Source organism: Halomonas eurihalina (assembly GCF_008274785.1).
Classification (GTDB): domain Bacteria; phylum Pseudomonadota; class Gammaproteobacteria; order Pseudomonadales; family Halomonadaceae; genus Halomonas; species Halomonas eurihalina.
Window position 1 is genome coordinate 114,929 of sequence record NZ_VTPU01000003.1, and the last position, 57,671, is coordinate 172,599.

Genomic DNA, 57,671 nt, shown 5'->3' on the forward strand with positions numbered 1-57,671 from the left:
GGGGCCTGGTCGACAAGTGGCGCCCCTCTGAGCATGGTGATGGGTTGCAAAGCCGGCCTTGGCACTAGGCGATCATCCTCCTCGCACCGGATTGAATCCAATCCCAAGTGTGTCACGTTGACGCCGGGGGGGCCATAGGCAAACATACAAACCCGAATGTTCTAATGGAGGTGCCATGATGCTTCCCGTTCTGGCGGTGGTGGCGGGGCTGGTTCTGTTGATGTGGAGCGCCGAGCGCTTCGTCGATGGTGCGGCGTCGACCTCGTCACACCTTGGGCTGTCGCCCCTGCTGATCGGGATGCTGGTGATTGGCTTTGGCACCTCGGCGCCCGAGCTGGTGGTCTCGGTCATCGCGGCGGCCGAGAACAACCCTGGTCTGGCGCTGGGCAATGCCTATGGCTCGAACATCGTCAACATCGGCCTGATTCTCGGCCTGGTGGCGTTGATTTCGCCGCTTGCCGTGCACTCGAGCATGATTTGCCGCGAACTGCCGGTCCTGGGGGGCGTGACCCTGCTTTCGGCGCTGCTGCTGCTGGGCGGCGTGCTGGGTCGGTTCGAAGGAGGACTGCTGCTGCTGATCCTCGTGGCTTTCATCGGGTTCAGCATATGGCAGGCCTTGAAGGCGCCCGAGGATGCGATGTCCGCGGATACCGAACAGGATATTGCCTCCCATCCGATGTCGCTGCGCACCGGATTGCTCTGGACGGCCTTCGGCCTGTTGCTGCTGGTGGTCAGCTCGCGCCTGCTGGTGTGGGGGGCGGTGTCCATTGCCCAGAGCTTTGGGGTCAGCGATCTGATTATCGGATTGACGGTGGTGGCCGTGGGAACGTCCTTGCCCGAGCTTGCCTCTTCGATCAGTGCCCTGCGGCGTGGCGAACACGATCTGGTGCTGGGCAACGTGGTGGGCTCCAACCTGTTCAATACGCTGGGCGTGGTGGGATTGGCCGCTCTGATCACACCGATCGAGGTGGCGCGCGAGGTGCTACTGCGTGACTGGACGCTGATGATGGCCATGACTGTCCTGATGACGGTCTTCGCGATGGGCTGGCGGAACCGTGCAGGACGGATCAATCGACTCGAAGGTGGGGTGCTGCTGGCCATGTCTCTGACCTATACCGGTTTCATGATCAGCCTGGTCATGCAGGGGGGCGCGGTCTAGCCACCTGCGACAATACGCTGACCACCTGCGACAACGCGACGCTCTGGAATTTCCGGCTTTAGGGATAGCATGAACCTAGGCGAGCGAGGCCATGTGATGGGGGTGCCCGGGACAGGCCGTAACCCCAGGTCGTTTCTATCGTCTAGGCTGTTGCATGAGCGGAGGCTTAAACGCTTCTGTTTGTCCTGAGTAGGGAATCTGGAGTCTGCCATGGAACTTGATCCACTATTGCTGTCGCGATTGCAGTTCGCATTCGTGGTGTCCTTTCACGCCATCTTTCCCGTCTTCTCCATTGGGCTTGCATCCTATCTCGCGGTGCTCAATGGATTGTTCTACCGCACTGGCAATCCGGCTTGGGAGCGCCTGGCCATTTTCTGGGCCAAGGTCTTTGCGGTGGTGTTCGCGATGGGGGTGGTGTCGGGCATCGTCATGTCCTTCCAGTTCGGTACCAACTGGAGCAACTTCTCCTTGGCTGCCTCGAACTTCCTGGGCCCCTTGCTTAGCTATGAGGTGGTCACGGCCTTTTTCCTTGAGGCGACCTTCCTGGGTGTGTTGCTGTTCGGGCGCCATAAGGTTCCCCAGGGAGTTCACCTGTTCGCTTCCATCATGGTGGCGGTGGGAACCTTCATTTCGGCATTCTGGATCCTCACGGCCAATAGCTGGATGCAGACGCCGGTGGGTACGGAACTCATCGATGGTCGTTTCCATGTGACTTCATGGACGGAGGCGATCTTCAACCCCTCCTTCGGGTATCGCTTCGTGCACATGGTGCTGGCGTCCTTTCTCACCGGTGGCTTCGTGGTGGCTGGGGTTAGTGCCTGGTACTTGCTGATCGGGCGCGATGTCGAGGCCAACCGCAAGGCCTTTTCGATGTGCCTGTGGCTGTTGCTGGTTCTGGCGCCGACCCAGGCGGTGGTGGGGGATTTTCATGGCCTCAACACCCTGGAGCATCAACCGACCAAGGTGGCGGCCATGGAAGGCAACTGGGAAACACAGACGCACACGCCGCTGCTGCTGTTCGCCTGGCCGGATCAGGACGCTCAGGAGAACCTCATAGAGTTCGGCATTCCGGGTCTGGCGAGCTTGATCCTGACGCACGATATCGGGGGTGAGGTGCCGGGTGTCAGTGAGGTGCCACCGTCTGAGCAGCCTCCCGTGTGGCTGGTCTTCTGGTCATTCCGCATCATGGTCGCTCTGGGTCTGGCGATGATCGGCGTGGCGCTGGCCGGGCTCTGGCTGCGCGTCAAGGGTCGCTTGTACGAGCAGCGCGGTTTCCTGCAATTGATGCGGCTGATGAGCGTGTCGCCGTTCCTGGCGGTGCTGGCCGGTTGGTTCGTGACGGAAGTCGGGCGTGCTCCCTGGCTGGTCTACGGCGTGATGGATCAGGCCGAGGCGCTCACGCCCTCGCTGAGTGGCTGGATGGCGTTGACGACCCTGGTGGGCTACATCGCCGTCTACGCCGTCGTGTTCTGGGCCGGTTTCTACTACCTCACCCGCGTGGTGCGCCAGGGCATGCTGCCGGACCTCGAGCCCCACGACGACCAGGTGGAGCGGCCCGCGCGTCCGCTGTCTGCCGCCCACGTGCCCTTCGAGGACGCCTCCAACCAACCGGGCAGGAGCTGAGCCATGGAAATGTTCGATCTGTCATTGATCTGGGCCCTGATCATCGGCTTTGGGGTGATCATGTACGTGCTCATGGATGGCTTCGATCTGGGCGTGGGGATTCTCTTCCCCTTCGCACCGGATGAAGCGGGGCGCGATGTGATGATGAACTCGGTAGCACCGATCTGGGACGGCAACGAAACTTGGCTGGTCTTGGGCGGTGCCGGGTTGCTGGCGGCTTTCCCGCTGGTCTACACGGTGTTCCTTCCGGCACTGTACCTCGGGGTCTTCCTGCTGCTGGCCGGGCTGATTTTCCGGGGCATTGCCTTCGAGTTTCGCTTCAAGTCGCATCGCAATCGTCACTGGTGGAATCGCGCCTTCAGTTGGGGCTCGGCGGTGGCGGCCTTTGCCCAGGGAGTGGTGGTTGGTGCCTATATCCAGGGCTTTGCCGTCGAGGATTTCGTCTATGTAGGCGGCCCGCTGGACTGGCTGACGCCCTTCACGGTACTGACCGGCCTGGGCCTGATGGCGGGCTATGCGCTGCTTGGTGCGACTTGGCTGATCATGAAGACCGAAGGGCGGCTTCAGGATTGGGCCTACGGCTTGGCGCCCAAGCTGCTGATTGCGGTGTTGGCGGTTTTCGCGATCATCAGCTTCTGGACCCCCTTCGTCGACGAGTCGGTGCGTGAGCGCTGGTTCGGTCACCTGCACATGATCTGGATCTTCCCGGTGCTGGCGCTGGTCTGTGCGGCGCTACTCTGGCGTGCCGTTCACCAGCGTCGCGAGGGGCAGCCTTTCATCGCGACACTCGGCCTGTTCGTCTTCACCTACCTGGGCCTGGTGGTCAGCAAGTGGCCGGTGATCGTGCCGCCGGACTACACCATCTGGGACGCGGCCTCGGCGCCCGAGTCGCAGCTCTTCCTGCTGATCGGCGTGCTGTTCGTGATTCCCCTCGTGCTGACCTACACCGCCTGGACCTACTGGGTGTTCCGCGGCAAGGTCCGGGAGGGCGACGGCTATCACCACTGAGTCCGGGCGCGACATGAAAGGGGAAACGCCCCGCGCCTGGCTGGCCGGGTTGGCAAGGACCGAGCGTCGTCATCTGACACTGGCAGTGATCGCCGGCACCGCGGCGGGACTGCTGACCATCGCCCAGATGGCGACGCTGGCCTGGCTGGTGACGTCGATGCTGATCGAAGGGGCCGAGCCATCATCGCTGGCGGCAGGGTTCGCGGTGCTGGTGGCGATGATCGTGCTGCGAGCCCTGGCCCAATGGGGGCAGGAAAGCGCGGGCCTGACTGCCAGCCTGCGCGTGCGGGCCAGGGCCCGTCGTGAGCTGCTTGATCATCTCGAGCGCCTCGGTCCGGTCGGGCTGGCCGATCACCACAGCGCTAGCCTTGCCAACCGGGTGGTCGATCAGGTCGAGGCGCTGGACGGCTACATCGCGCGGTTTCTCCCGCAAATGCGCCTGGCGGTGGCGATCCCTCTGGTCATCCTGGGCGTCGTAGTCTGGCTGGATTGGCTGGCGGCCCTGTTCCTGTTGCTGGCCGCTCCTTTGATTCCCCTGTTCATGGCATTGGTGGGAATGGGCGCCGAGCGTCTCAATCGCGAGCAGTTCGACACCGTATCGCGGCTCTCCCGCCACTTCATCGACAGGGTGCGGGGCATCACCACGTTGCAGCTCTTCGGGGCTGGTGAGCGAGCCACCCGCGAAGTGCATGCCGCCGCCGACGACTATCGCCGGCGCAGCATGCGCACCCTGCGTCTGGCGTTTCTTTCCTCGGCGGTGCTGGAGTTCTTCGCCGCCGTGGCCATCGCTGTGGTGGCCATCTATGTCGGCTTCGGTCTGCTCGGCTATATCGGCTTCGGACCGGCCGATGAGCTGACCCTGTTCAGCGGCCTGTTGGTGTTGCTGCTGGCGCCGGAGTTCTTCCAGCCGCTGCGCACCCTGTCCCAGCATTATCATGACCGTGCTGCTGCCCTGGGAGCGGCCGAGGGGATGGTGGCGCTGCTCGATGAAATTCCGCCGCGCAGCGACGAGGCGCCACTGCCATGCCGGAGCGATGCCCTGGTCGAGCTGGAAGCCGTGACGGTGTCGTATCCGGAACGGGGCCGGGTGCTTGGCCCTCTGGATCTGACGGTGCGTTCCGGCGAGATACTCGGCGTGAGCGGCCCATCCGGCGTCGGTAAGTCGAGCCTGTTGCAACTGATGGCCGGTTTCATCGCGCCGGCCTCGGGACGGCACCGCGCTGCCCCCGATCTGCGGGTGGCCTGGATGGATCAGCGCCCACTGCTGATCCATGGCAGCCTGGCCGACAATCTGCGCCTGGCGGCTCCCGAGGCGGACGAGGCCGCATTGCGTGATGCCTTGTGGCGCGTCGGTCTGGGAGAGCTGCTCGAGGCCTTGCCCGATGGGTTGGCCACGCCGCTCGGCGAGCGCGGGGTCGGGCTTTCCGGCGGCCAGGCCCACCGCCTGGCCCTGGCGCGCATCTTCCTTTCCCCGGCACCACTGGTGTTGTTGGACGAACCCACGGCGAGCCTGGACGACGACAGTGAGGCCCGAGTGCTCGAGGCGCTCTCGGCGCTGGTCGAGCAGGGCCGAACCCTGGTGATCGCCAGCCACCGGCCGGCGCCCCTGGCTCTGGCGACGCGCCGGCTATCCCTGGGCTTGGAAGGAGCACATGAGCAGGGCGTACTCGAGGAGGCGATGCATGACTGAGGCTACGCCGGGACTGTTCGCCACGCTGCGGCCTTGGCTCGTTCATCTCGGCCGGCGTCGCCGGCGCCTGCTGGCGGGAGCGGCCTTGATGTTGCTGGCCCTGGCGGCAGCGCTGGGCTTGCTGGCACTGTCGGGCTGGTTCATTACCGCCACCGCGCTGGCCGGCCTGGTGCTGGCGGCAGGGGGCGCGATAACCCTGGACGTCTACGTGCCCGGTGGCGGCATTCGCGCCTTCGCGCTGACGCGTACCGTGGCGCGCTACGTGGAGCGCCTGTACAACCACGACACGGTGCTGCGGTTGTTGGCTGACTTGCGTGGCCACATGTTCGCGGTTCTGGTCGATCTCGACAACGCCAGCCTGAGTCGGCGGCGTGCCAGCGACTGGCTGAATCGACTGACCGCCGACATCGATACTCTGGACAGCCTCTTCCTGCGTCTGCTGGCGCCGGCCCTGGTGGCCTTGTTGGCGATTCTTGGCCTGAGCGCCTTGCTGACGGTGTGGGCGCCGTCGGCAGGCCTGGCGGTGGGGCTCGTCCTGGGGCTTGCCTGGTGCTGGTTGACGATCGGCCAGGCCCGCTGGGGGCTGGCCGCCAGCCGGCGTCGCGTGGCGGAGCTGGAAAGATTGCGCGGGCGCGTGATCGAGCACCTCTCGGGCATGGCGGAGCTGGAAAGCCATGGTGCACTGGCCGAGCAGCGTCGGCGCCTGGACGCCATCGAAGCGCGGCTGCGCGTCGATCAGAGCTGTCTGGGGCGGCTGGCTGCCCTGGGCTCGGCGCTGGCTGGGATGGCGGTCGGCCTGGCCTGGTTGCTGGCCCTTTGGCTGGGAGCGCAGCTCTGGGCGGCCGAGGCCTTGTCCGGCCCCTTGATGGTGATGATGCCGCTGGCCGTGCTGGCGATGAGCGAGGCACTCATGGCGCTGCCCATGGCCTTTACCCAGTTCGGCGCCACCCAGGCCGCCGCTGAACGACTCAATGCCCTGGAAGCTGCCCGGCACCCGGTGAGCGTATCGCCGGCAGGCCCCTTGCCGTCGCAAGGAGCGCTATCGGTGAGCCTGGAACGGGTCGGATTGCGTTATCCCGGTGCCTTGACGGCTGTTCTCGATGATTTCTCGTTGCAACTTGCGGCTGGAGAACGGCTCGTCCTGTGTGGCCCCTCCGGTATCGGCAAGTCGAGCGTGGCGGCCCTGATCGCCGGGCAGATCGTGCCCGACAGCGGCCGTGTGTGTCTGGGCGGTATCGAGATCGAACATTTCGAGGCGCAAGCCCTGCGTCGTCGCCTGGCCTTGCTGACCCAGAACAGCGAACTGTTCGACGACAGCCTGGCGGCGAACCTGCGCCTGGGTGATCCCGAGGCCTCCGATGAACGCTTGTGGGATCTTCTCGACGAGGTCGAGCTGGGGCAATGGGCCGGGGGGCTACCGCATGGCCTCGCGACGCGAGTGGGCGAGGGCGGGAGACGTCTCTCCGGCGGGCAAGCGAGACGGCTGGTACTGGCGCGCTTGATGCTGCGCGATCCGGGGCTGGTCATTCTCGATGAGCCCTTTACCGGGCTCGATGCAACGACCGCGCAACGGCTGGCCGAGCGGCTTGATGCCTGGCTGGCAGGGCGAACCGTGATCTATCTCTCGCATCGTCACGATGATGAGGCCATGCCACTGCCCGGAGTGACGCGCACGATCGATCTGACAGCCCACATCGGATCACCGCTTTGCGCAACCGGTCAGAATCTTTCAGGATAGGGCAAAGCATCGAACGAGGTAACTCATGCGGGACTTTCTCAAGCGCCTGCCCAAGGCCGAACTCCACCTGCACATCGAGGGCACCCTGGAGCCCGAACTGATGATGGCGCTCGCTGAGCGAAACGGCGTGAGCCTGCCCTATGCTTCGGAGGATGAGGTGCGTGCCGCCTACGACTTCGAGGACCTGCAGTCCTTCCTGGATCTGTACTTCCAGGGCATGAGCGTTCTACGCACCGAGCGTGACTTCCACGACCTGGCCATGGATTACTTCCAGCGCGCGCATGCCGAGGGTGTGGTGCATGTCGAGATGCATGTCGACCCTCAGGCCCACCTGGCCCGGGGCGTGGCCCTGGAAACGGTAATGGAAGGGCTCGGCCAGGCCCGTCGACGCGCCGAGCGCGAACTCGACATGTCCACGGCGCTGATCATGGCCTTCCTGCGTGACCGGCCCGCCGAGGAGGCGATGCAACTGCTGGAGCGTGCCGAACCCTACTGGGAAATCCTGGATGCCGTGGGGCTCGACAGCGCGGAACTCGGCCATCCGCCGGCCAAGTTCGCCGAGGTCTTCCAGCGCGCCCGGGCGCTCGGGTTGCCACGGGTGGCTCATGCCGGCGAAGAGGGGCCACCCGAGTACATCCGCGAGGCGCTGGACGTGCTGGATGTCTGCCGGGTGGATCATGGAGTACGTTGTCTGGAAGACCCCGAGCTGGTCGCGCGCCTGCGCGAGCAGGGCACGGTGCTTACCGTCTGTCCGCTTTCCAATCTGCGTCTCAAGGTCGTCGAACGCCTCGACGACCATCCCTTGCCTGAACTCCTGAAATCGGGGCTGAACCTGACCCTGAACTCCGATGATCCGGCCTATTTCGGCGGCGGCATGCTGGAGAACTTCGAAGCCTGCCAGCGTGCCTTCGACTGGTCGCGCGGCACCTTCATCGACCTGGCCCGCAACGCCATCGACGCCGCCTTCATGAGCGAGGCGCGTCGCACTGAGCTGCTCGAACGCCTGAAGGCCTGCGGCTAGACGTTGTGGGGAAGTTGTGGGGAAGGAGCGTGCCAGTTGGGTATTCTGCGCCGGGTGATGTCCGTTTCGACTACGCCGGCGTCGCAATCGGAATGCCGTTCCCGCCCGAGGCGTTCCACGCTGCTTGAGAATACTCGGGTTCAGGACGGTGGCGCCACTGGGTGGCGCCTCGCAAGGGGGCGAGATGACCGACTATATGCCGTGGCACGACGAACCCCTGGCTGAAGAATCCTTGCCGCTGGAGACATCTCCCCCGCCTGATTGGCCGCCTCCCGGCTCGCCGGATATCGTCGTCGCCCGAGCGGTGACGCCGCGGCCCATTACCGAGGTGGCCGCACGGCTCGGCATCGCGCCCTCGGATCTTCTGCCCTATGGCCACACCAAGGCCAAGCTGCCCCACGCCTTCACCGACGACCTGGCCGAGCGCCCGCGGGGCAAGCTGGTGCTGGTCACGTCGATCACCCCGACGCCTGCCGGAGAAGGCAAGACCACTGCCACCGTCGGGCTCGGCGACGGCCTGAACCGGCTTGGCCATCGCGCCGCCATCTGCCTGCGCGAACCCTCGCTGGGGCCTTGTTTCGGCATGAAGGGTGGTGCCGCCGGCGGTGGTCGCTCGCAGGTGATCCCCATGGAGGATATCAACCTGCACTTCACCGGCGATTTCCACGCCATCACCAGCGCCCACAACCTGCTGGCCGCCCTGATCGACAACCATCTCCACTGGAACAACGAACTTAACCTGGATCCCGAGCGCATCACCTGGAAGCGGGCGATGGACATGAACGACCGAGCGCTGCGCCACCTGACCGTCGGCCAGGGTGGGCAGAGCGTGCCGCGCAGCGACGGCTTTGATATCACCGCAGCCTCCGAGGTCATGGCAATCCTCTGCCTGGCACATGATCTCGACGACCTGCAGCGGCGCCTTGGCGAGATCGTGGTGGCACGCACCCGCGACGGTGCGCCGGTGCTGGCTCGCGACCTCAAGGCCGATGGCGCCATGGCGGCACTGCTCCGGCAGGCGCTGGCGCCCAACCTGGTGCAGACTCTCGAGCACAACCCGGCCTTCGTCCATGGCGGGCCCTTCGCCAACATCGCCCACGGCTGCAATTCGGTGATGGCCACCCGTTCGGCGCTGGCCCTGGCCGACGTAGTGGTGACCGAGGCTGGTTTCGGCGCCGATCTGGGCGCCGAGAAGTTCTTCAACATCAAGTGCCGCCAGGCCGGCCTGGCTCCCAATGCCGTGGTGGTGGTGGCCACCCTGCGTGCCCTCAAGATGCACGGCGGCGTCGCCCAGGAGGCGCTGGGGCAGCCTGATCCGCAGGCGGTGCGTCGTGGCGCCGCCAATCTGGCCCGTCACGTCGAGAATCTTCGTAGCTTCGGCGTACCGCTGGTCGTGGCGCTCAACCAGTACGATCAGGATTCGGACGAGGAACATGCCGCGCTGCGCGAGGCCTGCGAGGCGATGGGCGTGGAAATGACGGTCAGCAGCCATTGGCGGGATGGCTCGGCCGGCAGCGAGGCGCTGGCCGAGCGGGTGGCTGCATTGCTCGATGCGCCGACGACGGCGCCGACACTGACCTATGCGGACGAAACCTCCCTGGTGGACAAGGTGCGCAGCATTGCCACCCGGCTCTACGGGGCCGCGGACATCAGCCTGGAGGACCGGGCTCGCCGCCAGCTCGAGGAATACGAGGCACTGGGCTATGGCCACCTGCCGGTATGCATCGCCAAGACACAGTACAGCTTCGCCGCCGACCCCGAACTACGGGGCTTGGCCGAGGGACATGTGCTGCCGATCCGCGAGGCTGAACTGGCCGCCGGGGCCGGTTTCGTGGTGATACTGTGCGGGGCCATCATGCGTATGCCGGGTATGCCTCGTCACCCGGCCAGCGATGGCATGCGGCTGGACGAAGCCGGCGAGATCGAAGGACTTTCCTGATGCGTTCGGCGACTCGATCGCCTCGGGTCGCCGAACGCGCTACTCACCCCCAATGGGTCAGCACCACACCGGCCAGAATTAGCCCGCCGGCCAGCAGGCGTTCCCGACGCAATGGCTCCTTGAGCCAGATCATTCCGATGGCAATGGCGAACAGGACGCTGGTCTCGCGCAGCGCGGCCACCAGCGCGATCGGCGCCTGGGTCATGGCCCAGATGGTGACGCCATAGGCGCCGAGGGAGAGGGCGCCTCCGATCAGCCCGACCCGCCAGTGGCGACCGAGCTGCGGCAGTGTTCGAGTGCCGTGAAGGGCGACCAGGACCAGCAGCATGCCGCAACCGTCGAGCAGGAATAGCCAGATGACGTAGCCGATGGCGTCGCCGTTGGCACGCGCGCCACTGCCATCGGCCAGGGTATAGCCGGCGATGAATGCGGATGTGATCAATGCATTGACCAGCGAGGCATGTTCGAGCCGGTAGTGGCGCCCTCCGGGGAATGCCATGCATAGGATGCCGAGCACCAGCAGGCCAATGCCGGCATAACCCAGCGCAGAGGGCTGGTCACTGAGCAGGGCGATGCCGATCAGCGTGACCAACAGTGGCGCACAGCCGCGTGCGATGGGGTAGATCTGGCCCAGGTCGCCGACCCGGTAGGAACGGGCGAGGAAGATGTTGTAGCCAATATGCAGGATCACCGAGACCAGCAGCCAGGGCCAGGCGGCAGCGTTGGGCAGCGGCACGAAGGCTACACCGAACAGTGCGATGATGCCGCAGCCGACCTGGATCAACGAGATGCTTAGCAGGCGGTCGAGTCCGACCTTGACCAGCGCATTCCAGCTGGCATGCATCAAGGCGCTGGCCAGCACGGCGAGAAAGACGGGCGTCGTCAATGCATGTCCCTTGCGTAATGAAGCGGTAATCCCTGGCGCCGGACAACGCGTGCGAAGACGCCATCATCCTTTGCGTCGTCCTACCATGTCACAGGGTCGACACAGAGGTCGATGTCACGCCCTGGATCATCGCGACGGCGAAGCCGCACGGGAGCGAAGGACGCCTGGGGCATCGACGCGCCCACTCGCAGCCACCCCGATGTTTCGGGGTTGCGAGTGGGTCAGCTGGCCACCGCTGCTGCCTGGCTGGTGATGTCGCGTTGGTGAACGCATGCGCCGTTGGCCCAGGTGGCGTGAACGGCACGGTCGTCGCCCAGCATCATCAGTGCGAAGAGACGTTCGGCGAGCGTCCGGCAGCGGGCGGTACGCCGTGCCAGCAGCGGGGTGGCCTCGGGGTCGAGCACCACGATATCGGCTTCGCCGCCTTCGCGCAGCCGGCCGATGTGTTCGTCAAGGTGAAGGGCGCGGGCGTTGCCCAGAGTCAGTCGATAGAAACCCTGCCAGGCGGTCAGCGGTTGATCGAGCAACTGGCCGACCTGATAGGCGGCCTTGAGGGTGCCGAGCCCCGAAAGATCGGTGCCGCCGCCCACGTCACTGGCCAGGCTGGTGGCCAGGCCGGCCTCCTGACAGGCCTGACGGTCGAAGAGACCGCTGCCCAGGAAGAGGTTGGAGGTGGGGCAGAAGGCGATATTGGCCCCGGCATCGGCCAGTCGGCGACGCATCGGCTGGGTGAGGTGGATGCCGTGGGCGAAGGTGCTGCGTGGCCCGACCAGGCCGAAACGTTCGTAGACACCCAGGTAATCCTCACACTCGGGGAAGAGCTCGGCGACCCAGTCGATCTCGCCGAGATTCTCCGAGAGATGGGTCTGCAGGTGCAGGTCGGGGGCATTCCTCAGCACCGCGCCGGTGGCGTCGAGCTGTTCGTGGGTGGAGGTCGGGGCGAAGCGCGGCGTCAGGGTATAACCCAGCCGGTCCCGTCCGTGCCAGTCGGCGATCAGGCGCTCGCTGTCGGCGAGACCGCCAAGGGTATCGTCGAGCAGGCCGTCCGGGGCGTGGCGATCCATCAGCACTTTGCCGGCCAGCATGCGCAGGCCACGGCGACGGGCGGCATGGAAGAAGGCATCGACGGAGCCGGGGTGAGAGGTGCAGAACACCTGGGCGGTGGTGGTGCCAACCCGAAGGGATTCGTCGAGAAAGGCCTCGGCGACGCTCTCGGCGTGGGCGCGTTCGGCGAAGCGGCACTCTTCCGGGAAGGTGTATTCGTTGAGCCAGTCGAGCAGTTGCCGGCCGTAGGAGGCCATGATGTCGAGCTGAACGTAATGCACATGGGTGTCGATGAAGCCCGGCATCATCAACTTGCCGCTGTAGTCGACCACTTCGATGCCGGCGGGCAGCCGAGGGGCCAGCTCGGTGTAGTCGGCGATGGCGCGAATGCGGCCCTCGTCGAGCCAGAGGGCGCCGTCCTCGAGATAGCGCACGCTGCCGGAGGCGGGGCTGTCACCATCGCCGGGATCGGCGTCGAAGCTCAGCAAGGGGCCGCGCAGGACGCGCATGGCGGGTCGGCGGGTGGTCATAGAATTCTCCAATCTTTTTAGGGAAACACTGTATAAATGCCTGCGCATGCAAATCGCTGCGCTATAGCCGCCATCCTTGGCGGCTACCCTACGGGCCTGTCCAAAGACGGTTCAGATTCGCTCCTGGCGAATTTGTGCGCGGTGCTGGTGCGCCAGCCCGGTCGAAAGCTCGCCTAACACCTCGTTATGTCTCGCGTCTGGGCACTGTCTGAAAAGTCGACGAGCGCAGGCAGTTTTCAGTCAATGCCTAGTCGCGTGGTGGTGTAAAGGCATCACGTAGTACCTCGGGGGCTACGCCGAGCCGGTCCGGGCGCTGGACATCTGGCTTGAGCGTGAGCAGTTCGGCGGCGGTCGCCAGGGCGATCTCGTAGGGACGCTTGCCCTTGGCACCGGGGATGCCGATGGGGCAGCGCACGGTGCCAAGGGCGGCGGCATCGTGACCGGCGTCGGCCAGCCGCCGGCGAAAGCTCGCCCACTTGGAGGCCGAACCGATCAGGCCGAGCGAGGCGCAATCGCCGCGACGCAGCAGCGCATCGACCAGGGCGCGATCCTCGGCGTGATCATGGGTCATCACCAGGGCATGGCAGCCGGGGGGCAGCGAGTCCACGGCGCTGGCCACGTCGGCGCCCTCGGAGCCGGCGGCGATGCGCCGGCAACTCAAGCGCTCATGGGACTCGACCTCGCTCGGAAAGGCGTCGTCCCGGCTGTCGAACCACAGGACACGCCAGGGCAGCGGAGCGAGTATCTCGACCAGCGCCCGGCCCACATGCCCGGCGCCGAACAGTGCCACCGTCATCTCGGCGCCGGTGAAGACCTCGATCAACACGTGCACGTAGCCGCCGCAGCACTGGCCGGAGCGACCGCCCAGCGGGAAGGCCTCGAGGTGACTGCCGCCCTCGCCACCTGAGAGGGCAGCGCGGGCGACATCGATCACCTGGAACTCGAAGCTGCCGCCGCCGAGGGTATCGTGGACGGCATCGGGGGTGATCACCATCTTGGCGCCGGGTTCCCGTGGCGTGGAACCTGCCGTGCCCACCACGCTGGCCAGGGCATGGGGACGGGCCTGCCGCTGCAGCCGGTCGAGGGCCGAGTGCCAGGTTCCGGAGGCCTTGGTGTCATGCCGGGGCATGGTCGGGTCTCCTCGGGCTGGTGGCATCCTCGGCGTACTGGCGTCGCAGGGCCTCGGCGACCATCAGCACGCGCTCGGGCGTGGCCGGGGTGTCCAGCGCCGGGCTTTCGCGGTAGTCGACCAGGCTGGCCAGGGCGTCGCGCAGCGCCGACCAGACCGAGATGCCGAGCATGAAGGGCGGCTCGCCCACTGCCTTGGAACGGTAGATGCTGGCCTGGGAGTTGGGATGCCCCTGCAGCAGTTCGACGTTGAAGGTCGGCGGCAGGTCACCGAAGGCCGGGATCTTGTAGGTGGAAGGGCCGTCGGTGACCAGTCGTCCGGCGTCGTTCCACTTGAGCTCCTCGCTGGTCAGCCAGCCCATGCCCTGGATGAAGGCGCCTTCGACCTGGCCGATGTCGATGGCCGGGTTAAGCGAGTCGCCGACGTCGTGGAGGATGTCGGCGCGGCTCAGCCGGTACTCGCCGGAGAGGGTGTCGACCTCGACCTCGGCCACGGCGGCACCGTGGGCGAAGTAGTAGAAGGGGCGGCCACGGCCGCTGGCACGGTCATAGTGGATCAGTGGCGTGGCGTAGAAGCCCTTCTCGGAGAGCGAGACGCGGCCCATGTAGGCGGCCTGGATCAATTCGCCCCAGGGAATGCGCTGTTCGCTCTCGCCGATGCCGGCCACCAGGTGACCGTCCTCCAGGTGCATGGCCTCGCGGTCGAGGCCGCCGTTTTCACGGTCGAAATGTTCGGCGGCGAAATCGAACAGCCGCTCGCGCAGCTTGCTCGCCGCATCGCGGGCGGCCTGGCCATTGAGATCGGCACCGCTGGAGGCGGCGGTGGGCGAGGTGTTGGGCACCTTGTCGGTGCGCGTGGCGCTGATGCGCACACGTTCCAGGTCGAGCCCGAGCTCCCGGGCCACCACCTGGCAGACCTTGGTGTGCAGGCCCTGGCCCATCTCGGTGCCGCCATGGTTGATCATCACGCTGCCGTCGGTATAGACGAGCAACAGGGCACCGGCCTGGTTGAGATGCTGCACGGTGAAGGAGATGCCGAACTTCACCGGGGTCAGCGCCAGGCCCTTCTTGATGATCGGGCTGGTCGCATTGAAGGCGGTGATCTCGCGCCGGCGTTGCCAGTAGTCGCTGCTCGTCTCGAGCTGGTCGATGATGTCGTGTAGCAGGCTCAACTGCTCGACGCGTTGCCCGTAGTGGGTCACATCGCGGGCCGCTCCGCCGTCGTCCGCGGCGCGATAAAGATTGCGCTTGCGGATGGTCAGCGGGTCCTCGCCGAGGTGACGGGCGATGTCGTCCATGGCCCGTTCGATGATCATCATGCCCTGAGGGCCACCGAAACCCCGGAAGGCGGTGTTGGAGGCGGTGTTGGTCCGCGCTCGGTGGCCCGTGACCCGGGCATCGCCGAGTGAGTAGGCGTTGTCGGCATGGAACATGGCACGATCGACCACGGCATCCGAGAGGTCCGGCGAATAACCGCAGTCGCCGATGACGGTGATCTCGCCACCGGCCAGCACGCCGCGCTCGTCGAAACCGAGACGATAGCGGTTGTGAAAGGGATGGCGCTTGCCGGTGGCGCGGGTGTCCTCGGCGCGAGGCAGGCGCAGTTTGGCGGCGCGACCGGTGCGCCGGGCGATGATGGCGGCGATGCAGGCCCAGGGCGAGGCCTGGGTTTCCTTGCCGCCGAAGCCGCCGCCCATGCGACGCATCTCCATGGTGACGGCGTGGAAGGGGATGCCGAGCACCTCGGCGACCAGCTTCTGCGTCTCGCTGGGGTGCTGGTTGGAGGTGTAGACCATCACGCCTTCGTCTTCGCTTGGCACCACCAGGCAGGCCTGCCCCTCGAGATAGAAGTGCTCCTGTCCGCCGACGAACTGCTCGCCCTCGAGTCGGTGGGGCGCATCCGCCAGGGCACGCTGCCAGTCGCCACGCTCCTGGACATGGGTGGGCCGCACGAATTCCTCGCGCTCGGTGGCCGCCACCGGGTCGAGGCAGGCCGGGCGCTCGTCGATCTCGACCACCGCCTCCTTGACGGCCAATCGCGCGGCCTTGTGGCTCTCGGCGGCGACCGCGAACAGACACTGGCCGACATAGCTGATCTCGTCGCTGGCGAAGATCGGATCGCCCGGGAACACCGGGCCGATGTCGGTGTGGCCGGGCACGTCCGCCAGGGTGATGACGTCGACCACACCGGGAGCGGATCTGACCTTCTCGAGATCCAGGCGATTGAGCCAGCCATGGGCCACCGGCGACAGGCCGAGCGCGACGTGCAGGGTATCGGCCGGCGCCGGCTGGTCGTCGATATAGGCGGCGCGCCCGGTCACGTGCTTGATGGCGCTCTCGTGAGCACGGGGCGCGCCGGCCGAGCCCTGGCGCTCGGTGGTGTCGGGTGAGGGGGAAAGCCTAGTGAGCGTACGCATCGAGAGTCACCTTGGTCGCAGGATTGTTGTTGTCGCTGGCGTGGTTCGGTGTCGCCTCGGCGGCGTGCATGTCGGCCTCGATCATCAGGCGCAGGCGTTCGAGCATGTTGCCGGCGGCGGTGCGGCGGTATTCGGCACTGCCGCGCACATCGCTCATCGGTGTCAACTCCTCGCCCAGCACCGCGCGGGCGGCGGCGAAGACGGCGGGCTCGGGCGCTCGCCCTTCCAGGGCGGCCTCGGTCTCGGTGGCGCGTCGCGGGATGGCGGCCATGCCACCGAAACCCAGGCGGACGTCACGCATCACGCCATCCTCGAGCCGCCAGGCGAAGGCGGCGAGCACCGCCGAGATGTCGTCCTCTCGGCGTTTGGACAACTTCCATACCTTGAGATTCTGCGCCGGTGTCGGGCGCGGGAGGAAGATGGCGGCGATGAACTCGTTCTCGCCCAGGGCCGTCTTGCGGTAATCGAGGAAGAAATCCGACAGCGGCAGCTCGCGAGCGCCATCCGGGCCGTCCAGGCGCAGCCGGGCATCCAGGGCCAGCATGACCGGCGGGGTGTCGCCGATGGGGGAGGCGTTGGCGATATTGCCGCCCAGGGTGCCGCGGTTGCGGATTTGTGACGAAGCGAAGCGGTGCATCAGGTGCTCGAAGGCCGGATAGTGTTCGGTGAGCAGCGGGGTCATGTCGGCCAGTGTCACCGCCGCGCCGATCCACCAGCCGTCAGGTGTCTCGTCGATGGTGGTGAGTTCGGCCACCTGGCGCACATCGATGATGTCATCGAGTGGCTTGAGTTGCTGCGTGGTTTCCAGCCACAGGTCGGTACCGCCGGCCACCAGGCGTGCCTTCGGGCGTCGACGCTTCAGGTCGCGCAGGGCGGCGATATCCTGGGGCGCGACGTAGTGACCGGCGGTGGTCGGCTCGCCGCCCTCGGGGCGGCGCAGCCAGGCGACATTGCTGCCCAGGTGGGGCTCGTCGGCCCAGGCGGGGCGGACGTCGGGATAGTCGGCCATGCTGAGCGCGGCATCGCGGATCGGACGATAGCCGGTGCAGCGACACAGGTTGCCACCCAGCGCCGCCTCGAGGCGCTCCTGGGTCAGCGGGGCGGGGGCGCGGCGCTGTTCTTCATGCAGGGTGAACAGCGACATCACGATGCCCGGCGTGCAGAATCCGCACTGGCTGCCGTGATGGTCGACCATGGCGGCCTGGGCCGGATGCAGCGCGTCGCCTCGCGCCAGGCCTTCCACGGTAACCAGGTGGCAGCCGTCGATCTGGTGGGCGGGCAGGATGCAGGCGTTGGCGTTGCGATAGACCAGCTCACCCAGGGCGTCCGGCTCGCCGATGGCCACGGTGCAGGCGCCGCAGTCACCGGAGGCGCATCCCTCCTTGGTCCCGGTTCGCCCGAGATGCACGCGCAGCAATTCGAGCAGGCTGGTGTCGGCGGCGACGTCGCTGCAGTGGCGTCGCTCGCCATTCAGGTAGAAGTCGATCATGGCCGGCTCCGTTTGTCGTTGTATCGGATAAAGCACGTGATATTTCAATTCTTGACCATGTGGTCAGCTTTGGCAAGTCCCCATTCACTTTTTTCGAGTCTTTCGTGGCGTTTTCCACCCTGGGTGAATTGCCTGCGCTGCGGCTGTCAGGCAAGCTCATGGCCCCAAACATCTGTCGTCGAGCTGATGAGACTTCATGGCCAAGGCAATGCAGTACAGCGAACAAGAGGGCGGCGCCATCCGCCAACGCAACGAGAAGGCGATCATGGCGGCGGCGGAACGTGTCTTCGCGCGGCACGGTTATCGCGGTGCCAGCCTGCAGGAAATCGCCGAACAGGCCGGGCTTCCCAAGTCCAACGTCCTCTATTACATGGGCAGTAAGCGCAAGCTTTACGTGCGCCTGCTTGAACGCATGATGGCGCGCTGGAACGCCATGCTCGATGATATCTCGGCCGAGGACGATCCCGCCGAGGTGCTCTCTGCCTTCATTCGCTCCAAGATGCAGATGTCGCGCCGTCATCCGGAAGGGTCGCGGCTGTTCGCCAGCGAGATTCTCGGCGGCGCGCCTTTCCTGCAGGAGTACCTGCGTGGCGAGCTGCGCGAATGGGTGCAGAGCCGCGCGGCGGTGTTCCGGGAGTGGGCCGACCGGGGCCTGATGGACCCGGTCGACCCGGTCTGGCTGATCTTCTTGATCTGGTCGTCCACCCAGCACTACGCGGACTTCGAGGCCCAGGTACTGGGCATCACCGGGCGCGAGGCGCTGGGCGACGACGATCTCGAGGAGATCACGCGTTTTCTGACCCGGGTGGTTCTGAAGGGCTGTGGGGTGCGTCACCCCGAGCCCGTCACTTAGAGGGTGGTTTCCTCGTTTACTGGGTGGTCAGCAGCATCAACACGGCCAGGGCCGCCGTGACCCACATGGCCGGCTTGATCTCGCGCACCTTGCCGGTCAGCGCCTTGATCAGCACGAAGCTCATGAAACCGAAGGCGATACCCAGGGTGATCGAGTAGGTCAACGGCATCAGGATGATCGCCAGGAAGGCCGGGAAGGCCTGATCGAAATGGCTCCAGTCGATCTTGCTGATCGGCGTCATCATGAACAGCCCGACCAACACCAGTGCCGGGGCCGTGGCGATGCCGGGCACCAGCGACAGCAGTGGCGAAAGGAACAGAAAGGGCAGAAAGAGGATCGCGATCACCACTGCCACCAGGCCGGTGCGTCCGCCCTGGGCGACCCCGGCGCCGGATTCGATGAAGGTCTGGGCGGCACTGGTGCCGAGTGGTGCTGCGATCATCGAGGCGAAGGCATCCACGGTCATCGAGCGCTTGAGGTTGCGCGGGTTGCCTTCTTCGTCCTTGAGATCGGCGGATTCGGAAAGCGCCATGAAGCAGGACAGGGCGTCGAAGAAGTTGGTGAACAACATCACGAAGATGAACGGCAGGTAAGCGACCTTCAGCGCGCCGATGACGTCGACCTTGAGGACCGCGCCGAAGTCGGGCCAGGCGGCCAGGCCATTCCAGGCCACCATCACCTCGTCGCCCCAGAAGCGGCCCATGGGGGCGGCCATCAGGGTGGTCAGGGCGATACCCATGATCAGGGCGCCGTTGAAGCGCAGGATCACGAAAATCGCCGTGGCCACCAGGCCGAGGAAGAAGGTGACCAGGCTGGCGTCGATGGTGCCAAGCGATACCAGAGTGGCGTCGCTGCCGACGATGAAGCCGGCGTTCTTCAGCCCGATGAAGGTAATGAACAGACCGATGCCGCAGGTGATGGCGTACCGCAGCGACAACGGGATGGCCTCGATGACCGCCCGGCGCACGTTGAACAGTGCCAGGGTGGCGAACAGCACCCCGGACCAGAACACGCAGCCCAGCGCCACCTCCCAGGACAGGCCGGCACCCATCACCAGCGTATAGGTGAACAGCGCATTCATGCCCATGCCCGGTGCCACCAGGATCGGGTTGCGCGCATAGAGGCCCATGGCCAGGCTGCTCATGAAGCTGATCAGCACTGTCGCCGAGAGGGCGGAGGCAAAGGGGATGCCGGCATCGGAGAGGATGGCCGGGTTGACCACGATGATATACATGCCGGCCAGGAAGGTGGCGATGCCGGCGAGGATCTCGGTCTTCAGGCTGGAGCCTCGGCGGCTGACGCCGAACCAGCGGTCGAGGGGAGGCAGGTCCTCCCGGTGGGACACGGTCGAGCGCGAGCCCCCGATGGGGCGGGTAGTGGACTGTTGCATACCATTGAACCCTGTTTGTTGTTGTGGGCTGAATGCCAAACTGTCATTTCCTGACCTTTTGGTCAGGATGCCGACAGCCAAGCCTAGAACTGCTGACGCAGCTTGGCAAGTGTGCTTTGCTCGCTCGCCGATTTGTTCAGCGCATCCCAAGGACACGATATGCCGAACACGACGCGCAACGACGCCGATGAATCCGCCGCGATGACGCTGCCCATCGAGGCTCGGCTGGAAGCGATTCGTGAGGCGTTGCATGGCCACTCGAGCGCCATGCTGGTGGCCGAGCCCGGTGCCGGCAAGACCACGCGAGTGCCGTTGGCCTTGCTCGATGCCGAATGGTGTCGCGGACAGCGCCTGCTGCTGCTCGAGCCGCGTCGTGTCGCTGCGCGTCTGGCCGCTGCCCGCATGGCCGAGACACTGTCCGAGCCGGTGGGGCAGACGGTGGGCGTGCGCATGCGCGGCGAATCACGGGTCAGCGAACGGACGCGACTCGAGGTGGTCACCCAAGGCGTGTTGACGCGCATGTTGCAGGAAGATCCGCTTCTCGAGGGCATCGCCGGCATCATTTTCGACGAATTTCATGAGCGCAGCCTCGACGCCGACCTGGGGTTAGCCCTGGCGCTGGATGCCCAGACCGTGCGTGATGACCTGCGCCTGCTGGTGATGTCGGCCACGCTTGACGTCGAGGCGCTGACGGCGGCCCTGGGGGCCGGGACGCCGGTAATCGATTGTCCCGGACGCCAGCATCCGGTCGTGACGCGTTATCGGCCGCCCGGCGCTCGCCTCGAGGCGGAACGTCATCAGGCGGCGGTCGTCGAGGAAGCTCTGGCCAGCGAGGGCGGCGACATTCTGGTGATTCTGCCGGGCGTCGGCGAGATTCGGCGGCTGGGGCGACGACTCGCCGAACGCCTGTCGTCGTCGGTCGTGATCCACGAACTGCATGGCCGAATGCCGCTGGCGGCGCAGCGTCAGGCGCTGATGCCGGATGCCGAAGGGCGCCGCCGGGTGGTGCTGGCCACCGCCATTGCCGAATCCAGCGTGACCGTCGACGGCGTGCGCCAAGTCATCGATGCCGGTCGCGAGCGACTGCCGGTTCATCAAGTGCGTACCGGACTCACGCGACTCGAGACCCGCCGGGTCAATCGTGCCAGTGCCGATCAACGCCGCGGTCGCGCCGGCCGCCAGGCTCCTGGCGTCTGCTATCGCCTGTGGTCGGAAGAGCAGCCCCTGGCAGCGGATCGCGAGCCAGAGATTCGCCAGAGCGACCTGATGCCGTTGGCCTTCGAGCTGGCACGCTGGGGCATCACCGACCCGGCTGCCCTGACCTGGGTGACGCCGCCAGCGCCGGCGGCATTGGCAGCGGGGCGCGCTGGCCTGGTACGGCTCGGCGTGCTGGATGACGCGCATCGCCTGACCCGCTTCGGCAACGGCTGCACACGCTGGCCGGTGCATCCACGCATGGCGGTGATGCTGGAGAGGGCAGGGCAACTCGAGGCCAGTGCCCTGGCCTGTGGCTTGGTGGCCCTGCTCGAGGGCAGCGATGGTGACGACGAACGCGATCTCGCCGAGGCCCTGCAACGCCGCTTCGCCTCGCCGGGTGACCATCGCCGCTGGCGACGCGATGCCGAGCGGCTGGCCACCATCGCCAGGGTACGCCTGGAGACCCCGGACATGGCAGCGCTCGGCGAACTGCTGGCCCTGGCCTGGCCGGAACGCATCGCCCAGTGCATCGAACCGGGGCGCTTCCGGCTAGCGTCAGGCGGTCGGGCGCGATTGCCCGAGACGCACCCCCTGGCCCACGCGCCGCTGCTGGTGGCGGCGGAACTCGACGGCGAGCGGGGTGGTGGCCGCATCTTCCGCGCCGCCAAACTCTCGGTCGCCGGCCTCGAGTCGCTATACCCCGAGGCACGGCAATGGCGGGATCACCTGGAATGGTCCGATGCTCGGGGCGAACTCGTCGGAGAGCGTCGTCGCGGCCTGGGAGCCGTGGTACTCGAGCGGGGTCCCCTGCATGACAAGCCGCCGGAGGCGGTGCGCCGTGCCTTGCTGGAGGCCCTGGCGCGGCGCGGCGATCTGTCGTTCGGTGACGAGGCCGAACAGCTTCGCGGTCGGGTGGCGCTGCTGCGTCGTCATCTCGGCGATGCCTGGCCGGATTGGTCCGACGAGACTCTGCTGGCGACCTTGGACACCTGGCTCGGGCCGTACCTGGACGGCATCAAGCGGCTCGATGAGGTGGCGCGGCTACCGTTCGAGCGGATCCTGCTGGATCGCCTCGATTGGTCGTTGCGGGTCCGTCTGGACGAGTTGGCTCCCAGCCGGCTCGAGGTGCCCAGCGGCTCGCGGATTCGGCTGGATTATCGCGGCGAGACACCGGTTCTGGCAGTGAAGTTGCAGGAAGTGTTCGGCTGGCAGCAGACACCACGACTGGTGGAAGGCCGGGTCGCGCCGCGTCTACACCTGCTGTCGCCGGCGCGGCGTCCCCTGCAGGTGACCGAGGACCTGGCCAGCTTCTGGGCCAATGGTTACCCCGAGGTACGCAAGGAAATGCGCGGTCGCTATCCCAAGCATCCCTGGCCGGAGGACCCGCTGACATCACCCGCCACGGCGCGGACCAAGCGGCGTGGTTGACGCCGAGAAAGGTCGTCGAGGCGGTTCGCCAGAACGGAGCCGTCCGGTAGCATCCGATAACCCCGTGCAGCGGCGATATCGCGAACCTCTGGGCCTATCTCGTCACCCGTCCGTCAGATCGGGGGCTGGCGTTGGTGAGCGGACCCTGTGCGTGGCAGCAATGCCGGACTCTCCCCGCGAGACGAGGATCTCTCGTTGACCGCCTGCGAGGTAACGTCATTCACGCCGTCGATGATGCACGGTGATGCTGATCTAGGCTTCTCAGGTATCCCGATATGATGTCTCGACATTCCTGGAGATCACGCAGCTTCCGATCCAGGTTTGCCGCTTCCTTGTAAAGGGTTTCCCTAACCTCTAGGCAAGGATCGAAGACAGGCTGGTCATCCAATATGCATGGCAACAGCTCACGAATGGCCTCCAGCTTCAGCCCAGCCGCGCGGAGCATGCCAATGCGCTTGGCCACCAGTGCAGTATCAGCATCGTAGTCGCGATACCCCGACTCCGTTCTCGCGGGGGCAAGGAGACCTTCTTGCTCATAGTAGCGCAGCATGCGCTCGCTGATCCCCAGTTGGCGTGAGAGCTCTCCAATCCTCATGGCTTTCCACCCGACATTGGCATATTGACCTTAACAGACTGTCAAGGTCTAGCATCCTTGCGTGCATTGAGCAACCAACCCATCGAGCGAGGAGGAGAGCATGTCAATTGAGGCATTCAACCTGGACGGCAAGACCGCCATCGTCACTGGCGCAGGTCGAGGGCTCGGCAAAGCCATTGCAATTGGGCTGGCTTCTGCTGGCGCCAACGTTCTTTTGGCTTCCAGAAACCCTGAGCACCTATCCGGCACCGCAGCGGAAATTGAACATTCAGGAGGCCAAGCCATAAGGACGTCTGTTGATATCTCGGATCCTGCATCATGCGACGCACTGGTATCGAGAGCAGAGGAGGAGTTCGGACAGCTGGACATTCTGGTATGCAATGCAGCCACCAATATCCAAGGGCCTGCAGCCGATATGCCGCCATCGGCCTGGTCGCGGGTCATCAATACCGAGATGTCGGGGTGTTTTTATTTGAGCCAGGCGGCTTATAAGGTCATGGCCAAGCAAAGCAGCGGTTCCATCATCATGATCTCCGCTAATTCCAGTACCGTCGGCTATGCCGATTTGGTTGGTGTGGCTACCGCAAAGGGTGGGGTCGATATGATGGCGCGTAATCTTGCCATCGAATGGGGGCAGGATGGTATCAGAGTGAATACCATCAATCCTGGCTTCACTGAGCATGTCCCCGAGGATGGAGCTGACGTTGCCGCAGGAGACGGGGATCTAGAGGAGGATATTCGGGCCGCCACCCCATTGGAGCGCCGAGGTCGTGTCGAGGAATTTGCCAATCCGGCCATATTCCTGGCCAGTGATGCTGCAAGCTATGTCACCGGACACAACTTGGTGGTCGACGGAGGCTATTCAGTGAAATGAAGGCCAGAGATTCGTTATAAATGCATCTTCTGTTTCATCCCAGGCCACCTTTCGGTGGCCATTCTGGTGGGAGATTTCCATGTGTCTCACCACGTCACAAGCGTACCTGCTTCAGTCGGGCCCATTGAGTGATTGAGGTGGCTTCTGGGAAAGGGAGCATGACAGGTATGATGTCGCCCTTGACACAAACCGGGAGTCTCGACGATGAACGATCAGCGCTGTCCCTGTGGCACCGGCCGTGCGCTCGCCGAATGCTGCGGGCGCTATCATGCAGGTTCCCCGGCGCCGACGCCCGAGGCCTTGATGCGCTCGCGCTTCAGTGCCTTCGCACTTGGTCGCAATGACTATCTGCTGGCCACCTGGCACCCGGATTTCCGGCCGGCGAGCCTGCCGGATGAGGATCCGACCGAGTGGGTGCGCCTGGAGATCGTCGACACCGCGACGCAGGACGATCAGGGGCGCGTGCACTTCCGTGCTACCTTCCGCGAGGGGCGCCGCTGGGGCGTGCTGGAGGAGGCCTCCGAATTCCGTCGGCACGAAGGGCAGTGGTGCTATGTCGATGGCGAGCCACGCGTCATGCGGCTCAAGCCCGGCCGCAACGATGCCTGTCCTTGCGGCAGTGGGAAAAAAGCCAAGCAATGCTGCATACGGGGATGAATCCGCTCAGCCTATGCTTCTTGAGCAGCACGCTGTGGCGGTTTATTATTCGCGCATGCCTTATCATCGTGGTTTGATCATCTGCCTTGGCGTTCCGATTGTCTTCCTGCTGCTCCTCGGCGGGCTGATTTTCGGAGGACAAGCCGTCTCCGCCGTCAAGCTCGACGGCGAGATTCAGCGTGCGCTGGCGACGAAGCTGGTGAACGTGTCGAGCAGCGCGGATGATATCGAGCTGAAGAATCTGCAGCGGGTCAACAACGGCTATGGCTATTGTGGCCTGTACAAGGCCGCATCGTCCGAGAATGGCTACGCCTCGTTCTTCTATAACAAGATCGATGGGCGTGTGACGCTGGACATCAAGTCGGAACGCTACGAGTCGAACTGCGGGCTGTCGTCTTTCTGCTGATCCTGGCCCGTCTCCCTGCCTGATCCTCCGTGGTGGCCTCAGCCCCGCGCCTTGCGTCGTTGTGTCCCCTGAGCGATTCTGCTTCTCCCGCTGTGTCGCGGGAGGACAAATTGTCGCAGCGGCTGGGGCTGGTGGCGGCTCCACGCTAGTCTGCAACACTGAAGTTGCCCGGATCGTCCTGGCTTACTGGGAATGGAACATGAGGCTGACATATGTCGAATAGAAAGCGGGAACTCAAGCGTTGGACCTCGGCCGCATTACTGGGGGGACTGGCAGCCTGTCTGCTGGCATTTCCTCTCGCCGCGAGCGCCGATGGGCTGGATGTGACGGATGCCCGGATGCGCGTGCTGCCGGGCGACATGCCGGCGGCAGGGTATTTTCGACTCGACAATACCAGTGACAAAACCGTGGTGCTCGTCGGCGCCAAGAGCGACGCCTTCGAGAAGGTCGAGTTGCATCGCAGCATGAACAAGGATGGCATGGCTAGCATGGAGTCGGTGTCACGGCTTGAAGTGGCGCCGGACGAGCACATCGAGTTTGCGCCTCAGGGATATCACCTGATGCTGATGAAGCCGACAGGTGCGCTGTCTGCCGGGGATGAGGTCGAGATCACCCTGGAGTTCGAGCACCGTGATCCTCTCACCGTAGATTTCGAGGCCGTGCCGCCGACATCCATGTAAGCGGCGATGACGTTGCAGGAGAATGACATGTTGCGATGGATGTTCCCGCTGGCCCTGTCAGTGATGTTGGCGGGCTGTGTCGATCATAACTGGCAGACCAATGACATCACCGATGTCATGCCGGCTCTCGAGTTCGATCTCGTCGATGAGGATGGCGAAGACGTGCAGGCCGATGCCTTCATCGGCAAGCCGACCCTGCTGTTCTTCGGCTTTACGCACTGCCCGGATGTCTGTCCGACGACGCTGGCCAAGCTGTCGGCCGCCATCAAACAGCTCGATGAGTCTCGGCAGGATGACGTACAGGTACTGTTCGTCTCGGTCGATCCCGCACGTGATACCCCGGACGTGCTGAAGCAGTACACCGAGGCATTCGGGCCGCAGTTCATCGGCTTGACCGGCGAGCGTTCCAAGATCGATGCGCTGACCAACCGCTATCGCGTTACCTATGAGTATGGGGAGAAGGACGCGCGCGGCAACTATAACGTCACGCATTCGAGCAGCGTCTTCGCCTTCGACCGCCAGGGCGAGGCCCGTTTCATGTTCAGTGACATCAATTCTCTGGAATCGCTCGTGGGCGATCTGTCGTATCTCGTGGAAAAGGGCTAATTGCCTGGCAATTCCTGTCCATGTGCAGGAACTGAAGCCCTGACGCAAAAGCCCCGCTCGGCTGGTGAACCATATCCCGAAGGTTGGATATCCTATCCAGCCCTCGGGGTATTTCTATGGGCGATCGATATGACCTTTTTTAGTAAGTAGTATATCTATTCCCCGCACTTTAGCTTTGCAAAAGCTTTAAGATCTCGCCGTGCGTTGCAATGAGTTCGGCCACCCACTCGTAAGTATTGTCGGACTCACTCTCTTTACTTATTTGTACCGCTGTATGTGTCGAAACTCTCAAAAAACTAAGTCATAGAGTATTCGTGAACAATGGCCGGAGAAATAGCTCCGCCTTCAACGTTATTGTTAAACGCTAAAATGCTCATGAATCTTCCTTCCATGCACCAATATAGCTCGGAGGGGGAGGTCTGGGAAAAAATATTCTTGAGCTCATCAGTGGTTTTAATCCCCCCGCAGGTTACCAAGGTGTTGTCGGCATTCGTTACATATGATGTAGAGAAATCATTGTTGCATACCAAGGGAAGGTTGGAGGGACTGAAAATGAGAAACTCATTCCCACATTTTGACCCATCAGTGTGTTGACGCAACCAGGAGTTGGTAAGATCATTACAAAAATAAAAGGAGGGATGAGTTTTGCCTGAAGCTATAAAATTGACTAAGTCTAATCGGATGCGAAGTCCGGCAGAAGTAATGGACAAAATAATCCATAAGCTTAACAAAGAAAGCGGAAGTCCTCCGTTTTTAATAGTTTCCAGCGTTCGGCAGATGAATGGTCCATATGTCATGCCTACCTTGTGGTACAATTATTTCTTCAAGGACAGCGCAGAAGAATATTCATACTTATATGATGGTCGGTTCAATACGGCAAGTGAGGTCAAGGGGGTTTATAAAGAATCATTAAATGTTGTGGCCATTATCGATCGAGCGCCCGATAAAATGAACAGAAAGGTTGTTTCCCTAAGGGATATTCTCCCTCTTGATTTGGCTTATGACACTTCAGTGCTTCCCTATGACCCGGCAAATGGGATGGAGTTTGAGGCAGTTTTGAATATGGCTTTAAAGAAAGAGGATAAAAACAGCGTTGTTTATGTGAGTGCGCATGATACTACCGATGTTACCCCTGAACCTGATGTGCCAGTTAATGAAAGAGACGTAGTGAAAGGAATGTATCTATATAAATCATCCAGGAAGCACAAAAGCGATGCCAGGATTTTAGCTTCGGGACGCTCACTCTTACCTGCACTTAAGATAGCTGAGTGCATTGAGAATAAATTTGGTGTCTGCTTTGAGGTATGGAGTTGTCCAAGCTATACGATGATTTCAAGAGAGATAAACAAAAAATATGCAGAAAATATTGTAAATAATAGAAGTTGTTTTTCTTCAACGCACATCCATGAGTGCCTGAAAGAGGAAGTTCCAACAATTGCGCTGACTCATTATAATTCCTTGGTTTGTGAGCAGGTGTCGAAGTATTTTCGGAAAGGGTTTGTTGCATTAGGAAAAGTTGGTGGAAAAGAGCAAAGCACGTGGGCGGATAATGAAATCACAGTGCGATGCATTTACCACCTAATCAAGAATAATTTAATTTCTAATTCTGATTTTATATTATCAGGCTATGAGTCTCCAGGGAGTTTTGATTGATCTTAACGTGAAGAGTCTTTCGGATTTCGTCAACTAGGCTTCTGGTTCTGGTGCTTATTTTGCGATTTGGGAATACTGCAGCTACTTGAAGAGGAGCTGGTTTCATATCCAGTTCTAGTTTTGTGAGTGCTCCTTGCTCTATCAGGTCTTTACAAAATGGAATCGGGATAATAGCGAAGCCTACACCCTCAACTGCTGCTGAGATTAACATGCTACTACTATCCACGCGGTATCTACAGTTTATATTTTGGGTATACCATTTTTCATCATGATCAATGAAATGCCATGGATTTGATCGCAGTGCATGCAATGTAGAAATACATGGCGCCTTTGCCATTTCACTGACCGATTTAGGCATTCCATGCTGTTTAATAAGGTTTGGTGATCCAACTATAACACTTGGAATAGCCATCAAATTTTGCATCACGAGAGAACTGTCGTCAGGTTTTCCTCTGAGATAAATAATTGATACATCGACATCTTTCTGTATGGGGTCAACAGACACCATTGAGGTACTACAGTCAATAGAAACCCCTGGGTTGTGATTGGCAAAGCTAGCCAAACATTCTGAAAGCCATTGGGCGCTAAACTCATTTGGGATGGCAATTTTTATCTTTCCCGTTAGACCATTGTTTTGATAAAGAATATCATTCTCTATTTCAGAGATGTTGTCAATTAGGTGAGACGCCCTCTCGAACAGCTCCTTCCCATCCTCGGTCAAGCTTAAATGCCTTGTATTCCGAATCACAAGGCTCATGCCTAGTTCTTTTTCAAGTTCTGCTAGGTGACGCCCAACTGTTGAGTTAGGAACTGATAACGACGTGGATGCTTCAAGTAAAGAGCCACGCCTCGCAATTTCAATAAATACACGAAGATAATTTAAATTCATGTTCTCACATCTGGGAAAGTGTTTCCTATTAATAACCCTTGCCTACACATTATGTCAAGATTAGCTTTGTAAGCAAATCTAAAGAAAAACGACCCGATTGTTATATTTGACACATATACATCCTTGGATTATTTGAGGTGCTTGATGAATAAGATCCTGGAAGAAGTAGATAAAGAAGAAACAAGAGAGTGGTTGGATGCATTGGAATCCGTCATCAGGGTTGAAGGAGTGGCTAGAGCAGAATACATCATAAGACAGCTTTTGGAGAGTGACGGTGCCAGCAAGATAAATAAAGCACTTTTGATAAATAGCCCTCATTCTAACACAATACCTAAAAGTGAAGAGCCAGATTACCCTGGGGATTTACTTATTGAAAAGAAAATTCGATCGGCAATTCGCTGGAATGGCATTGCTATGGTTGTCCGCGCTAATTCAGTAGATAAAAGCTTAGGTGGGCACTTAGCGAGTTACATGTCTAGTGCGACACTGTATGAGGTTGGGTTTAATCACTATTTCAAAGCCCCTAGTCTGGATGCTCCCGGTGACCTTGTATATTTCCAAGGGCATATTGCACCTGGCATTTACGCTAGGTCCTTTCTTGAAGGTCGTTTAACGATAGAGCAGCTTGATAATTTTAGACAAGAAGTAACGAATCGAGGATTACCATCATATCCCCACCCGTATTTAATGCCTGATTACTGGCAGTTCTCTACCGTTTCGATGGGGCTTGGTCCTATTCAAGCTATCTATCAAGCAAGACTGTTGAAGTATCTAGAAAATAGAAACTTTGTAGAGAGTGCTGCAAGAAATGTTTGGGCATTCCTTGGTGACGGCGAATGCGATGAGGTAGAAACCCTCGGGGCGCTTAATTTAGCGAGTCGAGAGAAACTAGATAACCTGATTTTTGTTATCAACTGTAATCTTCAGCGATTGGATGGCCCTGTTCGTGGAAACTCTCGTGTTATGGATGAGCTTGAATCTAGCTTCTTGGGTGCTGGCTGGAATGTTATCAAAGTTGTTTGGGGAAGTAATTGGGATCCCCTCTTTGAGAGCGATGAAAACGGCTTGTTGCAACAATGCATGAATGAAACAGTCGATGGTGAATACCAAAATTTCAGAGCTCAAGATGGAGGTTATATAAGGGAGAAATTCTTTGGGAAATATCCAGAGTTACTTGAGTTGGTGTCGCACATGAGTGATGAAGATATTTATTCATTGAAGCGAGGAGGTCATGATTCTGTAAAAATAAATGCAGCATATAGTAGAGCTGTGAATAAGAAGAATGGTCGGCCAACAGTGATCTTGGCTCATACAGTAAAAGGCTACGCTATGGGAAGTGAGCATGGCGAAGCAGACATGGAAGCACATAATATAAAAACAATGAATTCCGAGGCGCTGAAGCAGCTTAGGGATAGGCTTAGTTTGCCAATAAGTGATGATGAGTTGGACAAGGGAATGCCCTATTATTCTCTGGAAGAGAGCTCAGAAGAAATAAAGTATCTTCATGATAGAAGAGAGAAGCTCGGCGGATATTTGCCCCAGCGAAATACTGACGTAGATTCCCTGCCCATTCCTGAATTAAATAGCAAAGTATTTCAATCACAACTCAAGGGTACAGGGAGTAGAAAGGTATCAACTACCATGTCCTTCGTAAGAATTTTGAGTGGGCTGGCAAAAGAAAAGAGGGTTGGTGAAAGGGTTGTCCCCATTGTACCTGATGAAGCGCGCACATTTGGTATGGAGGGAATGTTCCGTCAGTTGGGTATTTATGCCTCAGAAGGGCAAAAGTACGAACCAGCTGATGTCGGACAGATAATGTATTACAAGGAAGATAAGAAAGGGCAGATTCTCGAAGAAGGAATTACAGAAGCTGGTTCAATGTCCTCCTGGATCGCAGCCGGGACATCGCATGCGAACCACGCTGTTACTCTTATTCCTTTCTACGTTTTTTATGCAATGTTTGGTTTGCAGCGGATTGGGGATCTTGCCTGGGCTGCTGGTGATATGTTGACAAAGGGGTTCTTGATCGCAGGTACGGCGGGACGAACTACTATTAATGGGGAAGGTCTTCAGCACCAAGATGGAAGTAGCCATATCCAGGCTACCCAGATACCTAATTGTAAAACATATGATCCAACATTTAACTATGAGTTAGCCGTTATTATTCAAAATGGCTTAAAAAGAATGTATCAAGAAAATATAAATGAATTTTATTATATTACTGTAATGAATGAGAATTATGAACATCCTGAAATGCCTGAAGGATGTGAAATGGGTATCATGAAGGGGATGTATCGGATTAAGAAACATGAAGGGGAATCAAGATTAAAAGCCAATCTGTTGAGTAGTGGAACGATTTTGAATGAAGCAATTGCAGCATCTTTAGTTCTAAAAAATGATTTTGATATCGAATCTAATGTTTGGAGTGTAACTAGCTTTAATGAATTGCGACGAGAAGCGCAAGAGTATGATAGGCAGGTAATGCGAGATGCTGATTGTCCTAAGAGTAAACCTTGGATAGTTGAGGTGTTGAAAGATGCTGAAGGTGTTTTTGTAGCGGCAACTGACTATACAAAAATGTATGTAGATCAAGTGAGAAAATGGATCCCCGATGATTATTATGTCTTAGGCACGGATGGTTTTGGTCGCTCAGATCGTCGTGAAGCATTGAGGCACTTCTTTGAAATTGATAGGTATCATATTTCGGCAGCCGTTATTTTTGGGCTGTATAACAAAGGAGAGGTAACAAAAGAGTTTCTGGAAACAGCGTATGGGATATTGGGGATTTCTAAAGAAAAGATCTCGCCAGTAATCTCATGAGGAATGCTGTTTTGAAAATCGGTATAGATACAAATTTTATTTCAGGCAACGAAAGCAGGATGTGAAGTGGTGGTATTCGCCTGACAGATACGCCTCGTGGCTTCCCTATGGTGAAGCAGGTGCTCTTTTGTTTTGCTGGGCTTTTCTCTGCGTCGATTTGTGGAGCCCTTCCTTGAAGAGGCACCGGCTATCATCCGCTTTACATTTTGGCCCTGAAGGGCTGAGAAATTGTTATCTCACCAGTTGTCGAGGAGACTAGTATGAAACTTTACTATGCACCAGGAACCTGCTCTCTCTCACCACATATCGTTGCGCGGGAAGCTGGTATCGAACTAGAGCTGGAGAAGGTCGATATCAAGGCTAAACCAAAGCGTACCGAATCCGGCGCTGACTTTACGCAGATAAACCCCAAGGGTTATGTCCCGGCGCTGCAGCTGGATGATGGGACCTTGTTGACTGAAGGTGCGGCCATGATCCAATTGCTCGCTGAATACGCTCCCGAGCACGACTTGGTCCCTCCAGTCGGAGTGATGGCGCGCTACCAGCTCCAGGAGTGGCTGATCTTCATCAGCTCTGAGCTGCACAAAATGTTCAGCCCTTGGCTATTCCACCCCGAGTATGGTGAAAAGGCGCAACTGGTAGCACGGGAGAAGATCAACGAGCGCTTTGTTCTGTTGGATCGAACACTGGAAAATCGCGACTTCCTGATGGGCGAACATTTTACCGTAGCTGATGCTTACTGCTTTGCCGTGGTGCGTTGGTCAGTGACGAAGGATATCGACCTTTCTCCCTATCCCTGGCTAAAGGCTTATATGCAGCGTGTTGCCAGTCGCCCTAAGGTCAAGGAGGCACTATCCGCTGAAGGCCTTGAGACGTCTCTGTTTTTTTGAAGCCTGATTCAAACCAATAGGGCTCCGAGAAAGCGGGTTCTGTTCAGATAACGTTTCACAACCTCGAGCTTGAAACTCTCATCCTACTTCGCCATGAAAAACACCCCATCAGTTGGAGTGGTGTCCAACTGATGGGGTGCAGCTCATCGGCTCAACCCGGCGCGGTCGGCCGTCGGGCGGATCAGAGCGTCATGGCGGCAATCCAGCCGAAGGCCACCAGCGGGATGTTGTAGTGCAGGAAGGTAGGCACCACGCTGTCCCAGATGTGGTCGTGCTGGCCGTCGGCATTGAGGCCGGCGGTGGGCCCGAGGGTCGAGTCGGAGGCCGGTGAACCGGCATCCCCGAGGGCGGCCGCGGCACCGACCAGGGCGATGGTCGCCATGGGCGAGAAACCGAAGTTCAGCGCCAGGGGCACGTAGAGCGAGGCGATGATCGGAATAGTCGAGAACGACGAGCCGATCCCCATGGTGATGAACAGCCCCACCAGCAGCATGATCAGGGCGGCCAGGCCCTTGTTGTCGCCGATCACTTCGGTGGAGCTGGTGACCAGCGCCTCGACCTGGCCACTGGCCTGCATCACGCTGGCGAACCCTGCCGCCGAGATCATGATGAAACCGACCAGCGCCATCATGCGCATGCCTTCGGTGAAGATATCGTCCTGTTCATGCCAGCGGAACACACCGCTCACCGACAGCAGGGCGAAGCCGAAGAGCCCGCCGATCACCATCGAACCGGTGAACAGTTGGACCGTGACGGTACCGACCAGAGCTGCCGCCAGTACCAGCATCTGCCAGGGCTTGAGGTGCTGAGCGGCCTGGCTGGGCGTCTCGTCACCGTGGGCCAGGTCGATGTCCTGATAGTCGCGCTTGCGACGGTAACTGAACAGCAGGGCGACCACGAGCCCCAGGGCCATGCCGCCGATGGGCACGATCATGGCCATCGGCACCATGCCGGCGGTCACATCCAGGCCGTTCTCGTTGAGGTTGGTCAACAGGATATCGTGAAGAAAGATCGAGCCGAAGCCGACCGGCAGTAACATGTAAGGGGCGGTGATGCCGAAGGTGATCACGCAGGCCACGGCCCGGCGATCGAGCTGCAGGTGATTCATCAGCTTGAGCAGCGGCGGCACCAGCACCGGGATGAAGGCGATGTGTACCGGAATCAGGTTCTGGGAGCTCACCGCCGCGGCCAGCAGCACGCCGAGCAGGGTGAAGACGATCCACTGGCGATTGGGGATCCCGTCGTCCAGTCCCAGCCTGGCGATAGCCTTGTTGGAGAGCAACTGAGTGATGCCCGAGCGCGACAGGGCCACGGCAAAGGCCCCCAGCACGGCGTAGGAGATGGCGACCTTGGCACCGTTGCCCAGGCCGTCATTGAAGGCGGTGAGGATTTCGCCCAGCGGCATGCCCGCATAGAGACCGCCGACCAGGGCGGCGGCGATCAGCGCGAACACGACGGATACGCGCATCAGGCTGAGGGTGACCATGACCAGGATGGCCAGGACGACTGCGTTCATGTCTTGCCCCTTGTGAGAAGGTCGATTGTTGTTGGTGTCGCCCCTTGCCGGCTCGGGGCGGGAGGGGCGACGAGGTTGTGTGGCCTGGTCAGTTCACTTGGCTGGGCAACAGATCGGCGGGCGCCAGACGACTGAGGTGGCGTTTCGCGAGGAGTTCGCTGGCGGCGTCGATGTCCGGCGCGAAGAAACGGTCCTTGTCGTAGTAGGCGACACGCTCGCGCAGTACCCGGCGAGCTTCTTCCAGTGTGTCGGTGGTCCTGAGACCACCGCGGAAATCCAGGCCCTGGCAGGCGGCCAGCCATTCGATGGCGAGGATGCCACGCACGTTGTCGGCCATTTCCCATAGCCGCTTGCCGGCGGCCGGCGCCATGGAGACGTGGTCTTCCTGGTTGGCCGAGGTTGGCAGGCTGTCGACGCTGTGCGGATGCGCGAGTGCCTTGTTCTCGCTGGCGAGTCCGGCCGCCGTCACCTGCGCGATCATGAAGCCCGAGTTGACGCCGCCATGCTCCACCAGGAAGGGCGGGAGCTGGGACATGTGCTTGTCCATCATCAGCGAGACGCGACGCTCGGTGAGCGAGCCGATCTCGGCGATGGCCAGCGCCAGGTTGTCGGCCGCCATGGCCACCGGCTCGGCATGGAAATTGCCGCCGGAGATGATATCACCCTGTTCGGCGAACACCAGGGGATTGTCCGAGACAGCATTGATCTCGATGCCCAGGACCTCGGCGGCCTGGCGCAGCTGGGTGAGGACGGCACCCATCACTTGAGGCTGACAGCGCAGGGAATAGGGATCTTGAACCTTGCCGCAATCGACGTGGGAGTCGCTGATCTCGCTGCGTTCGCCGAGCAGGTGGCGATAGGCGGCAGCGGCATCGATCTGGCCACGCTGGCCGCGCACCTCGTGAATGCGAGGATCGAAGGGCGAGCGCGAGCTCAGGGTGGCCTCCACGGTGAGCGAGCCGCAAACCGTGGCGGCGGCGAACAGGTCCTCGGCCTCGAACAGGCCCTTGAGGGCGTAGGCGGTGGAGACCTGGGTACCATTGAGCAGGGCCAGGCCCTCCTTGGGTGCCAGCGAGAGTGGCTCTAGGCCGGCGATTTCAAGCGCCCTGGTGGCCGGCAGCCATTCGCCCTGGTAGCGGGCCTGGCCTTCGCCGAGCAGCACCACACTCATGTGCGCCAGCGGCGCCAGGTCACCGGAGGCACCCACCGAGCCCTTGAGCGGAATCTGCGGATAGACCTCGGCGTTGATCAACGCCACCAGGGCATCCAGCACCTCGCGGCGAATGCCGGAGTAGCCGCGAGCCAGACTGTTGACCTTGAGCACCATGATCAGGCGTACCAGGGCATCTTCCATGGCACCGCCGACGCCGGTGGCGTGGGACAGCACCAGGGAACGCTGCAGGTCCTCGAGCTGGTCTTTCTCGATGCGGGTCTGGGCCAGCAGGCCGAAGCCGGTGTTGACGCCGTAGACGGTACGGTCTTCCTCGACCACGCGATTGACGCAGTCGACACCGGCGCCGATATCGGCATCGGCGCTCGCCGGTAGCGTGACTTGCAGAGGGGCCTCGAAGACCCGGCGCGCCTGCGCCAGGCTCATCTTGCCGGGTTGGATGTCGAGTTGGTTCATAGGGAGTTCCTCATCTCGCCGGGTCGGAGCTTGCCGGTGGCAGGTACTACGCGAAGGCGCTGTGAACCCATCCCTGGGCGCTACCGATGCCATCCTTGGCATCGGACCTTCGCTTCGACCTGCTACCGGTGCTCCTTGTGTCAGCGAGAAACATGTCTGTGGAGGTAGAAGGTTTTACTTATCGACCATCGGCAGGTCGAGGCCGTTCTCTCGGGCGCTCGCCTTGGCGATGTCATAGCCGGCATCGGCATGGCGCATCACCCCGGTGCCCGGGTCGTTGCGCAGCACGCGGCCCAGGCGGATATGGGCATCCTCGCTGCCGTCGCAGACGATCACCACGCCGGCGTGCTGGGAATAGCCCATGCCCACGCCGCCACCATGGTGCAATGAGACCCAGGTGGCGCCGCCGGCGGTGTTGAGCAGGGCGTTGAGCAGCGGCCAGTCGGAGACGGCATCGGAGCCATCCATCATCGACTCGGTCTCGCGATTGGGGCTGGCCACCGAGCCGGAATCCAGGTGATCGCGACCGATGACCACCGGCGCCTTGAGCTCGCCGTTTCTGACCATCTCGTTGAAGGCCTGGCCGAGGCGGGCGCGATCCTTGAGGCCGACCCAGCAGATGCGTGCCGGCAGGCCTTGGAAGGCGATGCGCTCGCGGGCCATGTCCAGCCAGTTGTGCAGGTGCGGGTCGTCCGGGATCAGCTCCTTGACCTTCTGGTCGGTCTTGTAGATGTCCTCGGGGTCGCCGGACAGCGCCGCCCAGCGGAAGGGGCCGATGCCCTGGCAGAACAGCGGGCGGATATAGGCGGGCACGAAGCCGGGGAAGTCGAAGGCATTGTCGACGCCTTCTTCCTGGGCCATCTGGCGAATGTTGTTGCCGTAGTCGAAGGTCGGGATGCCTTGCTGCTGGAAGTCGAGCATGGCGCGCACGTGCACCGCCATGGACTGCTTGGCCGCCTTGGCGACTGCCTCGGGCTCGGTCTTGCCACGCTCGACATACTCATCCCAGCTCCAGCCGACCGGCAGGTAGCCGTGCAGCGGATCGTGGGCGCTGGTCTGGTCGGTGACCATGTCCGGGCGTACGCCGCGCTTGACCAGCTCAGGCAGCACGTCAGCGGCATTGGCACACAGGCCGATGGAGATCGCTTTGCCCTCGGCGGTGTAGCGCTCGAGGCGAGCCAGAGCGTCGTCCAGATCCTCGGCCTGTTCGTCGAGGTAGCGCGTGCGCAGGCGGAAGTCGAGACGCGACTGCTGGCACTCGATGTTCAACGAGCAGGCGCCGGCCAGGGTGGCGGCCAGCGGTTGGGCTCCACCCATGCCGCCGAGGCCGGCGGTCAGGATCCAGCGTCCCTTGAGGTCACCGTCGTAGTGCTGGCGGCCGGCCTCGACGAAGGTTTCGTAGGTGCCCTGGACGATGCCCTGGGAGCCGATGTAGATCCAGGATCCGGCGGTCATCTGGCCGTACATCATCAGGCCCTTCTTATCGAGCTCGTTGAAGTGCTCCCAGTTGGCCCAGGCCGGCACCAGGTTGGAATTGGCAATCAGCACCCGGGGCGCGTCCTTGTGGGTCTCGAACACGCCCACTGGCTTGCCGGACTGGATCAGCAGCGACTGGGTGTCCTCCAGGCGCTGCAGGGTCTCGACGATTTTGTCGAAGCATTCCCAGTCGCGGGCGGCGCGGCCGATGCCGCCGTAGACCACCAGGTCCTCGGGGCGCTCGGCGACGTCCGGGTGCAGGTTGTTCATCAGCATGCGCAGTGGTGCTTCGGTGAGCCAGCTCTTGCAGGTGAGCTCGGTACCGGTGGGAGCGCCGATCCGGCGGCTGGGGTCGTGACGCTTGTCGGTCTGGGACATGGGGTATTTCCTCATGGTCAAGAGTCTGATGGCTGATGTGCGGGTCAGCCGTTCAGGGTCAGTAGATGGACGAGACGCGCGGCCACCCGGGCGGTGCGGCCATCGATGTCATGGTCGGGGTTCAACTCGGCGATATCGGCCAGGCTTAGCTTTCCGCTGTCGCGGACCGCCTCGACCAGGGGCTCGAGCAGTGCCAGGGGCACGCCGCGTGCCGCCGGTGCACTGACGCCGGGGGCCTCGGATGCCGGCAGCACGTCGAGATCGATGGTCAGGTAGAGCTGGTCGCAGCGGGCGATGAAGCGCTCGAGGTCACGCTGGATGCCATCGAGTCCCGTGTGCGTGATGTCGCGGTCCTCGCGGAACAGCACGCCGAGCTCGTCGGCGCGTCGGAACAGTGCGCGAGTGTTGGCGGCGCGGCTGATGCCAAGGCAGGCATAGCGGAACGGCCAGCCCCTGGCGTGGCAATCCTCGGCAACCTGCGCGAAGGGCGTGCCGGAGGAGCGTACGTGGCCAGGATCGCGCAGGTCGAAATGGGCATCGAGGTTGATGATGCCGACGCGCGGCCGCGTTTCGCGAGGAGCGAGGTGGCGGGCGAGTCCGCACCAACTGGCGTAGGCGATCTCGTGGCCGCCGCCGAGCACGATGGGCAGGTGGCCAGCGTCGAGCAGCGGCGCCAGGCGCTCGGCCAGTGCTTCCTGGGCGGCTTCCAGGGCGTCGTCTTCGCAGGTCACGTCGCCGGCGTCGAAGGCGGGCGCTTCGCGGTGCCAGGCGAGCGGGGCGAGGGCACGCCGGATCGCCGACGGTCCGGCGGCGGCACCGATCCGGCCCTGGTTGCGCGCCACGCCGGCATCGCTGGCGAAGCCGAGAAGGGTACATCCCGCCGGGGCGTTCTCCGAAAGGGGCGCGATGCGCTGGTGCCAGCGGTCACTGTCGGGCTCGGGGTCGCGGCGACCCTGCCAGAGGCGCATGTCGATCTCATTGGCCATGGGCGAGCTCCTCCACGGGTTGGCCGGCGACGACGCGCTGGCGAAGTCGACCGGGCTGGACGGCATAGGCAAGTTCCGCCGGGGAGTCGATGTTCCAGAGGCACAGGTCGGCGGGGGCGCCTTCACGCAGTCTGCCGAGTTCGGGCATTCCCAGGGCGCGGGCACCATGCGCGGTCATGCCGGCCAGCGCCTCTCGAGGCGTGAGGCTGAACAGGGTACAGGCCAGGTTGAGCATCAAGGTCGGCATGAACAGCGGCGAACTGCCGGGATTGGCGTCGGTGGCGACGGCCATCGGCACGCCGGCCTCGCGCAGCCCGGCGATGGGGGGGCGCTGCGTCTCGCGCAGCGTGTGGAAGGCGCCCGGCAGGATCACCGCCACGCTGCCGGCATCGCGCATGGCGGCGATTCCCGCGTCGTCGAGGTACTCGATATGGTCAGCCGACAAGGCGCCGTGGCGGGCGGCCATGGCGGAGCCCCCAAGATTGGAGAGCTGCTCGGCATGGGCCTTGATCGGCAGGCCGTGGGCTTGGGCCGCTTCGAAGACGCGCTCGCACTGGGCCACCGAGAAGGCGATCTTCTCGCAGAAGACATCGACCGCGTCGGCCAGTCCCTCGGCGGCGGCAGCGGGAATCATCGCCTGACAGACCAGGTCGATGTAGCCGTCGCTGTCGTCTGCGTATTCCGGTGGCAGGGCGTGGGCACCAAGCAGGGAAGTGACGACGCGCACCGACCGGGCCTCGCCGAGACGGCGGGCGACGCGCAGCATCTTGAGCTCGTTTTCCACGTCGAGGCCATAACCTGACTTGATCTCCACGGTGGTCACACCGTCGGCGAGCAGAGCATCGAGGCGTGGCAGGGCGGCGGCGATCAGCTCGTCCTCGCTGGCCTCGCGCGTGTCGCGCACGGTGCTGATGATGCCGCCGCCGCGTCGGGCGATTTCCTCGTAGCTCACGCCTTCCAGGCGTGCCTCGAATTCGTCAGCGCGACCGCCCCCGAACACCAGATGGGTATGGCAATCGACCAGCCCGGGGGTCATCACCCCGCCGTTGCCCATGTGCCGGCAGGTCTCGGCATGCTCGGACGAGAGTTCCCGCATCGGGATCAGGGACTGGATGCGGTCGTCCTCGACGATCACCGCCATGGCGTTGGGCAGGGTCTCCTGGCCGTCGAAGACGGTAACGTCCTGCCAGAGTAGGCGAGTCCGGGGATGGGTCATGCTGACGCCTCCTGATATCTTTGTATATACAAATAAGTTAGCGCATTCCTGTGTTGCCGTCACCCCGTCGGTCGTACCTTCGACGAGGCCTTAATGTTTGATCTTTTGCTCAGGAGAACTCCAGTTTTATGTTTTATTATCAAATAGATACTTTTGTATTTCTTTTGCTGCCGAATAAGCTTGGATGAATGTTTTAGACCAAAGTATCAGAGGTGTGCCCGAGATGTGCATGGCATTGATACTTTGCGTGTTGTATATACAAACTGTGTTGTGGCAATCCCGTTCTCACAATGACAATCCAGGAGCCTCCCATGGCGAACTCCCCATCCGACGCTTCCCGACGTCGGGGGCCATCGACGAGCACCGTGTTCAAGCTGTTCGTACCCAGCTTCATCGGGGTGCTGATCTTCTTCGTGCCCATTACCCTCGATGGCAAGACGACCATACCGCTGGATCACATGGTGACCGCGGCCCGGAGCCTGCTGGGCGAGGGCAGTGGCTTTTATGCCCTGGCGTTGATCGTCGCCGGGGCGCTCTATCCCCTGATCAGGGGGACCTGGCGGCGCAGCCTGACGGAGCGTGTGTTCAGCGTGCTCAAGCTGGCCGGCGTGGCAGCGGCGGTGATGGCGTTGACCGGCTGGGGGCCGGCCTTCCTGCATGAGCCGGACATGCTGCCCTTTCTGTTCGACAAGCTGGTGATTCCGGTAGGGCTGATCGTGCCGATCGGGGCCATCTTCCTGGCACTGTTGATCAGCTTCGGCCTGCTCGAGCTGATCGGCGTGCTGGTTCAGCCGGTGATGCGGCCGGTGTGGCGCACGCCGGGGCGCAGCGCGATCGATGCCGTGGCGTCCTTCGTCGGCAGCTATTCCATTGGCTTGCTGATCACCAACCGGGTCTACCAGGCGGGACAGTATTCGGCCCGGGAGGCGGCGATCATCGCTACCGGTTTCTCCACCGTGTCGGCGACCTTCATGATCATCGTCGCCAAGACACTGGAACTGATGGCGTTCTGGAATCTCTATTTCTGGCTGACGCTGGTCATCACCTTCGTGGTGACGGCGATCACGGTTCGGATTCCACCTCTTTCGAGCATGGATGACAGCAAGACGGACGGTGAACCGGAGGCCGTACCGGGGCGACGCCTGGCCACGGCCTGGCGTACCGGACTCGAGGTGGCGGAGCGGGCGCCGAGCCTGCTGTCCAGCGTGGCGCTGAATTTCCGCGAGGGGCTGCTGATGGCGATCAGCATCCTGCCGTCGATCATGTCGGTGGGGCTGGCCGGATTGCTGCTGGCCAAGTACACGCCGCTGTTCGAATGGCTCGGCTGGGCCTTCTATCCCTTCGTTGCAGTCTGGGGGCTGGACGAAGCCGCCGCCCTGGCCCAGGCATCGGCGGCGGGGCTTGCCGAGATGTTTCTTCCGGCCCTGCTGATGGGCGATGCCGGCCTGGCGGCGCGCTTCGCCGCCGGAGTGGTGTCGGTCTCCGCGGTGCTGTTCTTCTCGGCCTCGATTCCCTGCATCCTGTCGACCAGCATTCCGCTGTCGGTCGGGCGCATCGTGGTCGTATGGTTCCTGCGGGTGGCCCTGAGCCTGCTGCTGGCGGTGCCGGCGGGTTACCTGGTGCAAGCTCTGGCCGGTTGATCGGCGTCAGGGCCGCATCAGTTGGTATGCAACGAGGAGCGTAGCTTGTAGCGGTCGCCGGGGTGGATCAGGCGGGCGTAGCTGATCAGGTGATCTCCCGACCAGGTGCGCCGGATCATTCGCAGGCAGGGTTCGTGGGGGGCGATGTCGAGGCGTTGTGCGGTGTCGGCGTCGACCAGCACGGCTTCGACCACGTGCTCCACGTCGTTGATCGGGCAGGCTGCCACCAGGACCTCATTGGGCGTGTGCTGCGTGAAGTCCGTCTCCAGGTAGTGGGGAACCCGGCTGGGATTGACATAGCGATCTTCAAGCTGGATGGGCACGCCGTTCTCGCGATGCACAATCAGGGTGTGAAAGACCCGGGCGCCGTTGCGCACGCCCAGATACACCGAGATCTCGTCGTTGGCTTCCAGCGCTTCGGCACGCAGGACTTCGCTGGTATAGGCGTGGTCCCGGCTGCGGACTTCCTCGGCGATGTTGTGCACCTCGATCAGCGAGGACTCGGCCTTGCGGTCGGTAACGAAGGTGCCGACCCCGGGTTGTCGCGTCAGGTATCCTTTCTGGACCAGGTCACGGATCGCCTTGTTGGCGGTCATGCGGCTGACGCCGAACTCCTCGGCCAGCCGCTCCTCGGGGGGAATCCGATATTGCGGCGGCCAGTCGCCGCCATGAATCTTCTCCAGCAGGTGCCGTTGTATCTTGAGGTAGCGAGGCAGAGAGCCGGCCATGCGTTATCCTGTGTGTCCATTTCGGTGAAACGGGAAATTTTCCCAGGTGGCGGCGACACCCGCCGTCCCAGGCACTTTCGGACAATGCCCAGGAGACCATGATGTCACGAACCGATCACCGGGGCACATCCCCGGCGTGTCTCAAGAGCCCTGCTGCCGCGCGCAATCGCGAGCCGATCCTCGCGGTGCTCGAGGAAGTATTGCCGGCGCGAGCCCGGGTGCTCGAGCTGGCCAGCGGCAGCGGGGAACATGCGCTCCACTTTGCCACGGCGATGCCGGGCTGGCAGTGGCAGCCAAGCGACGTCGACTCGCATTCCCTGGCGTCCATCGAGGCCTGGCGGGCGACGTCCGGGCCGGACAATCTGCTGGCGCCGATACGTCTCGATGCCACGGGTGCCTGGCCTGACGGGACATTCGACGCCATCGTGGCCATCAATCTGAACCACATTTCGCCCTGGGAAGTGACCGAAGCGCTGATGGCCCTGGCCGGCGAGCGGCTGGTGGCCGGGGGAGCGCTCTATCTGTATGGCCCATATCGGCGCGAGGGGCGACATACGGCGCCGAGCAATGCGGCCTTCGATGAGGACCTTAAACGACGCGATGCACGCTGGGGTGTGCGCGGCCTGGAGGCGGTGGTCGAGGCGGCCAATTCCCGTGGATTGGTGCTAGAGATGGTCGTCGAGATGCCGGCCAACAATCTCAGCGTGGTGCTGCGTCGCCAATGAGCGGAGATTGTGCAACTCCGGCAGCCTTGCGATGATGCCGGGCATGATGATCAGCCAGTGAGTCGAGAGAGTGGACAAGTTTGAGGTGAAACTGGACCAGGCGGCGCGGGCGGCCTGGCTCTCCCATGTGGGAGGCTGTACCCAGGACGAGATCGCCGCCCAGTTGGGGGTTTCCCGCCCCGGCGTGCAGCGCCTGCTGGCACTGGCGCGTCAGGAGGGCCTGGTCAAGGTCCATATCGATCATCCCATCGCGCAGTGCACGGCGCTGTCCCAGGCGATTCGTGATGCCTTCGGCCTGGCGTTCTGCGATGTGGTGCCGGCCGATGCCGAGGCGGAGGCCGATAGCGCCCACTATCTGGCGGTGGCTGGTGCCGAGCGCCTTGTGCGCCTGCTCGAGCGTTCCGAGCCGTTGACCCTGTCGCTGGGCACGGGGCGCTCGGTTCGAGCCACGGTGGAAGCCTTGAGGCGGCTCGACCGCCCGCAGCATCGTATCGTCTCGCTGGTGGGCAACATCGCCCGGGATGGTTCCGCCAATCGCTATGACGGCGTCATGGTGCTTGCCGACAAGACGGGCAGCGAGCGTTTTCTGTTGCCCGCGCCGGTCGTGGCGGGGTCGGTGAGCGAGAAGGAGGCGCTGCAGGGGCAGCCGTTGTTCCAGGCCATCACCGAGGTGGCGCGCCAGGCCCAGGCGGCGTTTATCGGTGTGGGGCGTATCGATCGCCAGGCAACCCTGTTCCAGGATCACTTCATCAGCGAGGCCGAGCTGGACGAGCTGCTGTCACGGGAGGCCGTCGGCGAGCTGCTCGGCTGGCCCATGAATGCCGAGGGCGAACTGATCGACTGCTCGACCAGTCGACGCGTCACCAGTCTGCCATTGTCGATGTTTCGCGATCAGGAAATGGTGGCCCTGGCCGGCGGGCGGGGCAAGGCGCCGGCGATTCTCGCGGCCCTGCGTGGAGGCTGGTTGAAGAGTCTGGTGACCGACGAACAAGCCGCGAAATATATCGTCGATCACTTGTGATCGGAGCCACGAGCTTCGAGATACGAGATACGAACCCCGTGCCCGGGTTGGTCGAGCGGTAATTTCCGTCGTCTGCTCTTGACGCGAGGCTCTCGTCAGTCGTCATCCTGCTCGCCGCTCGCTTCTAGTTTCTCGCCTAAAGTCTAAGCCTCCAGGCTTTGCTTTTTTGTCGGCGCTATCCGATCATTTGATCAGTCGTTGATTTCATTGATCGGCAATGAGCGAAAGGGCAGCGGGATTTCCCGTCGCCCGGAGACAACAACAATTCCTCCTGTGGGGGGATCAACGCGACAGGAGCACGCCATGCAGCGTCATCGTCTACTTCCCTTGGTGGCCGCCACGGCACTGGGTGCCACGGCAGCCCAGGCCGAGACCATCACGGTGGCCACCGTCAACAACAATGACATGGTCATCATGCAGGGGCTTACCGAGGCCTTCGAGAAGGCGCACCCCGATATCACCCTGGACTGGGTGGTGCTCGAGGAGAACGTGCTACGCCAGCGCATGACGACTGATATCGCCACCGACGGCGGGCAGTTCGATGTCATGACCATCGGCAGCTACGAAGCGCCGATCTGGGCCGAGCGGGGCTGGCTCGAGCCCCTCGACGACCTGCCCGAGTCCTACCAGGCCGAGGATCTGCTCAAGCCGGTTCGTGACGGCCTCAGCCATGACGGAACTCTCCATGCACTGCCGTTCTACGCCGAGAGCTCGATGATGTATTACCGCAAGGACCTGTTCGAGCAGGCCGGCATCGAGATGAGCGAGCAGCCGACCTGGAGCGAGGTGCGGGAATGGGCCGGCAAGCTCCACGACCCCGACAACGAGGTGGCCGGCATCTGCCTGCGCGGCAAGCCGGGGTGGGGCGAGAACATGGCGTTTGTCTCGACTCTGGTGAATACCTACGGGGGCCGTTGGTTCGACATGGACTGGAATCCCGAGATCGACAGCCAGGCCTGGCAGAAGGCGATCTCCTTCTACGTCGATCTGCTCAACGATTATGGCCCGTCAGGGGCGAGTTCCAACGGCTTCAACGAGAACCTTGCGCTCTTCTCGCGGGGCAACTGCGCCATGTGGGTCGATGCCACCTCGGCGGCCGGCAAGCTGTTCAATGCCGATGAGTCCCAGGTTGCCGACCAGCTCGGTTTCGCGCCGGCACCGGTAGCCGAGACACCGAAGGGCTCGCATTGGTTGTGGTCCTGGGCGCTGGCGATTCCTAGCTCCTCCGAGTCTCCGGAGGCGGCCAAGACCTTCATTCAATGGGCGACCTCGCAGGAATACGTCGAGCTGGTCGGCGAGCGCGAAGGCTGGACCAGCGTACCGCCCGGCACTCGCGAATCCACCTATGCTGATGAACGCTACCAGCAGGCAGCGCCCTTCGCCGGCTTTGTGGTCGATGCGATTCGCGACGCCGATCCCCTGGATTCCACCCTCGAACCCAATCCCTATGTGGGCGTGCAGTTCGTCGGCATTCCCGAGTTCCAGTCGATCGGCACCCAGGTCGGGCAGATGGTCGCCTCGGCCCTGACCGGGGAAAGCAGTGTCGAGCAGGCGCTTCAAGCCGCACAACGTGCCACCGAACGCACCATGCAGCGTTCTGGCTATATCGACTGACGCATCGGCATCATCCTGGCGGCGCGCTCGCGCCGCCTCGGTCCAGTGCCGTTTGCGGCGTTCCAACCGACGAGTGACGACCCATGAACAAGACCCGAGCCTCTGGCCGCACTGTCGGGGGGCTGCGCACGCTGTCGCTGCAGGCTCCCGCGGTGACCCTGCTGTTGCTGTGGATGCTGGTGCCGCTGGGCATGACCCTGTGGTTCTCCTTCCAGCGCTACAACCTGCTGATGCCCGGCATGAAAGGTTTTGCCGGCTTCGAGAATTATCAATATCTGCTGACCGATCCCGCCTTGTGGTCGGCCATGGGGACGACCTTGCTGCTGGTGGGCTGGGTTCTGGCGATCACCGTGGTGGGGGGCACCCTGCTGGCGGTGCTGTTCCAGCAGGATTTCTTCGGGCGCGGAATCGCCCGCGTGCTGGCCATCTCGCCGTTCTTCGTCATGCCCACGGTCGGCGCCCTGGTGTGGAAGAACATGATGATGCACCCGGCCAACGGGGTACTGGCCTGGCTCGCCGAATCCCTGGGCCTGCCGGCACTGGACTGGTTCTCCAGCCTGCCCTTGACCTCGATCATCATCATCGTCTCCTGGCAGTGGCTGCCGTTCGCGCTGTTGATTCTGCTGACTGCCATGCAGTCGCTGGACGACGATCAGGTCGAGGCCGCGCGCATGGATGGGGCTGGGCCGGTGGCGATCTTCTTCTTCATCACGCTGCCGCATCTCAAGCGGGCGATCAGCGTGGTCATCATGATCGAGATGATCTTCCTGCTGACCGTCTTCGCCGAGATCTTCGTCACCACCTCCGGCGGGCCGGGGCTGGCCACCACCAACCTGGCTTACCTGATCTACATCCGTGCCCTGCTCGACTTCGATGTCGGTACGGCGTCCGCCGGCGGGGTGATCGCCATCATCCTGGCCAACATCGTTGCCATCTTCCTGGTCCGCATGGTGGCCAAGAACCTGGAAGAGTGAGCCAGGCATGCTGAGGAGACGATTCCCATGACGACGACTCTGTCGACCAAAGACACACCGGTGACCTCGGCCCGAGGGGATGCCGCGGCTCGAGCCAGGCGACTGCGCGGCTTCGGCATGGCGGTGCTCGGCTGGACGGTGGCCCTGATGATCTTCTTCCCGATCTTCTGGATGATCCTGACCGGCTTCAAGACCGAGGCCGAGGCCATTGCCGAGCCGAGCCTGATTTTCACGCCGACCCTGGACAGCTATGTCGAGGTGCAGAACCGGGCCGACTACGTCAAGTTTGCCTGGAACAGCGTGGTGGTCGCCTTCGGCTCGACCCTGCTGGCGCTGCTGATCGCCATTCCGTCGGCCTATTCGATGGCGTTTCTGCCGACCAAGCGTACCAAGGGCACGCTGCTGTGGATGCTGTCGACCAAGATGCTGCCGCCGGTCGGCGTTCTGGTGCCGATCTATCTGCTGTTCCGCGACATGGGGCTGCTGGACACCCTGACCGGCCTGACCATCGTCTACATGCTGATGAACCTGCCGATCGTGGTGTGGATGCTCTACACCTTCTTCAAGGATCTGCCCCGGGACATTCTCGAGGCAGGGCGCATGGATGGAGCGAGCACCCTGCAGGAAATCGGCTATCTGCTACTGCCCCTGACGCTGCCCGGGATCGCTTCCACCGGCCTGCTGTCGGTGATCCTGAGCTGGAACGAGTCCTTCTGGAGCCTCAACCTGACAACCTCCCAGGCGGCGCCGTTGACCGCCTACATTGCCTCCTTCTCGAGCCCCGAAGGCCTGTTCTGGGCCAAGCTGTCCGCCGCCTCGACTATGGCCATCGCGCCGATCCTGGTGTTCGGCTGGCTCACCCAAAAACAAATGGTTCGTGGCCTGACCTTCGGCGCCGTCAAATAAAGAGGACAACGACATGGCAACCCTGCAACTCAACAGCGTCGTCAAGCGCTTCGATGAAACCCAGGTCATCCAGGGGGTCGACCTGGAGGTCAAGGACCAGGAGTTCGTGGTCTTCGTCGGCCCGTCCGGCTGCGGCAAGTCGACCCTGCTGCGCATGATTGCCGGCCTCGAGAGTGCCACCTCCGGGGACATCGTCATCGAAGGCCAGCGGATCAACGACCTGGGGCCGGCGGAACGCGGCCTGGCCATGGTGTTCCAGAGCTACGCCCTCTACCCGCACATGACGGTGGAGGACAACATGGGCTTCAGCCTGCGCCTGGCCGGCGTCGGCAAGGAGGAGCGCCGCGAAAAGGTGGGCGAGGCGGCGCGGATCCTGCAATTGGAGCCACTGCTGGACCGCAAGCCGAAGGCCCTGTCCGGCGGCCAGCGCCAGCGGGTAGCGATCGGCCGGGCCATCGTGCGCAATCCCAGCATCTTCCTGTTCGACGAGCCGCTGTCGAACCTGGACGCGGCCCTGCGCGTACAGATGCGCATCGAACTGGCGCGTCTGCACGAGGAACTCAAGGCGACCATGATCTATGTCACCCACGACCAGATAGAGGCCATGACCATGGCCGACAAGATCGTGGTGCTGCAAGGCGGGGTGGTGGAGCAGGTTGGCTCGCCCATGGAGCTCTACCATCATCCCCGCAACCGTTTCGTGGCCGGTTTCATTGGCTCGCCGAAAATGAACTTCCTGCCGGTGAGAGTGGTATCGGCGGGCAGCGATGGCGTTGAAGTCCGCCTGCCCGGCAGCGACACCACCCGAGTGCCGGTCGATGGGCGAACCTGCGAAGCGGATCAAGCGCTGACGCTCGGGATTCGCCCGGAACACCTGACGCTGGACGAGACGGGGCCCCTGCGGGGGCGCATCCAGGTCATCGAGCGCCTGGGCGGCCAGACCTCGCTCTACGTGGAAATGGGCGATGACCTCCTGACGCTGATGGTGGATGGCGACGTGACCCATAGCGTGGGTGATGAGATTCGCTTCAACTTTGAGCCGCGGCGAGGGCACCTGTTCACCGATGACGATCTCGCGCTCGAGAGTCTCGAACGCCATCCGCTGGCCTATCTGACCCGTCAGGACAATCGCGCCGCTAGTGATGCCGAGGCTTGAGGAGAGGGCATGGAACGACTGATCTTTGATTGCGACGGCGTGCTGGTCGACAGCGAGGCGATCGCCGAGGCGACGTTGGTCGAACGGCTGTCGGTGTGGCTGCCCGACGTTGATATCCAGGCGCGCCTCAATGAAGCCCTAGGCTTGACCACCGAGGCGATTCTCGAACGTCTCGAAGCGCTCAGCTGCCATGTGTTGCCGGATGATGCCCTGGGAGCCATCGACCAGGAGATCGAGCGGCGTCTGGCGAAGGAGCTGCATGCCATCGATGGCGTCGCCGAGGCCATCGAGCGGTTGGGCATGCCGATAGCGGTGGTATCCAACAGTCACCGCGGGCGGGTACGTGACTCGCTGGCGCATACCGGGCTGGATGCCCTTCTGGACGGGGCGCCGATCTTCTGTGCCGAGCAGGTGGCGCATCCCAAGCCGGATCCGGCCATCTATCGACTGGCCGCCGAAACGCTGGACGCTTCAACGGAGGACTGCCTGGTGGTGGAGGACAGTGTGGCCGGCGCCAGTGCCGCCCGGGCGGCGGGCATGACCGTGATCGGCTTCACCGGCGCTAGTCATGTGCCACCGGGCCAGGCCAGGCGGCTGCTCGACGCCGGTGCCTGGTGTGTGATGGAGCACATGAGCGAATTGCCGTCGCTGGTGACGGCCTGGCGCAAGCAACGCCTTGCCGGTTGAACGAACACAAGGAGACAACGTGATGAAGCTCGCCGACAAGGTGGCAGTGGTGACGGGTGGGGCGCGAGGCATTGGCCTGGCGATCGCCCGGCGTTACGTGGCGGAAGGTGCTCGGGTGGTGGTTGCCGATGTCGATGACAAGGCCATCGACGCAGGGCTGGCATCGCTGGATGCCGGGGAAAGGGTCATCGGGCTGCGGCTGGATGTGTGCGACAGGGCATCGATCGATGCCATGGTCGCGACGGTCATGGAGCACTTCGGCGGCATCGACATCCTGGTCAACAACGCCGCGGTCTTTGATATGGCGCCGGTGCTGGAGGTGACCGAGGAAAGCTTCGACCGGCAGTTCGAGGTCAATGTCAAAGGGCTTTTCTTCACGCTCCAGGCGGTGGCGGCGGCCATGGTCGAGCAGAGGCGAGGCGGGGCCATCATCAACATGACCTCCCAGGCCGGTCGACGTGGCGAGGCGCTGGTCAGTACCTACTGTGCCACCAAGGCGGCGGTGATCAGCCTGACGCAATCCTGTGGGCTGGACCTGGTCCAGCACGGCATTCGGGTCAATGCCATCGCCCCTGGGGTGGTCGACACGCCGATGTGGGAAGCAGTGGATGCCCTGTTCGCGCGTTACGAAGGACGGCCGCTCGGTGAGAAGAAACGGCTGGTCGGCGAGGCAGTGCCGATGGGGCGTATGGGCCGCCCGGAGGACTATGCCGGGGCGGCGGTCTTTCTGGCCTCCGAGGACAGCGACTATGTGGTGGCCCAGACGTTGAATGTGGATGGCGGCAACTGGATGAGCTGAAAGATGCTTGAGCGGGCGAATTGCTGCGTTGCACGGTGCTCGGGCTCCTGCGCGCCGTGCGCCTTGCTCTTCATTCGGAGACGCTGAGTTTTCGGGCAAGTCTTGCGACTAGCGACACGAAGGCAGGTAGGAGACAAGCCGAAATGACTCCCAACATCTATGAGGTGGCGACACGAGTGCTGGAAGCCGCGGGGGAGAGCCGGCGCTTCATCGTGGCTCTGGCGGGGCCGCCCGCCGCCGGCAAGTCCTTCCTGTCGGGCTGGTTGTGTCGCGAGCTCAATGCCCGTCAGGCGGGCTGTGCGGCGGTGGTGCCCATGGACGGTTATCACTACGACAACGCCTTGCTCGAGCCCGAGGGGCTGGTTGCCGTGAAAGGCGCGCCTGAGACCTTCGATTGCGCGGGGCTCAAGCATGATCTGCAGCGTATCCGCCGAACCGATGGCAGCGTCGCCGTGCCGGTGTTCGATCGTGCCCTGGACCTGGCGCGGGCCGGTGGTCGGTTGATCACGCCCGAGCACCGCATCGTCATCGTCGAGGGCAACTATCTGTTGCTCGACGAAGGCCCCTGGCCGGCGCTGCGCGATGACTTCGATTTCAGCCTGTTTCTCGAGGTACCCGACGAGGTGCTAGAGGCCCGCCTGATCGAGCGCTGGCTGGGCATGGGGCAGGACCAGGCCGGTGCCGTCGAACGCGCGCGGCACAAGGACATGCTCAACGCCCATCTGATCAAGTCGCGCTCGGTGGCCGCCGATCTGCACTGGGCCGCGAGCGACTGAGCCCCTTTTTCACTTTCTACTTTCTACTTTTTACTTTTCACTTTTTCACACGATGCCACCGTCAAGAGCGGCAGGAGACCCTTCATGACTCGACTCAACAATGCCAACCTGGACCGGTTGGATGCCGGGATCGATATACCCGACTATGCGCGTGAACAGGTCACGCCGGGTATCGTGCATATCGGCGTGGGGGGCTTTCATCGTGCCCATCAGGCGATGTATCTGGATGCGTTGATGCGACGAGGCGAGGCGCTGGACTGGGGAATCATCGGCGTTGGCGTGATGTCCGGCGACCGCCGCATGCAGCAGGCGCTGGCCGCTCAGGATCATCTATATACCCTGGTGGTGAAACATCCCGACGGTAGCCTCGAGCCGCGGGTGATCGGTTCGATGATCGATTACCGGTTCGCGCCGGAGGATCCGGCGGCAGTGGTCGAGACCCTGGCTGACCCAGCCATTCGCATCGTCTCGCTGACGGTGACCGAGGGCGGTTACAACGTCCATCCGGTGAGCGGCGATTTCGACCTCGATGATCCCGACGTACGCCATGACCTGGCCGAGCCCGAAGCGCCACGGACCGCCTTCGGCCTGGTGGTCGAGGCTCTCGAGCGGCGTCGGCAGCGTGGCCTGGCGCCGTTCACGGTCATGTCCTGCGACAACATTCAGGGCAATGGTGATGTGGCGCGTCGCATGTTCGGGGCCTTCGCGAAAGCTCGCGACCCTGGGCTGGGTGCCTGGGTCGAAGCTGAGGTGCCGTTTCCCAACTCCATGGTCGATCGCATCACGCCGGTGACCACGCCGGCCGACATCGAGGAGCTGTCGAACCGTTTCGCGATCGAGGATGCCTGGCCGGTGGTCTGTGAGCCTTTCACCCAATGGGTGCTGGAGGATCGCTTCGCGATGGGGCGGCCGAATTTCGACGCGGTCGGCGTGCAACTGGTCGAAGATGTCGAGCCCTATGAGTTGATGAAGCTGCGCTTGCTCAACGCCAGCCATCAGGCGCTGTGCTACTTCGGCTACCTGGCCGGTTACCGCTATGCCCACGAGGTCTGCCGGGATCCGTTGTTCGTCGACTTCCTGCTGGATTACATGGTGAACGAGGCCACGCCGACACTGGCGCCGCTGCCCGGCGTCGACCTGGAAACGTATCGGCGGACTCTGATCGAGCGTTTCGCCAATCCCGAGATCAAGGACACCCTGGCACGCCTGTGCGCCGAGAGCTCCGATCGCATTCCCAAATGGCTGTTGCCGGTCATTCGCGAACAGCTGGATCGGGGTGGTGACGTGCATCGAGCGGCGGCGGTCGTCGCCAGCTGGGCACGTTATGCCGAGGGGGTGGACGAGAGCGGCGAGCCCATCGAGGTGGTGGATCGTCTCAAGGACTCTCTGATAGCAGTGGCCGAGGCGAATCGCGAATGCCCGACGGCCTTCATCGAACAGCGCGAGCTGTTCGGCGAGCTGGCTGACCAGCCGCGTTTCCGCGATGCCTATCGGCAGGCGCTCGAGAGTCTGCACGCGAGGGGCGCACGCGCTACCCTTGAGGCGCTGGTTCGAGCTTGAGGGAGAACGGGATGTACATCGGTGTAGATTGCGGTACCCAGAGTACCAAGGTAGTGGTGGTGGACGTGGAGGCCGGGCGCCTGCTCGGCGAGGCAAGCCGCCCCCATCGACTCGACGAGGGCGAGCACGGTCGCCGTGAGCAGCGTCCCGAGGACTGGGTCGTCGCCTTCCGCGGCGCCTTTCAGGCCGCCGTGGCCGAGGCGCGCATTGATCCCCGTGACGTTCGCGCCATCGGCGTTTCCGGGCAGCAGCACGGCATGGTGGCGCTCGACGAGGCCGGTGAGCCGTTGTATCCGGCCAAACTGTGGTGCGACACCGAAACCGCCGCTCAGAATGATGCCCTGATTGAGAGGCTCGGTGGCGAGCCCGGTTGCCTGGAGAAACTCGGTCTGGTGCTGCAGACCGGCTATACCGCCTCCAAGGTGGCCTGGCTGCGCGAAACCCGGCCGGAGGTCTATCGGCGCATCGCCACTCTGTTGTTGCCCCATGACTATCTCAACTTCTGGCTCACCGGTGAACGGGTGGCCGAGGCGGGGGATGCCTCGGGGACCGGCTATTTCGATACTCATCGGCGTTGCTGGCGGCATGACGTCTTCGCCGAGATCGCCCCGGAGCTCGATGCCGAGCGAGTGCTGCCGCGGCTGATCGAGTCCGACGAGCCGGCCGGCGTGGTGCGCCCGGCATTGGCCCGCGAACTGGGGCTTTCCGAGGGCGTGCTGGTGGCCAGCGGGGGAGGCGATAACATGCTCGGCGCCATCGGCACCGGCAATATCGCCCCGGGCCTGGTGACCCTGAGCCTGGGCACGTCCGGTACGGTATGCGCTTATTCGGATGAACCCGTGCCCGTGGAAGACGCCATGGTGGCCAATTTCTGTGCCAGCAGCGGTGGCTGGTTGCCGTTGATCTGCACCATGAACGTGACCTCGGCGACCAATCGGGTGCGCGAACTCTTCGGGCTCGACCTGGCGGGGTTCAATGACCAGCTCCATCGGGCGCCGATCGGCGCCGAAGGCGTGACGACCCTGCCGTTCTTCAACGGCGAACGGGTGCCGCCGTTGCCCCAGGCGTCGGCCAGTTTCCTGGGGTTGACCAGCGTCAATACCACGCCGGCCAACCTCTGTCGGGCAGTGGTCGAGAGCGCCACCTTCGGTATGCGCTATGGCCTCGAGCGGCTCGGCAAGCTGGCGGCGGGGGCCAGTCAGATCCGCCTGATCGGCGGTGGCGCACGGAGCTCCGTGTGGCGACAGATCGTCGCCGATGTGACGGGCACGCCGGTGGTCTGTCCGCAGGTGACCGACGCGGCGGCGCTGGGGGCGGCATTGCAGGCGGCCTGGTGCGATCGACGGCAGACGACCAGTCTCGCCTCCCTGTGCGAGCGGCTGGTGCACCTCGATCCGGCGGCAGCCGCCGAGCCGCGGCCGGCGAACGTCGAGGCCTATCATCAAGCGTATGATCGCTACCGCGAGGCCCTGCAGCGGCACCATGGCATTCCCGCCACTCCCTGATTCCCGATACCTCATGAGGAGGACCGACATGACCTCGCGACTCGATGCCCTGAAAGAACACTCTCTGGTGGTGGCCGATACCGGCGACCTCGAGGCGATTCGTCGCTACCGCCCCCATGATGCCACCACCAATCCCTCACTGTTGCTCAAGGCGTTCGACATGGACGCCTACCAGTCGTTGATCGATGAGGAGCTGGCTGCCATCGAGGGCCGTGACGACGCGGCCGTGGAGCGGGCGGTGGATCGGCTTGCCGTCGCCAAGGGCTGCGAGATCGCCAGACTGATCCCCGGTCGCGTTTCCACCGAGGTGCCCGCTGCGTTGTCCTTCGATACCGAGGCGAGCGTGCGCAAGGCGCATGAGTTGATCGAAGCCTACGATGAGCGCAGCGTGGGCCGTGAGCGCATCCTGATCAAGCTGGCCTCGACCTGGGAAGGCATTCGTGCCGCCGAGCGCCTGGAGCGGGAGGGCATCAACTGCAACCTGACCTTGCTGTTCAGCGATGCTCAGGCGCGGGCCTGCTTCGATGCCGGCGTGACGCTCGTCTCGCCCTTCGTGGGTCGTGTTACTGACTGGTACAAGCAGGCAACCGGGCGCGACTATGGCCCCGAGGAGGATCCCGGCGTACGGTTCGTGCGCGGCGTCTGTCGCCGCGTGGTGGAAGGGGGCTTCGATACCGTGGTGATGGGGGCGAGTTTCCGCACCGTCGACCAGGTACTGGCACTGGCCGGTTGCCCGCGTCTGACCATCTCGCCGGCGTTGCTCGAGGAACTGGCCTCGAGCGAGGGCGAGGTGAAACCGGCGGTCATGATGGATGGCGAGGCCGGTGAGCGCCCGACGCCGATCGACGAGCCGTGGTTCCGTTGGGCGCACAACGCTGACGCCATGGCCAATGACAAGCTGGCCGAGGGCATTCGCCGTTTCGCCGAGGATCACGATGCCCTGGCGCAGCGTATCGCCGAGCGGCTGAACGCTGCGTGACATCCTGTTGAGCTGGAGAGCTCCGGCTCTCTTGTCTCAACCGTCTCAACCGTCTCAACCTCAACGGCTTTCAGGCACCTCACCGGGCACGCGATAACGCGGCTGTTCCTGCTGGCGTTCCTGCTCGGTCTTGGTCTCGTCTTCGGCGGGGACGCCCCACACCGTCTCGCGGCTGCCATCCGGCCAGGAGTAGGTGGTGCAGCCGTTCAACAGCACGGTCGCCAGGATGATCGAGGCGAACAGTGAGAATTTCGTGAGTTTCATGAGAATCTCCTGAAGACGGCCCCGGTGGGGCGAGACAAGGCGTATAGCGTCGATCTTAAAGGACACGAACGCTGCCGAATACTGTTTCGCGACGATATCGATGGCAAAGACGTTTTTAGCAGGCTAATAAATCTGCTAGCATTACCGCCCTTCAAATTACCGGTGGCTTCGGCCGACCGGGGTAGTTAGTGCTTACAGGAATCCATTGATGTCTCCAGATCAGCGTTTTGCGCGCTGGGTCCGCGCCGCGGTCGTGGCCTTCTGCGTGCTGTTCGTCTATTTCGTGCTTGCCGACACCTATATGCCGATGACCCCGGAAGCTCGGGTATTGCGTCCGGTGGTGCAGGTCGCTCCCGAGGTGGGAGGGCGCGTCCGGGCCGTGGCCGTGGAGAACAACCAGCGTGTCGAACAGGGCGATGTGCTGTTCGGGATCGATCGCGACCCTTATGAGCTGGCGCTGCATGAGGCGCGCCTGGCGCGAGAAGCGGCCAGTCGCGACAATGCCTTGATCGAGGCCGATCTTGCCGAAGCCCGGGCCAACCTGGAGTCGGCCCGGTCGACCGCCGAGGAGTTGACATCCGAGCGCCAACGCGCCGAGTCGCTGCTTGATCGACATGGCATTTCGCGCCAGGAGTTCGATCAGATCGCCGCCGACGAGCGCGAAGCCCGGGCCTCGGTAAAGGCGGCGCAGGCCCGCATCCGTTATCTGACGGTGCAGCTCGGTGACCGTGGCGAGGGGAACCTGCAACTGCGCCAGGCGGATAATGCCATCGAGCAGGCTGAACTTGATTTGTCGCGTACCCTGGTGCGTGCCGAAAGGGGCGGGGTGGTGTCCAACCTGCAGCTGCGTGAAGGCGATTATGTCACCCAGGGGCAGCCGGCGCTGGCGCTGGTGGGGGAGCAGCTCGACCTGGTCGCCGATCTCCGCGAGAAGAGCCTGCGCCATGTGTGGGAAGGCGAACCGGCGCGGGTGGTGTTCGATGCCTTGCCGGGCAAGGTCTTCACGGCGCGGGTGGCGTCCAGGGATGCAGGGGTGAAAGCAGGACAGCTCGCGGCCGATGGCAGCCTGGCGGATATGCCCACTACGGATCGCTGGGTGCGTGATGCCCAGCGAGTGCGTCTGCATCTGGAGGTCGAAGACCCGCCCGAGCCCCTACCGGTCAGTGGTGCCAGGGCCACGGTACAGCTGTTGCCCGAGGCCAATCCCCTGGCGAGCCTGTTTGGCGGGCTGCAGATTCACCTTTTGGCCTGGTTGCATTATGTCTACTGAGCCGCGGCCAGGTACGACCCTTACGGGACTCGGCCATGGCGTGCGTCGCCTGCTGGCCCGCTCGGTGGGGCTGGTGATGCCGCATCGCGGCGATGGGCCGGGCATCGAACAGGGCGAATCGCGCTTTAGCGCCAATGACCTGCGTCAATGCCTGCGCATCGCCTGTGGCGGTGGCATCGGCTTTGTGATCAGCCATCTGATGGACTGGAACTATGGGGTCTTCTTCACCGTCTTCCCCATGTTCATGCTGGGCATCATTCCGGTGTTCAATGCACATGTCGTGCGCCAGTTCCTCGGCAATGCCTGTCTCAACGTGGTCGAAGTTAGCCTGGTGGTCGGGCTGACGCAGCATATGCCCGTGGTCATGACCGGGATCGTGTTCCTGCTGTTCTATGCGCGTTTCCGGCTGATGGCCAAGGGGCCGCTGTTCGTATTCGGCGCCAACGGGGTGCTGACCCTGAGCGTGCTGATGCATTTCGCCAGTTATCCGACGCTCGACCTTGCCGATCTGCTGGCCAGCAACTTGGTAGCCAGCATACTGGCTGTGCTGATTGCCGCCGTGATGTACTGGGTGTTCCCCGACGTTGCTCCGCGGCAACGGCCGGCGGTGGTCGAGAAGTCGGCGGCTCTGGTGCGCCACCAGACGCTGATCGGTGCCATCACGGCAACGCTCTCCTTCATGGTGTTCCAGACGCTCGATCTGCGTGACTCCCTGTCGGCGCAGATGGCGACTATCCTGATCCTGTTCTCGCTGGGTTATCACGGTGCGCGGGTCTCTGCCGTCAAGCGGGCCGTGGGCACTTTGCTGGGCTGCAATCTGGCGCTCATCCTGCAGCTCTTGCTGTTCACCCAGAGCGATCACCTGTTGTTGGTGTTGGTCAGTTACTGGATCGGCCTGATGCTCTTCGCCCGGGTACACTTGCTCGAAGGTGGGGGCTCGGGTGTCGGCTTCGGCGGCTTGACGACGCTGGGCATCCTCTATGGCCAATATCTGGGACCCAACCAGGACTTCTTCTACGATGCCCTGTACCGCTTCAGTTCGATGAGTGTGGCGCTGGTCGTCACCCTGGTGGTGATGGCGGTGCTGCATCGCCTGTTGAACGCGTCGTCGCTGACCCGGGCACACTGAGCGTACTTAGCCGTATATGTCCAGCCAGAGGGGGCACATGGACCAGCTAGACGGCTCGATGAGAATGGCGAGTTGGACGGACGCGGGTAATCGCGGGCTTATCGTCCATCATGCCCTGGAGTGGTCATT

48 protein-coding genes (1 of these 48 cut by a window edge) are annotated in these 57,671 nt (G+C 62.5%); 32 read left to right on the plus strand and 16 right to left on the minus strand.

Going from position 1 to position 57,671, the window contains the following annotated elements; all coding sequences use genetic code 11:
- Positions 1 to 35 carry the 5' end (the start) of a paraquat-inducible protein A gene (locus FZZ93_RS04535; RefSeq protein ID WP_149321260.1) on the minus strand. Its footprint begins 1,273 nt before the window's first position, so only the first 35 of its 1,308 coding nucleotides appear in the window; the start codon lies at positions 33 to 35; its stop codon lies off the left edge, out of view.
- Between the two features lie 140 nt (positions 36 to 175).
- On the opposite strand from FZZ93_RS04535, the gene FZZ93_RS04540 reads away from it, so the two are divergent.
- The 7 genes from FZZ93_RS04540 (at position 176) to FZZ93_RS04570 (ending at position 10,178) form a co-directional block, all read left to right on the plus strand.
- Positions 176 to 1,159 (plus strand): calcium/sodium antiporter, encoded by a 984-nt coding sequence (locus FZZ93_RS04540; protein ID WP_149321142.1) that lies wholly within the window; start codon positions 176 to 178, stop codon positions 1,157 to 1,159.
- 210 nt (positions 1,160 to 1,369) lie between these two features.
- Positions 1,370 to 2,782, plus strand: a complete 1,413-nt coding sequence (locus FZZ93_RS04545) for a cytochrome ubiquinol oxidase subunit I (protein WP_149321143.1) — start codon at positions 1,370 to 1,372, stop codon at positions 2,780 to 2,782.
- 3 nt (positions 2,783 to 2,785) lie between these two features.
- Positions 2,786 to 3,790 carry a cytochrome d ubiquinol oxidase subunit II gene (gene cydB / locus FZZ93_RS04550; protein WP_149321144.1) on the plus strand — a complete coding sequence of 335 codons (1,005 nt, stop codon included), beginning with the start codon at positions 2,786 to 2,788 and terminating at the stop codon, positions 3,788 to 3,790.
- Positions 3,791 to 3,803: 13 nt separating this feature from the next.
- Complete coding sequence (gene cydD, locus FZZ93_RS04555; protein WP_149321145.1) at positions 3,804 to 5,480, plus strand: thiol reductant ABC exporter subunit CydD; 1,677 nt, start codon at positions 3,804 to 3,806, stop codon at positions 5,478 to 5,480.
- Positions 5,473 to 7,218, plus strand: coding sequence for a thiol reductant ABC exporter subunit CydC (cydC, locus tag FZZ93_RS04560; RefSeq protein ID WP_246146106.1), 1,746 nt, complete (start codon positions 5,473 to 5,475; stop codon positions 7,216 to 7,218). Before cydD ends, cydC begins: the two co-directional genes overlap by 8 nt.
- A 25-nt stretch (positions 7,219 to 7,243) precedes the next feature.
- Positions 7,244 to 8,239, plus strand: coding sequence for an adenosine deaminase (locus tag FZZ93_RS04565; protein ID WP_149321147.1), 996 nt, complete (start codon positions 7,244 to 7,246; stop codon positions 8,237 to 8,239).
- Between the two features lie 184 nt (positions 8,240 to 8,423).
- Complete coding sequence (locus FZZ93_RS04570) at positions 8,424 to 10,178, plus strand: formate--tetrahydrofolate ligase (protein ID WP_223111765.1); 1,755 nt, start codon at positions 8,424 to 8,426, stop codon at positions 10,176 to 10,178.
- 43 nt (positions 10,179 to 10,221) lie between these two features.
- Here the strand turns inward: FZZ93_RS04570 and FZZ93_RS04575 are convergent, their stop codons facing one another.
- The 5 genes from FZZ93_RS04575 to xdhA all read right to left on the minus strand — a co-directional run bounded on the left by FZZ93_RS04575 (position 10,222) and on the right by xdhA (position 17,672).
- The gene (locus tag FZZ93_RS04575) at positions 10,222 to 11,064 is read right to left on the minus strand and encodes an EamA family transporter (RefSeq protein ID WP_149321148.1); all 843 of its coding nucleotides are present in this window, start codon (positions 11,062 to 11,064) and stop codon (positions 10,222 to 10,224) included.
- Between the two features lie 221 nt (positions 11,065 to 11,285).
- Positions 11,286 to 12,638 carry a guanine deaminase gene (gene guaD, locus FZZ93_RS04580; protein WP_149321149.1) on the minus strand — a complete coding sequence of 451 codons (1,353 nt, stop codon included), beginning with the start codon at positions 12,636 to 12,638 and terminating at the stop codon, positions 11,286 to 11,288.
- Positions 12,639 to 12,885: 247 nt separating this feature from the next.
- Positions 12,886 to 13,767, minus strand: a complete 882-nt coding sequence (xdhC, locus tag FZZ93_RS04585) for a xanthine dehydrogenase accessory protein XdhC (RefSeq protein WP_149321150.1) — start codon at positions 13,765 to 13,767, stop codon at positions 12,886 to 12,888.
- Complete coding sequence (gene xdhB, locus FZZ93_RS04590) at positions 13,754 to 16,183, minus strand: xanthine dehydrogenase molybdopterin binding subunit (protein WP_149321151.1); 2,430 nt, start codon at positions 16,181 to 16,183, stop codon at positions 13,754 to 13,756. The genes xdhC and xdhB overlap by 14 nt, the downstream gene beginning before the upstream one ends.
- Positions 16,167 to 17,672 (minus strand): xanthine dehydrogenase small subunit, encoded by a 1,506-nt coding sequence (gene xdhA / locus FZZ93_RS04595; RefSeq protein ID WP_149321152.1) that lies wholly within the window; start codon positions 17,670 to 17,672, stop codon positions 16,167 to 16,169. The genes xdhB and xdhA overlap by 17 nt, the downstream gene beginning before the upstream one ends.
- A 196-nt stretch (positions 17,673 to 17,868) precedes the next feature.
- Here xdhA and FZZ93_RS04600 point away from each other — a divergent pair, with 196 nt between their 5' ends.
- Positions 17,869 to 18,525, plus strand: coding sequence for a TetR/AcrR family transcriptional regulator (locus FZZ93_RS04600; RefSeq protein ID WP_149321153.1), 657 nt, complete (start codon positions 17,869 to 17,871; stop codon positions 18,523 to 18,525).
- A gap of 16 nt (positions 18,526 to 18,541) precedes the next feature.
- Here the strand turns inward: FZZ93_RS04600 and FZZ93_RS04605 are convergent, their stop codons facing one another.
- Positions 18,542 to 19,915: an NCS2 family permease gene (locus tag FZZ93_RS04605; RefSeq protein WP_112049190.1), complete on the minus strand. Its 1,374-nt coding sequence runs from the start codon at positions 19,913 to 19,915 to the stop codon at positions 18,542 to 18,544.
- A gap of 159 nt (positions 19,916 to 20,074) precedes the next feature.
- On the opposite strand from FZZ93_RS04605, the gene hrpB reads away from it, so the two are divergent.
- Positions 20,075 to 22,540, plus strand: coding sequence for an ATP-dependent helicase HrpB (hrpB, locus tag FZZ93_RS04610; protein WP_149321154.1), 2,466 nt, complete (start codon positions 20,075 to 20,077; stop codon positions 22,538 to 22,540).
- 220 nt (positions 22,541 to 22,760) lie between these two features.
- Here hrpB and FZZ93_RS04615 read toward each other — a convergent pair whose 3' ends face one another.
- Complete coding sequence (locus tag FZZ93_RS04615; protein ID WP_149321155.1) at positions 22,761 to 23,135, minus strand: MerR family transcriptional regulator; 375 nt, start codon at positions 23,133 to 23,135, stop codon at positions 22,761 to 22,763.
- A 100-nt stretch (positions 23,136 to 23,235) separates the two neighbouring features.
- On the opposite strand from FZZ93_RS04615, the gene FZZ93_RS04620 reads away from it, so the two are divergent.
- The 6 genes from FZZ93_RS04620 (at position 23,236) to FZZ93_RS04645 (ending at position 28,011) form a co-directional block, all read left to right on the plus strand.
- Positions 23,236 to 24,009 (plus strand): SDR family NAD(P)-dependent oxidoreductase, encoded by a 774-nt coding sequence (locus FZZ93_RS04620; RefSeq protein ID WP_149321156.1) that lies wholly within the window; start codon positions 23,236 to 23,238, stop codon positions 24,007 to 24,009.
- Between the two features lie 204 nt (positions 24,010 to 24,213).
- Positions 24,214 to 24,666: a YchJ family protein gene (locus FZZ93_RS04625; RefSeq protein ID WP_149321157.1), complete on the plus strand. Its 453-nt coding sequence runs from the start codon at positions 24,214 to 24,216 to the stop codon at positions 24,664 to 24,666.
- 13 nt (positions 24,667 to 24,679) lie between these two features.
- On the plus strand, positions 24,680 to 25,072 hold the full coding sequence (locus FZZ93_RS04630; protein WP_246146108.1) for a hypothetical protein: 393 nt from the start codon (positions 24,680 to 24,682) through the stop codon (positions 25,070 to 25,072).
- A gap of 212 nt (positions 25,073 to 25,284) precedes the next feature.
- Positions 25,285 to 25,752: a copper chaperone PCu(A)C gene (locus FZZ93_RS04635; RefSeq protein ID WP_149321158.1), complete on the plus strand. Its 468-nt coding sequence runs from the start codon at positions 25,285 to 25,287 to the stop codon at positions 25,750 to 25,752.
- Between the two features lie 27 nt (positions 25,753 to 25,779).
- Positions 25,780 to 26,358, plus strand: coding sequence for an SCO family protein (locus tag FZZ93_RS04640; RefSeq protein ID WP_149321159.1), 579 nt, complete (start codon positions 25,780 to 25,782; stop codon positions 26,356 to 26,358).
- A gap of 645 nt (positions 26,359 to 27,003) precedes the next feature.
- Positions 27,004 to 28,011, plus strand: a complete 1,008-nt coding sequence (locus FZZ93_RS04645; protein ID WP_149321160.1) for a transketolase-like TK C-terminal-containing protein — start codon at positions 27,004 to 27,006, stop codon at positions 28,009 to 28,011.
- Here FZZ93_RS04645 and FZZ93_RS04650 read toward each other — a convergent pair.
- Positions 27,971 to 28,900: a LysR family transcriptional regulator gene (locus FZZ93_RS04650; protein WP_149321161.1), complete on the minus strand. Its 930-nt coding sequence runs from the start codon at positions 28,898 to 28,900 to the stop codon at positions 27,971 to 27,973. The genes FZZ93_RS04645 and FZZ93_RS04650 overlap by 41 nt on opposite strands.
- Before the next feature lie 144 nt (positions 28,901 to 29,044).
- Between FZZ93_RS04650 and aceE the strand changes: the two genes are divergently transcribed.
- Together aceE and gstA are read left to right on the plus strand one after the other, a co-directional pair.
- On the plus strand, positions 29,045 to 31,720 hold the full coding sequence (aceE, locus tag FZZ93_RS04655) for a pyruvate dehydrogenase (acetyl-transferring), homodimeric type (RefSeq protein ID WP_149321162.1): 2,676 nt from the start codon (positions 29,045 to 29,047) through the stop codon (positions 31,718 to 31,720).
- Between the two features lie 260 nt (positions 31,721 to 31,980).
- Entirely contained in the window at positions 31,981 to 32,610 is a 630-nt protein-coding gene (gene gstA / locus FZZ93_RS04660) for a glutathione transferase GstA (protein WP_149321163.1), read from the plus strand.
- A gap of 181 nt (positions 32,611 to 32,791) precedes the next feature.
- Here gstA and FZZ93_RS04665 read toward each other — a convergent pair whose 3' ends face one another.
- The 5 genes from FZZ93_RS04665 to hutI form a co-directional block, all read right to left on the minus strand.
- Entirely contained in the window at positions 32,792 to 34,126 is a 1,335-nt protein-coding gene (locus tag FZZ93_RS04665) for a Na+/H+ antiporter family protein (RefSeq protein WP_149321164.1), read from the minus strand.
- Positions 34,127 to 34,214: 88 nt separating this feature from the next.
- Positions 34,215 to 35,753, minus strand: a complete 1,539-nt coding sequence (hutH, locus tag FZZ93_RS04670; RefSeq protein WP_149321165.1) for a histidine ammonia-lyase — start codon at positions 35,751 to 35,753, stop codon at positions 34,215 to 34,217.
- 174 nt (positions 35,754 to 35,927) lie between these two features.
- On the minus strand, positions 35,928 to 37,607 hold the full coding sequence (hutU, locus tag FZZ93_RS04675; RefSeq protein WP_149321166.1) for a urocanate hydratase: 1,680 nt from the start codon (positions 37,605 to 37,607) through the stop codon (positions 35,928 to 35,930).
- 44 nt (positions 37,608 to 37,651) lie between these two features.
- Positions 37,652 to 38,593, minus strand: coding sequence for a formimidoylglutamase (hutG, locus tag FZZ93_RS04680; RefSeq protein WP_149321167.1), 942 nt, complete (start codon positions 38,591 to 38,593; stop codon positions 37,652 to 37,654).
- Complete coding sequence (hutI, locus tag FZZ93_RS04685; RefSeq protein WP_149321168.1) at positions 38,583 to 39,809, minus strand: imidazolonepropionase; 1,227 nt, start codon at positions 39,807 to 39,809, stop codon at positions 38,583 to 38,585. The genes hutG and hutI overlap by 11 nt, the downstream gene beginning before the upstream one ends.
- A 311-nt stretch (positions 39,810 to 40,120) precedes the next feature.
- On the opposite strand from hutI, the gene FZZ93_RS04690 reads away from it, so the two are divergent.
- Complete coding sequence (locus FZZ93_RS04690) at positions 40,121 to 41,449, plus strand: YjiH family protein (RefSeq protein WP_187774462.1); 1,329 nt, start codon at positions 40,121 to 40,123, stop codon at positions 41,447 to 41,449.
- A 17-nt stretch (positions 41,450 to 41,466) separates the two neighbouring features.
- On the opposite strand, the gene hutC is transcribed toward FZZ93_RS04690, so the two are convergent.
- Positions 41,467 to 42,177, minus strand: a complete 711-nt coding sequence (gene hutC / locus FZZ93_RS04695) for a histidine utilization transcriptional repressor HutC (protein ID WP_149321169.1) — start codon at positions 42,175 to 42,177, stop codon at positions 41,467 to 41,469.
- 101 nt (positions 42,178 to 42,278) lie between these two features.
- Here hutC and FZZ93_RS04700 point away from each other — a divergent pair, with 101 nt between their 5' ends.
- From FZZ93_RS04700 to FZZ93_RS04755, 12 genes are all read left to right on the plus strand, one after another.
- Complete coding sequence (locus FZZ93_RS04700; RefSeq protein WP_149321170.1) at positions 42,279 to 42,902, plus strand: DUF938 domain-containing protein; 624 nt, start codon at positions 42,279 to 42,281, stop codon at positions 42,900 to 42,902.
- Positions 42,903 to 42,972: 70 nt separating this feature from the next.
- Positions 42,973 to 43,923, plus strand: coding sequence for a sugar-binding transcriptional regulator (locus FZZ93_RS04705; protein ID WP_149321171.1), 951 nt, complete (start codon positions 42,973 to 42,975; stop codon positions 43,921 to 43,923).
- Positions 43,924 to 44,226: 303 nt separating this feature from the next.
- On the plus strand, positions 44,227 to 45,537 hold the full coding sequence (locus tag FZZ93_RS04710; protein ID WP_149321172.1) for an ABC transporter substrate-binding protein: 1,311 nt from the start codon (positions 44,227 to 44,229) through the stop codon (positions 45,535 to 45,537).
- Between the two features lie 83 nt (positions 45,538 to 45,620).
- Positions 45,621 to 46,511 carry a carbohydrate ABC transporter permease gene (locus FZZ93_RS04715; protein WP_149321173.1) on the plus strand — a complete coding sequence of 297 codons (891 nt, stop codon included), beginning with the start codon at positions 45,621 to 45,623 and terminating at the stop codon, positions 46,509 to 46,511.
- A 117-nt stretch (positions 46,512 to 46,628) separates the two neighbouring features.
- Positions 46,629 to 47,417 carry a carbohydrate ABC transporter permease gene (locus tag FZZ93_RS04720; RefSeq protein ID WP_246146114.1) on the plus strand — a complete coding sequence of 263 codons (789 nt, stop codon included), beginning with the start codon at positions 46,629 to 46,631 and terminating at the stop codon, positions 47,415 to 47,417.
- A 13-nt stretch (positions 47,418 to 47,430) separates the two neighbouring features.
- Positions 47,431 to 48,573 carry an ABC transporter ATP-binding protein gene (locus FZZ93_RS04725; protein WP_149321175.1) on the plus strand — a complete coding sequence of 381 codons (1,143 nt, stop codon included), beginning with the start codon at positions 47,431 to 47,433 and terminating at the stop codon, positions 48,571 to 48,573.
- A gap of 9 nt (positions 48,574 to 48,582) precedes the next feature.
- On the plus strand, positions 48,583 to 49,260 hold the full coding sequence (locus FZZ93_RS04730; protein ID WP_149321176.1) for an HAD family hydrolase: 678 nt from the start codon (positions 48,583 to 48,585) through the stop codon (positions 49,258 to 49,260).
- A gap of 22 nt (positions 49,261 to 49,282) precedes the next feature.
- On the plus strand, positions 49,283 to 50,059 hold the full coding sequence (locus tag FZZ93_RS04735; RefSeq protein ID WP_149321264.1) for an L-iditol 2-dehydrogenase: 777 nt from the start codon (positions 49,283 to 49,285) through the stop codon (positions 50,057 to 50,059).
- Between the two features lie 143 nt (positions 50,060 to 50,202).
- Positions 50,203 to 50,835: a nucleoside triphosphate hydrolase gene (locus FZZ93_RS04740; RefSeq protein WP_149321177.1), complete on the plus strand. Its 633-nt coding sequence runs from the start codon at positions 50,203 to 50,205 to the stop codon at positions 50,833 to 50,835.
- A gap of 84 nt (positions 50,836 to 50,919) precedes the next feature.
- Positions 50,920 to 52,395, plus strand: coding sequence for a mannitol dehydrogenase family protein (locus FZZ93_RS04745; RefSeq protein WP_149321178.1), 1,476 nt, complete (start codon positions 50,920 to 50,922; stop codon positions 52,393 to 52,395).
- An 11-nt stretch (positions 52,396 to 52,406) separates the two neighbouring features.
- The gene (gene xylB / locus FZZ93_RS04750; protein WP_149321179.1) at positions 52,407 to 53,900 is read left to right on the plus strand and encodes a xylulokinase; all 1,494 of its coding nucleotides are present in this window, start codon (positions 52,407 to 52,409) and stop codon (positions 53,898 to 53,900) included.
- Between the two features lie 28 nt (positions 53,901 to 53,928).
- Positions 53,929 to 54,879: a transaldolase gene (locus FZZ93_RS04755; RefSeq protein WP_149321180.1), complete on the plus strand. Its 951-nt coding sequence runs from the start codon at positions 53,929 to 53,931 to the stop codon at positions 54,877 to 54,879.
- Between the two features lie 60 nt (positions 54,880 to 54,939).
- Here FZZ93_RS04755 and FZZ93_RS04760 read toward each other — a convergent pair whose 3' ends face one another.
- Positions 54,940 to 55,143 (minus strand): hypothetical protein, encoded by a 204-nt coding sequence (locus tag FZZ93_RS04760; RefSeq protein ID WP_149321181.1) that lies wholly within the window; start codon positions 55,141 to 55,143, stop codon positions 54,940 to 54,942.
- Between the two features lie 208 nt (positions 55,144 to 55,351).
- On the opposite strand from FZZ93_RS04760, the gene FZZ93_RS04765 reads away from it, so the two are divergent.
- Entirely contained in the window at positions 55,352 to 56,413 is a 1,062-nt protein-coding gene (locus tag FZZ93_RS04765; RefSeq protein ID WP_149321182.1) for an HlyD family secretion protein, read from the plus strand.
- Positions 56,403 to 57,542, plus strand: coding sequence for a DUF2955 domain-containing protein (locus tag FZZ93_RS04770; protein ID WP_149321183.1), 1,140 nt, complete (start codon positions 56,403 to 56,405; stop codon positions 57,540 to 57,542). Before FZZ93_RS04765 ends, FZZ93_RS04770 begins: the two co-directional genes overlap by 11 nt.
- Positions 57,543 to 57,671 lie beyond the last annotated feature (129 nt).

Bases quoted from the DNA above. Each gene is read 5' to 3' on its own strand.
- FZZ93_RS04540 (WP_149321142.1), top strand. From the start codon at position 176: ATGATGCTTCCCGTTCTGGCGGTGGTGGCGGGGCTGGTTCTGTTGATG.
- xdhA (WP_149321152.1), bottom strand. From the start codon at position 17,672: ATGATCGACTTCTACCTGAATGGCGAGCGACGCCACTGCAGCGACGTC.
- FZZ93_RS04565 (WP_149321147.1), top strand. From the start codon at position 7,244: ATGCGGGACTTTCTCAAGCGCCTGCCCAAGGCCGAACTCCACCTGCAC.
- hutH (WP_149321165.1), bottom strand. From the start codon at position 35,753: ATGAACCAACTCGACATCCAACCCGGCAAGATGAGCCTGGCGCAGGCG.
- xdhC (WP_149321150.1), bottom strand. From the start codon at position 13,767: ATGCCCCGGCATGACACCAAGGCCTCCGGAACCTGGCACTCGGCCCTC.
- FZZ93_RS04735 (WP_149321264.1), top strand. From the start codon at position 49,283: ATGAAGCTCGCCGACAAGGTGGCAGTGGTGACGGGTGGGGCGCGAGGC.
- hutC (WP_149321169.1), bottom strand. From the start codon at position 42,177: ATGGCCGGCTCTCTGCCTCGCTACCTCAAGATACAACGGCACCTGCTG.
- aceE (WP_149321162.1), top strand. From the start codon at position 29,045: ATGAATAAGATCCTGGAAGAAGTAGATAAAGAAGAAACAAGAGAGTGG.
- hutI (WP_149321168.1), bottom strand. From the start codon at position 39,809: ATGACCCATCCCCGGACTCGCCTACTCTGGCAGGACGTTACCGTCTTC.
- hutG (WP_149321167.1), bottom strand. From the start codon at position 38,593: ATGGCCAATGAGATCGACATGCGCCTCTGGCAGGGTCGCCGCGACCCC.
- FZZ93_RS04740 (WP_149321177.1), top strand. From the start codon at position 50,203: ATGACTCCCAACATCTATGAGGTGGCGACACGAGTGCTGGAAGCCGCG.
- FZZ93_RS04665 (WP_149321164.1), bottom strand. From the start codon at position 34,126: ATGAACGCAGTCGTCCTGGCCATCCTGGTCATGGTCACCCTCAGCCTG.
- FZZ93_RS04760 (WP_149321181.1), bottom strand. From the start codon at position 55,143: ATGAAACTCACGAAATTCTCACTGTTCGCCTCGATCATCCTGGCGACC.
- FZZ93_RS04715 (WP_149321173.1), top strand. From the start codon at position 45,621: ATGAACAAGACCCGAGCCTCTGGCCGCACTGTCGGGGGGCTGCGCACG.
- FZZ93_RS04625 (WP_149321157.1), top strand. From the start codon at position 24,214: ATGAACGATCAGCGCTGTCCCTGTGGCACCGGCCGTGCGCTCGCCGAA.
- FZZ93_RS04770 (WP_149321183.1), top strand. From the start codon at position 56,403: ATGTCTACTGAGCCGCGGCCAGGTACGACCCTTACGGGACTCGGCCAT.
- FZZ93_RS04630 (WP_246146108.1), top strand. From the start codon at position 24,680: ATGCTTCTTGAGCAGCACGCTGTGGCGGTTTATTATTCGCGCATGCCT.
- cydD (WP_149321145.1), top strand. From the start codon at position 3,804: ATGAAAGGGGAAACGCCCCGCGCCTGGCTGGCCGGGTTGGCAAGGACC.
- hrpB (WP_149321154.1), top strand. From the start codon at position 20,075: ATGCCGAACACGACGCGCAACGACGCCGATGAATCCGCCGCGATGACG.
- FZZ93_RS04545 (WP_149321143.1), top strand. From the start codon at position 1,370: ATGGAACTTGATCCACTATTGCTGTCGCGATTGCAGTTCGCATTCGTG.
- FZZ93_RS04635 (WP_149321158.1), top strand. From the start codon at position 25,285: ATGTCGAATAGAAAGCGGGAACTCAAGCGTTGGACCTCGGCCGCATTA.
- xylB (WP_149321179.1), top strand. From the start codon at position 52,407: ATGTACATCGGTGTAGATTGCGGTACCCAGAGTACCAAGGTAGTGGTG.
- xdhB (WP_149321151.1), bottom strand. From the start codon at position 16,183: ATGCGTACGCTCACTAGGCTTTCCCCCTCACCCGACACCACCGAGCGC.
- hutU (WP_149321166.1), bottom strand. From the start codon at position 37,607: ATGTCCCAGACCGACAAGCGTCACGACCCCAGCCGCCGGATCGGCGCT.
- FZZ93_RS04570 (WP_223111765.1), top strand. From the start codon at position 8,424: ATGACCGACTATATGCCGTGGCACGACGAACCCCTGGCTGAAGAATCC.
- FZZ93_RS04650 (WP_149321161.1), bottom strand. From the start codon at position 28,900: ATGAATTTAAATTATCTTCGTGTATTTATTGAAATTGCGAGGCGTGGC.
- FZZ93_RS04690 (WP_187774462.1), top strand. From the start codon at position 40,121: ATGGCGAACTCCCCATCCGACGCTTCCCGACGTCGGGGGCCATCGACG.
- FZZ93_RS04755 (WP_149321180.1), top strand. From the start codon at position 53,929: ATGACCTCGCGACTCGATGCCCTGAAAGAACACTCTCTGGTGGTGGCC.
- cydB (WP_149321144.1), top strand. From the start codon at position 2,786: ATGGAAATGTTCGATCTGTCATTGATCTGGGCCCTGATCATCGGCTTT.
- guaD (WP_149321149.1), bottom strand. From the start codon at position 12,638: ATGACCACCCGCCGACCCGCCATGCGCGTCCTGCGCGGCCCCTTGCTG.
- FZZ93_RS04615 (WP_149321155.1), bottom strand. From the start codon at position 23,135: ATGAGGATTGGAGAGCTCTCACGCCAACTGGGGATCAGCGAGCGCATG.
- FZZ93_RS04605 (WP_112049190.1), bottom strand. From the start codon at position 19,915: ATGCAACAGTCCACTACCCGCCCCATCGGGGGCTCGCGCTCGACCGTG.
- FZZ93_RS04710 (WP_149321172.1), top strand. From the start codon at position 44,227: ATGCAGCGTCATCGTCTACTTCCCTTGGTGGCCGCCACGGCACTGGGT.
- FZZ93_RS04700 (WP_149321170.1), top strand. From the start codon at position 42,279: ATGTCACGAACCGATCACCGGGGCACATCCCCGGCGTGTCTCAAGAGC.
- FZZ93_RS04600 (WP_149321153.1), top strand. From the start codon at position 17,869: ATGGCCAAGGCAATGCAGTACAGCGAACAAGAGGGCGGCGCCATCCGC.
- FZZ93_RS04745 (WP_149321178.1), top strand. From the start codon at position 50,920: ATGACTCGACTCAACAATGCCAACCTGGACCGGTTGGATGCCGGGATC.
- gstA (WP_149321163.1), top strand. From the start codon at position 31,981: ATGAAACTTTACTATGCACCAGGAACCTGCTCTCTCTCACCACATATC.
- cydC (WP_246146106.1), top strand. From the start codon at position 5,473: ATGACTGAGGCTACGCCGGGACTGTTCGCCACGCTGCGGCCTTGGCTC.
- FZZ93_RS04620 (WP_149321156.1), top strand. From the start codon at position 23,236: ATGTCAATTGAGGCATTCAACCTGGACGGCAAGACCGCCATCGTCACT.
- FZZ93_RS04640 (WP_149321159.1), top strand. From the start codon at position 25,780: ATGTTGCGATGGATGTTCCCGCTGGCCCTGTCAGTGATGTTGGCGGGC.
- FZZ93_RS04720 (WP_246146114.1), top strand. From the start codon at position 46,629: ATGGCGGTGCTCGGCTGGACGGTGGCCCTGATGATCTTCTTCCCGATC.
- FZZ93_RS04725 (WP_149321175.1), top strand. From the start codon at position 47,431: ATGGCAACCCTGCAACTCAACAGCGTCGTCAAGCGCTTCGATGAAACC.
- FZZ93_RS04765 (WP_149321182.1), top strand. From the start codon at position 55,352: ATGTCTCCAGATCAGCGTTTTGCGCGCTGGGTCCGCGCCGCGGTCGTG.
- FZZ93_RS04730 (WP_149321176.1), top strand. From the start codon at position 48,583: ATGGAACGACTGATCTTTGATTGCGACGGCGTGCTGGTCGACAGCGAG.